This is a genomic window from Vibrio sp. KUL78, assembly GCF_059725505.1.
On record NZ_AP045838.1, the window covers coordinates 1209449 to 1266356 of the forward strand.

58 protein-coding genes and 1 pseudogene (1 of these 59 only partly in view) are annotated in these 56908 nt (G+C 46.6%); 30 read left to right on the forward strand and 29 right to left on the reverse strand.

Annotated elements, in window-relative coordinates:
* Positions 1 to 139 carry the 5' end (the start) of a tandem-95 repeat protein gene (locus AC6I8Y_RS22035; RefSeq protein ID WP_498021698.1) on the reverse strand. The gene continues 8378 nt to the left of window position 1, outside the view, so only the first 139 of its 8517 coding nucleotides appear in the window; its start codon is at positions 137 to 139; its stop codon lies beyond the left edge, outside the window.
* A gap of 155 nt (positions 140 to 294) precedes the next feature.
* Here AC6I8Y_RS22035 and AC6I8Y_RS22040 point away from each other — a divergent pair, with 155 nt between their 5' ends.
* Positions 295 to 1617 carry a S8 family peptidase gene (locus AC6I8Y_RS22040; protein ID WP_498021699.1) on the forward strand — a complete coding sequence of 441 codons (1323 nt, stop codon included), beginning with the start codon at positions 295 to 297 and terminating at the stop codon, positions 1615 to 1617.
* 36 nt (positions 1618 to 1653) lie between these two features.
* A complete protein-coding gene (locus AC6I8Y_RS22045) occupies positions 1654 to 2724 on the forward strand; it encodes a TIGR03032 family protein (RefSeq protein ID WP_394149470.1) in 1071 nt (356 codons plus the stop codon).
* Between the two features lie 9 nt (positions 2725 to 2733).
* Here AC6I8Y_RS22045 and AC6I8Y_RS22050 read toward each other — a convergent pair whose 3' ends face one another.
* The 10 genes from AC6I8Y_RS22050 to AC6I8Y_RS22095 all read right to left on the reverse strand — a co-directional run bounded on the left by AC6I8Y_RS22050 (position 2734) and on the right by AC6I8Y_RS22095 (position 8936).
* Complete coding sequence (locus tag AC6I8Y_RS22050) at positions 2734 to 3273, reverse strand: phage tail protein (protein ID WP_394149471.1); 540 nt, start codon at positions 3271 to 3273, stop codon at positions 2734 to 2736.
* A 10-nt stretch (positions 3274 to 3283) separates the two neighbouring features.
* Positions 3284 to 3796: a phage tail protein gene (locus AC6I8Y_RS22055; protein ID WP_498021702.1), complete on the reverse strand. Its 513-nt coding sequence runs from the start codon at positions 3794 to 3796 to the stop codon at positions 3284 to 3286.
* Between the two features lie 31 nt (positions 3797 to 3827).
* A complete protein-coding gene (locus AC6I8Y_RS22060; RefSeq protein ID WP_394149474.1) occupies positions 3828 to 4397 on the reverse strand; it encodes a phage tail protein in 570 nt (189 codons plus the stop codon).
* A gap of 20 nt (positions 4398 to 4417) precedes the next feature.
* Positions 4418 to 4726 carry a DUF6916 family protein gene (locus AC6I8Y_RS22065; RefSeq protein WP_394149476.1) on the reverse strand — a complete coding sequence of 103 codons (309 nt, stop codon included), beginning with the start codon at positions 4724 to 4726 and terminating at the stop codon, positions 4418 to 4420.
* Positions 4727 to 4738: 12 nt separating this feature from the next.
* On the reverse strand, positions 4739 to 5269 hold the full coding sequence (locus AC6I8Y_RS22070) for a GNAT family N-acetyltransferase (protein ID WP_394149478.1): 531 nt from the start codon (positions 5267 to 5269) through the stop codon (positions 4739 to 4741).
* Positions 5270 to 5317: 48 nt separating this feature from the next.
* Entirely contained in the window at positions 5318 to 5890 is a 573-nt protein-coding gene (locus AC6I8Y_RS22075; protein ID WP_394149480.1) for an aspartyl/asparaginyl beta-hydroxylase domain-containing protein, read from the reverse strand.
* A gap of 282 nt (positions 5891 to 6172) precedes the next feature.
* Positions 6173 to 6979: a hypothetical protein gene (locus tag AC6I8Y_RS22080; RefSeq protein ID WP_498021705.1), complete on the reverse strand. Its 807-nt coding sequence runs from the start codon at positions 6977 to 6979 to the stop codon at positions 6173 to 6175.
* A 7-nt stretch (positions 6980 to 6986) separates the two neighbouring features.
* Positions 6987 to 7430: a hypothetical protein gene (locus tag AC6I8Y_RS22085; RefSeq protein WP_498021707.1), complete on the reverse strand. Its 444-nt coding sequence runs from the start codon at positions 7428 to 7430 to the stop codon at positions 6987 to 6989.
* 539 nt (positions 7431 to 7969) lie between these two features.
* Entirely contained in the window at positions 7970 to 8512 is a 543-nt protein-coding gene (locus AC6I8Y_RS22090) for an NADPH-dependent FMN reductase (protein WP_498023081.1), read from the reverse strand.
* Positions 8513 to 8522: 10 nt separating this feature from the next.
* Complete coding sequence (locus tag AC6I8Y_RS22095; RefSeq protein WP_498021709.1) at positions 8523 to 8936, reverse strand: VOC family protein; 414 nt, start codon at positions 8934 to 8936, stop codon at positions 8523 to 8525.
* Between the two features lie 115 nt (positions 8937 to 9051).
* On the opposite strand from AC6I8Y_RS22095, the gene AC6I8Y_RS22100 reads away from it, so the two are divergent.
* Positions 9052 to 9957 (forward strand): LysR family transcriptional regulator, encoded by a 906-nt coding sequence (locus AC6I8Y_RS22100; RefSeq protein ID WP_498021711.1) that lies wholly within the window; start codon positions 9052 to 9054, stop codon positions 9955 to 9957.
* 13 nt (positions 9958 to 9970) lie between these two features.
* Here AC6I8Y_RS22100 and AC6I8Y_RS22105 read toward each other — a convergent pair whose 3' ends face one another.
* The gene (locus AC6I8Y_RS22105) at positions 9971 to 10879 is read right to left on the reverse strand and encodes a helix-turn-helix domain-containing protein (RefSeq protein ID WP_498023082.1); all 909 of its coding nucleotides are present in this window, start codon (positions 10877 to 10879) and stop codon (positions 9971 to 9973) included.
* A 309-nt stretch (positions 10880 to 11188) separates the two neighbouring features.
* Between AC6I8Y_RS22105 and AC6I8Y_RS22110 the strand changes: the two genes are divergently transcribed.
* Together AC6I8Y_RS22110 and AC6I8Y_RS22115 are read left to right on the forward strand one after the other, a co-directional pair.
* On the forward strand, positions 11189 to 12052 hold the full coding sequence (locus tag AC6I8Y_RS22110) for an alpha/beta hydrolase (protein ID WP_498023083.1): 864 nt from the start codon (positions 11189 to 11191) through the stop codon (positions 12050 to 12052).
* Positions 12053 to 12070: 18 nt separating this feature from the next.
* The gene (locus AC6I8Y_RS22115) at positions 12071 to 12625 is read left to right on the forward strand and encodes a nuclear transport factor 2 family protein (RefSeq protein ID WP_498021712.1); all 555 of its coding nucleotides are present in this window, start codon (positions 12071 to 12073) and stop codon (positions 12623 to 12625) included.
* A 68-nt stretch (positions 12626 to 12693) separates the two neighbouring features.
* Here AC6I8Y_RS22115 and AC6I8Y_RS22120 read toward each other — a convergent pair whose 3' ends face one another.
* The gene (locus tag AC6I8Y_RS22120) at positions 12694 to 13296 is read right to left on the reverse strand and encodes a class I SAM-dependent methyltransferase (RefSeq protein WP_498023085.1); all 603 of its coding nucleotides are present in this window, start codon (positions 13294 to 13296) and stop codon (positions 12694 to 12696) included.
* 151 nt (positions 13297 to 13447) lie between these two features.
* Between AC6I8Y_RS22120 and AC6I8Y_RS22125 the strand changes: the two genes are divergently transcribed.
* A complete protein-coding gene (locus tag AC6I8Y_RS22125; protein WP_394149490.1) occupies positions 13448 to 14143 on the forward strand; it encodes a pirin family protein in 696 nt (231 codons plus the stop codon).
* Positions 14144 to 14146: 3 nt separating this feature from the next.
* Here AC6I8Y_RS22125 and AC6I8Y_RS22130 read toward each other — a convergent pair whose 3' ends face one another.
* From AC6I8Y_RS22130 to AC6I8Y_RS22145, 4 genes are all read right to left on the reverse strand, one after another.
* The gene (locus tag AC6I8Y_RS22130; protein ID WP_394149492.1) at positions 14147 to 14311 is read right to left on the reverse strand and encodes a hypothetical protein; all 165 of its coding nucleotides are present in this window, start codon (positions 14309 to 14311) and stop codon (positions 14147 to 14149) included.
* 120 nt (positions 14312 to 14431) lie between these two features.
* A complete protein-coding gene (locus AC6I8Y_RS22135) occupies positions 14432 to 14725 on the reverse strand; it encodes a hypothetical protein (protein ID WP_394149493.1) in 294 nt (97 codons plus the stop codon).
* Positions 14722 to 15669 (reverse strand): ankyrin repeat domain-containing protein, encoded by a 948-nt coding sequence (locus tag AC6I8Y_RS22140; protein WP_498021714.1) that lies wholly within the window; start codon positions 15667 to 15669, stop codon positions 14722 to 14724. The genes AC6I8Y_RS22135 and AC6I8Y_RS22140 overlap by 4 nt, the downstream gene beginning before the upstream one ends.
* 340 nt (positions 15670 to 16009) lie before the next feature.
* Entirely contained in the window at positions 16010 to 17035 is a 1026-nt protein-coding gene (locus AC6I8Y_RS22145) for an arginine deiminase-related protein (RefSeq protein ID WP_498021716.1), read from the reverse strand.
* Positions 17036 to 17501: 466 nt separating this feature from the next.
* On the opposite strand from AC6I8Y_RS22145, the gene AC6I8Y_RS22150 reads away from it, so the two are divergent.
* The 6 genes from AC6I8Y_RS22150 to maiA all read left to right on the forward strand — a co-directional run bounded on the left by AC6I8Y_RS22150 (position 17502) and on the right by maiA (position 25243).
* On the forward strand, positions 17502 to 19355 hold the full coding sequence (locus AC6I8Y_RS22150) for an ABC transporter ATP-binding protein (RefSeq protein ID WP_394149497.1): 1854 nt from the start codon (positions 17502 to 17504) through the stop codon (positions 19353 to 19355).
* 192 nt (positions 19356 to 19547) lie between these two features.
* Entirely contained in the window at positions 19548 to 20969 is a 1422-nt protein-coding gene (locus AC6I8Y_RS22155; protein WP_234496150.1) for an anaerobic C4-dicarboxylate transporter, read from the forward strand.
* 401 nt (positions 20970 to 21370) lie between these two features.
* Positions 21371 to 22456, forward strand: a complete 1086-nt coding sequence (hppD, locus tag AC6I8Y_RS22160; protein ID WP_498021718.1) for a 4-hydroxyphenylpyruvate dioxygenase — start codon at positions 21371 to 21373, stop codon at positions 22454 to 22456.
* Positions 22449 to 23582 (forward strand): homogentisate 1,2-dioxygenase, encoded by a 1134-nt coding sequence (locus tag AC6I8Y_RS22165; RefSeq protein ID WP_498021720.1) that lies wholly within the window; start codon positions 22449 to 22451, stop codon positions 23580 to 23582. The genes hppD and AC6I8Y_RS22165 overlap by 8 nt, the downstream gene beginning before the upstream one ends.
* A gap of 1 nt (position 23583) precedes the next feature.
* Entirely contained in the window at positions 23584 to 24600 is a 1017-nt protein-coding gene (locus tag AC6I8Y_RS22170; RefSeq protein ID WP_498021721.1) for a fumarylacetoacetate hydrolase family protein, read from the forward strand.
* Positions 24545 to 25243 (forward strand): maleylacetoacetate isomerase, encoded by a 699-nt coding sequence (maiA, locus tag AC6I8Y_RS22175; protein ID WP_498023086.1) that lies wholly within the window; start codon positions 24545 to 24547, stop codon positions 25241 to 25243. Before AC6I8Y_RS22170 ends, maiA begins: the two co-directional genes overlap by 56 nt.
* A 42-nt stretch (positions 25244 to 25285) precedes the next feature.
* Here the strand turns inward: maiA and AC6I8Y_RS22180 are convergent, their stop codons facing one another.
* A complete protein-coding gene (locus AC6I8Y_RS22180) occupies positions 25286 to 25858 on the reverse strand; it encodes an acyl-CoA thioesterase (protein ID WP_498021723.1) in 573 nt (190 codons plus the stop codon).
* 195 nt (positions 25859 to 26053) lie between these two features.
* Here AC6I8Y_RS22180 and AC6I8Y_RS22185 point away from each other — a divergent pair, with 195 nt between their 5' ends.
* Entirely contained in the window at positions 26054 to 26455 is a 402-nt protein-coding gene (locus tag AC6I8Y_RS22185; RefSeq protein ID WP_498021725.1) for a PPC domain-containing DNA-binding protein, read from the forward strand.
* 40 nt (positions 26456 to 26495) lie between these two features.
* Here the strand turns inward: AC6I8Y_RS22185 and AC6I8Y_RS22190 are convergent, their stop codons facing one another.
* Positions 26496 to 29084, reverse strand: coding sequence for a cellulose-binding domain-containing protein (locus tag AC6I8Y_RS22190; RefSeq protein WP_498021727.1), 2589 nt, complete (start codon positions 29082 to 29084; stop codon positions 26496 to 26498).
* Positions 29085 to 29481: 397 nt separating this feature from the next.
* On the opposite strand from AC6I8Y_RS22190, the gene AC6I8Y_RS22195 reads away from it, so the two are divergent.
* The 9 genes from AC6I8Y_RS22195 (at position 29482) to AC6I8Y_RS22235 (ending at position 39215) form a co-directional block, all read left to right on the forward strand.
* Positions 29482 to 29718: a hypothetical protein gene (locus AC6I8Y_RS22195; RefSeq protein ID WP_252015790.1), complete on the forward strand. Its 237-nt coding sequence runs from the start codon at positions 29482 to 29484 to the stop codon at positions 29716 to 29718.
* An 81-nt stretch (positions 29719 to 29799) separates the two neighbouring features.
* Positions 29800 to 30198, forward strand: coding sequence for a hypothetical protein (locus AC6I8Y_RS22200; protein ID WP_446566751.1), 399 nt, complete (start codon positions 29800 to 29802; stop codon positions 30196 to 30198).
* A gap of 78 nt (positions 30199 to 30276) precedes the next feature.
* The gene (locus tag AC6I8Y_RS22205) at positions 30277 to 31668 is read left to right on the forward strand and encodes a TolC family protein (protein WP_498023087.1); all 1392 of its coding nucleotides are present in this window, start codon (positions 30277 to 30279) and stop codon (positions 31666 to 31668) included.
* An 18-nt stretch (positions 31669 to 31686) separates the two neighbouring features.
* Entirely contained in the window at positions 31687 to 33405 is a 1719-nt protein-coding gene (locus AC6I8Y_RS22210; protein ID WP_498021729.1) for an efflux RND transporter periplasmic adaptor subunit, read from the forward strand.
* A complete protein-coding gene (locus AC6I8Y_RS22215; protein ID WP_498021731.1) occupies positions 33402 to 36524 on the forward strand; it encodes an efflux RND transporter permease subunit in 3123 nt (1040 codons plus the stop codon). Before AC6I8Y_RS22210 ends, AC6I8Y_RS22215 begins: the two co-directional genes overlap by 4 nt.
* Positions 36525 to 36581: 57 nt before the next feature.
* On the forward strand, positions 36582 to 37103 hold the full coding sequence (copI, locus tag AC6I8Y_RS22220) for a copper-resistant cuproprotein CopI (RefSeq protein ID WP_498021733.1): 522 nt from the start codon (positions 36582 to 36584) through the stop codon (positions 37101 to 37103).
* Positions 37104 to 37275: 172 nt separating this feature from the next.
* On the forward strand, positions 37276 to 37938 hold the full coding sequence (locus AC6I8Y_RS22225; RefSeq protein WP_498021734.1) for a cupin domain-containing protein: 663 nt from the start codon (positions 37276 to 37278) through the stop codon (positions 37936 to 37938).
* Between the two features lie 118 nt (positions 37939 to 38056).
* The gene (locus tag AC6I8Y_RS22230) at positions 38057 to 38755 is read left to right on the forward strand and encodes an aspartate/glutamate racemase family protein (RefSeq protein WP_498021735.1); all 699 of its coding nucleotides are present in this window, start codon (positions 38057 to 38059) and stop codon (positions 38753 to 38755) included.
* A gap of 211 nt (positions 38756 to 38966) precedes the next feature.
* Entirely contained in the window at positions 38967 to 39215 is a 249-nt protein-coding gene (locus AC6I8Y_RS22235) for a hypothetical protein (protein WP_042469641.1), read from the forward strand.
* 62 nt (positions 39216 to 39277) lie between these two features.
* Here AC6I8Y_RS22235 and AC6I8Y_RS22240 read toward each other — a convergent pair whose 3' ends face one another.
* Positions 39278 to 40972, reverse strand: coding sequence for a phospho-sugar mutase (locus tag AC6I8Y_RS22240; RefSeq protein ID WP_498021736.1), 1695 nt, complete (start codon positions 40970 to 40972; stop codon positions 39278 to 39280).
* A 275-nt stretch (positions 40973 to 41247) separates the two neighbouring features.
* Here AC6I8Y_RS22240 and AC6I8Y_RS22245 point away from each other — a divergent pair, with 275 nt between their 5' ends.
* The 3 genes from AC6I8Y_RS22245 to AC6I8Y_RS22255 are packed head-to-tail and all read left to right on the forward strand — an operon-like array spanning position 41248 to position 43833.
* Positions 41248 to 42447, forward strand: a complete 1200-nt coding sequence (locus AC6I8Y_RS22245; RefSeq protein WP_498021737.1) for an MFS transporter — start codon at positions 41248 to 41250, stop codon at positions 42445 to 42447.
* Entirely contained in the window at positions 42422 to 43387 is a 966-nt protein-coding gene (yidZ, locus tag AC6I8Y_RS22250) for an HTH-type transcriptional regulator YidZ (protein ID WP_498021738.1), read from the forward strand. Before AC6I8Y_RS22245 ends, yidZ begins: the two co-directional genes overlap by 26 nt.
* Positions 43384 to 43833, forward strand: coding sequence for a GNAT family N-acetyltransferase (locus tag AC6I8Y_RS22255; RefSeq protein WP_498021739.1), 450 nt, complete (start codon positions 43384 to 43386; stop codon positions 43831 to 43833). The genes yidZ and AC6I8Y_RS22255 overlap by 4 nt, the downstream gene beginning before the upstream one ends.
* A 63-nt stretch (positions 43834 to 43896) precedes the next feature.
* Here the strand turns inward: AC6I8Y_RS22255 and AC6I8Y_RS22260 are convergent, their stop codons facing one another.
* The gene (locus tag AC6I8Y_RS22260; protein ID WP_498021740.1) at positions 43897 to 44907 is read right to left on the reverse strand and encodes a manganese-dependent inorganic pyrophosphatase; all 1011 of its coding nucleotides are present in this window, start codon (positions 44905 to 44907) and stop codon (positions 43897 to 43899) included.
* A gap of 314 nt (positions 44908 to 45221) precedes the next feature.
* Between AC6I8Y_RS22260 and AC6I8Y_RS22265 the strand changes: the two genes are divergently transcribed.
* The 5 genes and pseudogenes from AC6I8Y_RS22265 (at position 45222) to rsgA (ending at position 49335) form a co-directional block, all read left to right on the forward strand.
* The gene (locus tag AC6I8Y_RS22265) at positions 45222 to 46337 is read left to right on the forward strand and encodes a phosphatase PAP2 family protein (protein WP_498021741.1); all 1116 of its coding nucleotides are present in this window, start codon (positions 45222 to 45224) and stop codon (positions 46335 to 46337) included.
* Positions 46338 to 46451: 114 nt separating this feature from the next.
* Positions 46452 to 46892, forward strand: a complete 441-nt coding sequence (locus tag AC6I8Y_RS22270) for a hypothetical protein (RefSeq protein WP_498018489.1) — start codon at positions 46452 to 46454, stop codon at positions 46890 to 46892.
* Entirely contained in the window at positions 46889 to 47500 is a 612-nt protein-coding gene (locus AC6I8Y_RS22275) for an SCO family protein (protein ID WP_252015824.1), read from the forward strand. Before AC6I8Y_RS22270 ends, AC6I8Y_RS22275 begins: the two co-directional genes overlap by 4 nt.
* A gap of 25 nt (positions 47501 to 47525) precedes the next feature.
* Positions 47526 to 47988, forward strand: a pseudogene (locus AC6I8Y_RS22280) (copper chaperone PCu(A)C).
* 291 nt (positions 47989 to 48279) lie between these two features.
* Entirely contained in the window at positions 48280 to 49335 is a 1056-nt protein-coding gene (gene rsgA / locus AC6I8Y_RS22285) for a ribosome small subunit-dependent GTPase A (RefSeq protein WP_498021742.1), read from the forward strand.
* 55 nt (positions 49336 to 49390) lie between these two features.
* Here rsgA and AC6I8Y_RS22290 read toward each other — a convergent pair whose 3' ends face one another.
* From AC6I8Y_RS22290 to AC6I8Y_RS22325, 8 genes are all read right to left on the reverse strand, one after another.
* Positions 49391 to 50764 carry a sensor histidine kinase gene (locus AC6I8Y_RS22290; RefSeq protein WP_498021743.1) on the reverse strand — a complete coding sequence of 458 codons (1374 nt, stop codon included), beginning with the start codon at positions 50762 to 50764 and terminating at the stop codon, positions 49391 to 49393.
* 35 nt (positions 50765 to 50799) lie between these two features.
* The gene (locus tag AC6I8Y_RS22295) at positions 50800 to 51594 is read right to left on the reverse strand and encodes a response regulator transcription factor (RefSeq protein WP_498021744.1); all 795 of its coding nucleotides are present in this window, start codon (positions 51592 to 51594) and stop codon (positions 50800 to 50802) included.
* Between the two features lie 65 nt (positions 51595 to 51659).
* Positions 51660 to 52355: a spondin domain-containing protein gene (locus tag AC6I8Y_RS22300; protein WP_498021746.1), complete on the reverse strand. Its 696-nt coding sequence runs from the start codon at positions 52353 to 52355 to the stop codon at positions 51660 to 51662.
* 8 nt (positions 52356 to 52363) lie between these two features.
* Positions 52364 to 53047 carry a spondin domain-containing protein gene (locus AC6I8Y_RS22305; RefSeq protein ID WP_498021748.1) on the reverse strand — a complete coding sequence of 228 codons (684 nt, stop codon included), beginning with the start codon at positions 53045 to 53047 and terminating at the stop codon, positions 52364 to 52366.
* Between the two features lie 183 nt (positions 53048 to 53230).
* The gene (locus AC6I8Y_RS22310) at positions 53231 to 53386 is read right to left on the reverse strand and encodes a hypothetical protein (protein WP_498021750.1); all 156 of its coding nucleotides are present in this window, start codon (positions 53384 to 53386) and stop codon (positions 53231 to 53233) included.
* A gap of 68 nt (positions 53387 to 53454) precedes the next feature.
* Positions 53455 to 53667: a hypothetical protein gene (locus tag AC6I8Y_RS22315; RefSeq protein ID WP_498021752.1), complete on the reverse strand. Its 213-nt coding sequence runs from the start codon at positions 53665 to 53667 to the stop codon at positions 53455 to 53457.
* Positions 53668 to 53778: 111 nt separating this feature from the next.
* Positions 53779 to 56103: an acyl-CoA dehydrogenase gene (locus tag AC6I8Y_RS22320; RefSeq protein WP_498021754.1), complete on the reverse strand. Its 2325-nt coding sequence runs from the start codon at positions 56101 to 56103 to the stop codon at positions 53779 to 53781.
* Positions 56104 to 56108: 5 nt separating this feature from the next.
* Entirely contained in the window at positions 56109 to 56771 is a 663-nt protein-coding gene (locus AC6I8Y_RS22325) for a TetR/AcrR family transcriptional regulator (protein WP_234497721.1), read from the reverse strand.
* Positions 56772 to 56908: the final 137 nt, after the last annotated feature.

The following is a 56908-nucleotide window of genomic DNA, read 5'->3' on the forward strand; positions in this document are numbered from 1 at the left end:
GCTTAGCACTACTTCGGTGACTTGACACTGCACATCCATTCAGCCCACCGAGCATCAGCGCTGCTGGCACTAGCACATTTTTCGCAATTTTAGATGTTTTGATAACGTTGTCGTCGCGTTCATTCTTGTCGTGTTTCATTGAGCCCATTCCATAGGTTCTGGTTATCAATCGCACACAAAAGCAACTCGTAGTAGTGCAATTAGTTTCAATAAACTATAGTAGTAGGTAATTCATAGAACTCACCGAAATGTTTTTATACTGCATCACATGTCATAAAAAGTTAGGAAAACGCTTTGCTACGAATATGGATTGTTTTGCTGCTGATCTTGGGATCAACAGCTGTAAAATCTCAGTCGTGTTTTGAAACCACAGGCCTTATAGAAACTAACAATGGGAAGGTTGTCGCAGCCTTAAAAACAAGCTGGGATGGGATGGTTCCACTTGCCAGCATCAGCACCAATGAAAAGCTAGTTGGAGAGTTTTTGGCATGCATTGATCATAAGTTTATTATCAATACCGAAAATAGGTCTTCGGGTTCGATAGCACAATCCGTATCGGAAGTTTTTGGGTCTTCAGAACAATACGCTCTGACACGCCTATATCATGCCGAAACGTTTGATTTATGGGAAATATCTTTCCCAGACCTTAAGCCTGAGAGTTGGCGTTGGTTATCAAACTACAAAAAACTACAACATGTCTTTGCCCCGAAAAATGTTGTTCCAAATATCGCCTTTGTTAAGAAGTTAAGTGCAGATGGCGAAAAATCATCGACAAAGCGCAATTCAACATCTAGGCGTCCATTAAGTCACTATTTTAGTGAGCTTTGGAAAAGCAGCACGGGAGAAGGCGTTAAAGTTGCCGTAATCGACGATGGATTTAACCTCGCCCATCCAAGTTTAAGGCTACAACGACCGCAAATACCGTCACACAAGTCATCAAACGAGAACCATCACGGAACGCTCGTGGCAACCAGTTTGTTCGCTTTACATCAAGCTCAGTATCAATTTGGGATTGCCCCGGATGCTCAGTTTGTGCCACTTCCACTTACCCAAACCTACACCAGTGATCTGATTGAACTGTTCGCTACAGCAAAGTCTAAGCACGTCGATGTCATCAATCTAAGTTGGGTCTTGCCGCTGATCACGCAGCCACTAACACATGTAATAGAGGATCTCTCCATTCATGGTAGGCAAAACAAGGGGATCATTATTGTCGCGGCGGCTGGCAATGCATTGCCCGAGTTTAAAGGGGTGCTATCACTTGCGGGCATTGAGTCGATTATTGCTGTCAACGGTATTAGAGCGAGAAACAGTAAGCCAATGATGGCTAAAGGCGATTATATAGATATAGGTGCACCTTCCTCATTTCTCACTAACCACCCAGCCAACGTGAACTCAACCATCAAATTCAGTGGATCGTCTGCCGCTACTGCATTCGTGAGCGGGCTCGCTGCACTGGCTTTAGCTCGCTGCCCATCACTCACCAATGATGAATTCCAAGCGCACTTATATAAAACGGCCGCAAAAGTCGATCCTGCCTATCTGCAGCATGTTGGCGCTGGTGAAGTTGATATCCAGCGATTTTGGCAACGGCTCGAATACCATTGCAAGGCCTAAAGTTCATCACCTAATTTATACAATGGAATAAATAACATGGAAGAAAACCCCCTCGCTACGCAGTTGCACGAAGAGACCGAAGAAACTCAGAACATTGCTGACTTTAGCTGTGAGTCGAGTGAATCCTTTGGCTATTTGCTCTCAAAACTCGGCCTAACTCTCATGCTGACATCTTATCAGGCTAACCGATTGATACTCGTTAACGCTGATGACGATGAGCTGTATATCAGTGTAAAGGCTTTTCCTAGACCGATGGGGCTAGCCGTTGACCAACAAAGGATCGTACTCGGTGTTCACTCCCAAGTTTTTGACTTTCAGCGCTGTGACGCCGTTGCTCCTTCTTTGGAGCCTAAAGGACTAGTTAAACACTGCTTTTCTCCCAGTAGCAGTCACTTTACAGGCATGATTAATATCCATGATATCGCTTGGGGCGATGACGGGTTATGGGCTGTCAATTCCAACTTTTCATGTCTATGCCTGATTCAAAGTGGCAATAGTTTTATTCCTAAATGGAAACCTTGGTTTATCAGCGAGCTAGTTCCTGAAGATCGCTGTCACTTAAATGGAATGGCGCTTAGAGATGGCGCACCTGCCTACGTGACATGCTTTAGCGATAGCAATGAAAATAAAAACTGGAGAAATAGAGTCGCCCATCGAGGGTTGCTTGTTGATGTTAATCACAACGAAATACTCGCCAACAACCTCTATATGCCTCATAGTCCCCGATACTATCGGGATAAGCTCTATTTTTGTAATTCCGGTTACGGACAGTTATGCAGCTATGATTTTGCGTCGGGACAAGTTGTCGTTGAACTTGAGCTGCCTGGTTTTACTCGCGGCATCGGGTTTCATCAGAATTTGATGTTTGTTGGACTCAGTCAATCAAGAGAATCCAAGAATAACCAGCCGCCTCCAATTGCTGAAAGCCAGACCTATTGTGGGGTCTACGTTATTGATCTTGATGATATGGAAATTGTTGCCAACCTTCATTTCTCTGGAGATATGGTTCAAATCTACGATGTTGCCGTCATCGACTTACCTTTTACCGAGGTACTCCAAGTCGATGAGGAGATAGTTTCAAGGGTGTTCAATTTCCCCGCGATATAACCACGTGATTCAATTTCTGGTAGGGTAGATACCGCTAAGACATATTGAAAAGTTGAGCGCAAGCGTGGGTTGGGTGACGGAGAAATCTTGGCCAGCTCCTGAAGCACCGATAGCCGTTGACCCCATGCTTAGCTCTCCTTCAATATCAGGCGTATCAATATATGACGATGTCGACGTCCCTCTAGGCGACACTAAAGTCTTGCTGCCGTCAGGCGAGTCATCGGTATTCTCTGCGGTGGCCATACCCGCCATCAGTTGATGATTGTGAGGAGGTAAATGGGATGAGTCTAAAATTTGTGTGTCAGTTCCGTAGAGACCGCCCAGTTGAAAATAAGAAAGACCCGGCCCCTGACCAAAATGAACCGGGCTCCGCATGCTTAAATCTGGCAAGCCCATCGAAACCCTAGCATCACCACCATAAATATCTCCAATTAGACTGAACAACTCCGTATTCTGACTAATCGAAACTATTTGACCTCGACATAGTGACCAAAACCTAGGGGCAAAATCAAAAGAAAACATCGTTATCTGTCCTGTAAACGCATTCATTATTCAGCTCCTAGTTTCTTGATGGGTAAATGCCCTGAATCGCTATCAAAAAATTCAGTACCGTTGTTGGTTGAGAAATTGAAAAATCGTTACTTGCCCCAGTATCCCCGATACTATTGGCATTCATGTTATTGGTGCCGGTTAGCTGGTTGGAAAATTGCTTCAGTTTTCCAACTAAATTATTAGCTGGAGCATTGGTTGTCGGTGCGCTGTTTTGAACATTAAAAGGATGATTATGACTTGGCGTGGTCGCTTCAGTCAGGACCTGCGACTGAACACCGAGCAACTGTCCTTGTATACGATGGGTCAGTCCTGGCCCCTGCCCTTGGTTAACCTGAACTCGGCCTCTTAACTCTGGTAAACCAAAGCTTACCCTTCCATCCCCGCCATACGTAGTTCCTAGCAAGCTATAGAGTGATTCATTCTGTGAAATACTAATTAGGCTCCCATTGCACATTGAATAATTGACCATGGCAAAGTTGCCACCAAAGGCAATCACTTCTCCCTGAAATGACGTCGTCATAAAACCTCCTAAATAAGACTTATACAGATATCTAGTTGCGAGAAGGGAACAATCCATCTATCGCAATAATAAAGCGCATCACGGCAGTTGGTTGGATAATAGAAAGCGGCAGTCCATTACCATAGCTAGTAACAGAATTCGCGTTCAAGCTCACTTGATTGTTAGTATTTGTCGAATACAGTCCCTCTTCTGTCGTGGACTGACTAACAGCAAACATGTTGCTTTCTTTTTTGCGCACGGGAGATTTTTCGTCCGCTGCCTCTGCACTTGCATTGAGTGTATGATGATGAGGTGGCAAATTAGCTTGGCCCAGCGTCACTTGCTCAACACCTTGAAGGGCGCCAATACTTGCTGCAACGTCGGTGCCTGTTCTTCCAAATGCAGTAATTTTCTCCCTTTGACCGAAGCCAACGGGGGCTCGTCCTCTCAAATCTGGAAGCTGAAAATTCGACACGCCATTCCCACCAAACTTGTTTCCAACCAGCGCGTACAATGAAGCGTTTTGCGAAATTTCAACGACAGCTCCCTCACAATCAGACCAGTCTTGGGGCGCAAAGCTGAACGCTACTTGGCGAATTTCCCCTAAAAAATAATCACTCATATTACTTTCCTTATCATCTATTAGACCGATGGTTGATTACGAGTTCTAGAAACACAGATTTGGTATTGATCGATTGCATTGGGTGAAATATAAAGCGTTTCACTACCAAATTTGGGATGTTGAAATGTATAGTTATCCGCAGGGCAATGCTCCTCTGCTACACCATCTAAATCGACATTGAACGAGTCAAAACGCTTACCATGTGACTGACCGCGCTCGACATTTACGATGGTCAACTCAGTCAAATGCGCATTACCATCAGCGCTTAATACCTGTACTTTTTCGCCAATAAGCGTCTTTAGAACACTGAACTCAAATTTACTTTTCATCCGCCACCTCCTTTACTGTGATACCGATGAACGCCACTCAAAAATCGACTTTGTTCCACTGGGATACCACCTCATCTCTTCATAAGGAGGTCGACTAGCTTCGACGACAAATCCCAACGAGTGATATAAACGCTTTGCCATTACGTTGCTTTGTAGTACACAAAGGCTCATAGGTACGCCAGATTGAGCAGCGGCCTGCTGCAACGATTGCAGTACGATTTTTCCAAAGCCAAGACCTCTAGCTTTGGGGATAAATGCTAAATCGATAAGGTGTGCTTCATTGTGACCAAAATCGACAGTTGCCTTGCCGATTGGCTCATGGTGCTTCTCAACGACAAAGTACATTGCATTTGGAAACTGCTCCCCATAGCCTTTTTGCTGAGCGTGAAGCTGCATTTCTACAATCGACTCAATAAAGTCCTGCTCACCGTCTATCCACTGCAAATCAGCACGTTGAGCGTGATGAAGTCTTTCCAAAAAAGGGGCATCACTTTGTTTTGCAGGCCTAACCCTCAGCCCTTCTGGAATGTTGATTCCTATCATGTTTATTACTCTCCATGTTTTCTTGATATATATCCTTTCATAACATCTCTAACGAAAAATCATTTTGGTTAACTCTTCGGTGGCTTCGCAGTCGATAACCAAATTAATCCGTTCATCGGTGCCATCATTGAACACCTCGTGTAATTCGCTGGCGTCGATGTACCAGAGCTGTCCCAGTTCCATCGGCACCCGGTAATTGGCCACCTGAAACGTGACATCATTTGAAAAGATGATCGGAAGATGTAAGCGAGCATAGCCATGCTCAAGGGATAGGCCATTATCTCGATGAGGTAAGATGCGCGAACCTGAATGTAATCTCATTAAACGAACAGAATGAATCGGGGCGCATAGTGCATCCAGTAGCGCTTTCGTCGCCGCTAAGCGATTCAAACAGTCAAGATTCTGCCAATCCTGGCAATTTTCAATGGCGAAGCTTTGCAACACTTCATGGCTATTGGTATGTATTCGAGGGACACGTAATGGCAAGACATCCCAACTGCCCTTATAAGCTTTATTGTTGACATGTGGAGTCCAGTCTAAGCACAACAGAGAAAGGCATTCTTCGATTATTTTTTCAGCGTTATAACCAACGCATACTGGAGAAAACAGCACTTTATCCATCAGACAGTCCCCCCCAAAAAGTGGCTAGTAGCAAATGCAGTGTCAGGTCTTTACTGAAAAAGAAAATACGAGTTGAATTAAAATTAGTTGCATATTGGTAAATGTCGAGTTCGATCCACTAACCTGTGACCACATTCTGAATCTGTCCGCCAATCTGAGTATTTGACTAGAATTTGTTAATTTCTGTTCTATGCAATAGCTGACTCAACATTCAGAAGTGGCCCTATTCAACTTTTGAGTGAATACGTCTAGCTGTTGAGAAAAAAACAGATGGCTCGAGCTCTACTCGTCTTCTGACAGTAACCAACGTTCAAACTCATGAAACTCTGGCTTGAAGTGACAGATATAGTAGAGCGCATCTTGGTATTTTTTGCCGAAGTGCGCCAACATGTCCATCTCACGCGATAGCTCCTTTTCTGTTGTCTTACGATCACCACGACCTTCACCAGCAAGTCTTGATTTGTGCCAAAATCGTTTAACCCCAGGGAACTCAATGCTTCCTATCTCTTCGGTACTAGGAATAGGTTCCCCCATGATCTCGATAGGAAAAGTAAACTCAAACTTGGGTCGTGCATTAAATAGATAGTGGAAGTGAATTAACCCGCCTGGTTCTAGCTTCAAACCACAATAACTAATGGGTGTATTGAGACTACATTGGTGCTGAGACAGCTGATGGCTGCCAAATACATGAATATCTGTAAAGAAAGAGATTGTTTGATAGTCAAAGCTGGAAAGTGGTTTCGGCAGAGTAATATGACCTTGTAAGCAGGAGACATCACCGTCTGCAATTTCTTCTGCTGTTTTCTTATTCAAACAAAAGAACTCCCCGAGTGATAGGGCTTGCTTTTTACTACTCTCAAATGGCATCAATTTTGACGACAAAACAACCTGTTGTGGAATAAGAACGCCATCATCAGAGAGAAACCGCTGCAGGTGCGCGAATATTGCTACTTGCGGCTCTGTTCCAAGTAGTGCTGTCATAGTTTCGGAAAGGATGAGATCAAATCTAACATTTTCACTAGGATGCCACTTTGTCGCATCACACTTTTCAATTGCGGCTATCTGATTTTCAAGCTCTAACTCTCGCACGATTTTTTCAATAGAGTCGATATTTTCTTGGTGTATATCGATTAGCCATACACGTATGGAAGACTGAGGAAAAAGAACAAGCAAAGGTAATAGCAAACACCCATAGGGGCCTGTACCAGCATAAACGATGTTGATAGACTTTTTTAGCCCCCACCATTTCGGATAGACAATCATAAAGCCCTTTCATGAAGAGTTGGGTTCTAAGTGTTTCTCTTAAACACTTCGCCGCGAGAATAGGAGAGATAGCGACACCCGTTCCTAAATCAGCGTTACACCAATCATTGATATCCTCATCCGCAGAAACACCACCCACTTCTGCAAAAACCTTTGCGAGTTCATTGGTTATTCCATGATTGACTCCCATGTCGTTGTCTCGATTAAGTAATAGTCGGGTATTGGCGAGAATACTGGCTTTTGCTGTTAGAGGACGAACGGCTTGGGAATAAGTCACAGTTTTCACCTATTGGTATCAATCAAACACCCAATAACATATAGTTGCATATCAAGATTTTTCAAAATCAATGACCTTACTTGTGATAGCGTTCCAGTTTCGATACGAATCAAACAAGGGTGCTCGCCAACAATGACGCCATCCTCAAAAAATGGGATGGCATTACGCCCCTACAACTTAAAATCAGAACGATAGTCAGACCAAACACTCCCGTTTGGCAACTGAGAACCTCTGTCCAACAGCCAACGATTTAGTATTTTGAACGCGTAAATACTTCCAAGTAGATTTGCCACTGCCAACGCTATCCAAATCGACTCTAAAGACCAGAGCGCCCCAATAAGTGCAAATGGAATCGTCAAAAAAGAGAGACTTAATCATTGTTAATTGCAGCGACAGACGAGGCGCTTGCACACCATTACAAAACGACGTTGTGATTAACAACAAGCCAAAACTTGGAAAGCTGATACCCACAATCCAAAAGTAAGGGGCAGGTTGCCAAGTCCTCTGGCAACCCTTTAAGCTATCTATTTAAAAGCAAGCTATTCGATAACAAGCTGGGCGACTGCGGACGCGACTTGATCGGCCAAGGCACCGTCAGTGATAGTTTGCGACTGCATGTCATAGTTGTCGTAAAAACTCGGAATCGAAACTGATGCCTTCACATCCGCAGCAAAATAAGGGGCGGAACCTGTCGCCGCAGCCAGAACACTCTGTGCACCGCCAGGACCTGGTGATGTAGCCAAATACACAACTGGTTTGTTTTGAAATACCTGCATATTGATGCGCGATGTCCAATCAAACAGGTTTTTGTACGCTGCGGTATAGGAGCCGTTATGCTCAGCGAAGGAAACAATGACCGCATCTGCTTCACCAATGAGCTGATAAAAGCGCTGTGCTTGCTCTGGAATACCAGATGCCTTTTCACGATCCTCACTATAAAGCGCTGATTCAAAATCACTAAAATTAATAAGATTCACTTCTGCACCTTCAACAAGACTCGCGGTATAAGCGGCCAGAGTTTGGTTGATTGAGTTGCTGCTATTGCTGGCACCAAATGCCAAGATTTTCTTTGCTGTTGTCATCATATGTTCCTTAATTTTTGTATGCGCTTAAACCCACGTACTCAATAAACTCAATCACATTGTCGTCGGGATCTCGGATAAAAAACGACGTACCCGTCGGGTGGTTCATGGGTTCACCACTAAGCGGGATATCCAACTCAGCGAGGTTCGCTAACACTTCCTCTGCACTCGATACCTCAATCGCAACGTGGGTGTAACCGGTATATTTTTCTGGCACATCCATTAAGCGATTGAGCGTTTCACCAGGTGCTGCATTGAGAATAAAATTGATGTTAATGCCGCTTGGATGCTCAACAATCGCAACAGGCTCAGGGCCTGTTGGGCCTGCGATATACTCAAACCCGAGTTTGGCGTAAAAGTCTCTCGACTGTTCAAAGTCACTCACTCGAATTCCAATGTGATTCACTCGGCTGATCTGCTTCATGGTTACACTCCATTGCTTACCTTGTTATCGTTAAATTCAGTTTAATTGCTAGCCATTAGGAAATTAATGACTAAAATGAAAAATCATTATTTCCAAATGACTAGGAATAGTAGGCATGTATAACGGGAAGTTACTGGATGGATTTGTTGTGTTTGTCGAGGTCGTCGAGAGTGGCAGTTTCACCATTGCGGCCGAGAGAACCCAGCATTCTACCTCCTATATCAGCAAGGAAGTCACCAAGCTCGAAGAGCGTTTAGGTGTTCGATTACTTCAGCGCACTACTCGAACCCTTAAGTTGACTCCCGAAGGCGAAAGCTTCTATCAGCGAGCACGAGATGTTGTGGATGCCGCCAAGGCCGCAGAAGAACTAGTCTCTGGTAGTCAAATGGAGCCAACAGGGCTTTTGAAGATCACTTGCCCTGTGGCCGTTGGTTTAACCATGATGAAATCTGTGTTTACCGAATACGCCCAGCTTTATCCAAAAGTGACCTTAGATATCGACCTGAGTGACAAAAAAGTCGACGTAATAGAACAGGGAATCGATATCGCCATTCGCGCTTCCGACCGACTGGAAGATTCATCACTGATTAGCCGTAAGCTGTTTTCGGATACAGGGTTAACCATCGCTTCCCCTCACTATCTCGCAGAACATGGCACACCTTTAAATCCTCAGGAACTGTCTCAGCACGATATCATCAGCTACAGCTACGCCAAAAACCCAAAACGCTGGGTGTATGAAGACTTAGAAGGGAAAGAGTGTGTGGTCGATATCAACAGCAGAATTATCGTTAATAGCGCTCAAATGGAACTAGAGATGTGCAAAGCCGGACTTGGGATCACTCGCTTACCCCGTTTTTATCTTGGCAACGAGTTAGAAACAGGCGAACTAATCGAGCTTTTTTCAGATTACCCAAAGCACCAATTAGGCGCTTACATGGTCTACCCAAGCCGAAAGCACATGTCAGCTAAGGTACGCGCCTTTAAAGAGTTAGTTGAAAAGACGCTCACACGGAAGAAGTAGATAGGCGCTTGGCTCATTCACCGTTATGCTGCTTAACAAACTGTCCCGGTGTCACGCCAAAATGCGCTTTAAATGCGCGAGTTAAATGAGATTGATCGTTGAAGCCAAGCTCTAGCGCCGTAACGGCAATGTTTACGCTGCCAGCACTGAGCCTCTGCTTGGCTTGCTCAAGCCGTTGGCTCACTAGGTACTGATAAGGGGTCACGCCAGCAAGCTTTTTAAACTCTCGCAGAAAGTAAAACTTACTGCAGCCCAAAAGATCTGCGAGATCGTCCACCGAGATGTTGCTACCGATGTTTTCCGCGATATACGCATCAACACGGTCCATTTGCCTTTGGTCGAATTTAGACGCAGCTAGTTGACTGTTCTTAATATCAACATAGTTAGAGTAGTTTTGAATGTAGTGCGTCGCCAAAAGAGATATCAGATTATTGAGGTAAACAGGACCGTTACGCCCTTTGTTCTCACTCTCTAGCAAGAACAGCTCTATCACACCTTTAATGGACTCATCTAATACATTGTAATTATTGAGAAACTGAAGTGGTACACCCTCTAAATTTAACGGACAAAGCTCAAGAAAGACGCTCTCTTCTACAGCCAGGATGACGAAATAGCAGGGCTCATCAATATTGTGTGTAAACGGGGTTTTGGGAGGGTTGATCCAGATGTTACCAGGGCTCGTTTTCAGAGATGCAATGCCCTCCTCTTTTTCGACCTCCCAAGTAAGGTCCTGCTCTAAAGCCAGCGCAAAATAGAAATAAGGTGTATGGACATTTTGCGGATAGAAATGCGGCGAACTGCCCTTTTCAATCACGACGCCATTCCAACCTAAACCTTGATTAGAGTTTTCAATATCAAGCACTTGCCCACAATCGGACAGCGCCCCGGTTTCGTGATCTATAAAGGTTAACTGCGACTTCATCATTCATTCCATTGGTCTCCATATTCTTTGAAACTAGCGCAATGTTGACCGTATCGTCAATGACCAAAAGCCAGTTAACCGCACTGCAATAAAGTTCAAAAAGCCAAGCAGGAATGTTCAATCTCAAAACCCACTCCAGAGCTAATCTATACCCAAGTTAGCCAAACAGAGGCTAAGTCGAAAAGTCAGCAAGAGGGATACAAGATGATTAAGCCAGCACTCATTTCAACAATCGGTCTATTCTCTATTTCAGGGATGGCAAACGACCTTCAGCAAACCAACACCACAGCTCAATACGAGGACACAACTATGCAAGCGATTCAACTCGATACTAAAGTCGGTCAATTAGCAGCAAATCTTTACCTACCAGAAGGTGTAGAGAATCCGCCAGTTGTCGTCGTGACAGGAGCATGGACAACCGTTAAAGAGCAGATGCCAGCAGTTTATGCCCAAGCATTAGCAGACCAAGGCTACGCAGCGGTAACGTTTGATTTTCGTGGATGGGGTCAATCCGGTGACACCGTCAAATACCTAGAAGATCCGACCCGTAAGACAGAAGATATTCGCGCCGTCATCGACGCAGTGGCGAACCTTCAACAAGTCGATGGTAGCCGAGTAGCGGGTCTGGGTATCTGCGCGTCTTCCGGTTACATGATGGATGCAACGGCAGGTAATGACAAAGTGGCCGCAGTCGCGCTAGTCGCACCATGGCTGCACGACAAACCGATGGCAACCGCCATTTACGGCGGTGAAGAGAATGCCAATCATCTCCTTGCTGCAGCCCACCAAGCGGAGCAAAGTGAGACTCCAGTGTACATTGAGGCCGCAAGCCTGACTAACGAAGGCGCCCTGATGTATCAAGCACCTTACTACACAGAAACCGACCGTGGTCTTATTCCAGAATACGACAACCAATATAACGTAGCTTCTTGGGAAGGCTGGTTAAACTACGATGCTCAAGCAAGTGCAGCGACTCAAGATAAACCCGTCATCATGGTTGCCTCTGAAGCGATGGCGCTTCCTGCAGGTGCACATCAATATCTTGACCATGCTGGCAAAAACGTTGAAGCTGTCTGGCTAGAAGATGTCTCTCAGTTTGATTTCTACGACCAACCAGAAGCCGTTCAAGCCGCAGTTGCTGCGATGACCAAACATTTCAAAGCCAACCTGTAATTAAAGGGAGCTAAGAAAATGCGTATTCGTAACCTGTTTATCTTGTTAATTGGAGTAGTCTCAATGAACGTGCATGCTCAAACCCATGCTCTATCTAAGGATGAAGCGATCATTCGTAGCAATATTCAAAGCTTCTCAGCAATGGCTGACCAAGGTGCTTTTGAATACTTAGGTCGACTGTTTGCCCCGCAAGTGACTGTGGACTATACCTCACTGTTTGGAGGCGAAGCAGCGCCCGTTGACCGTACGGATTTAATGAAGCAATGGGCGGCATTCTTGCCTGGCTTTGATGCCACTTATCATGACCTTAGCAACCTAAGAGTGGATGTAAATGGCAACTCTGCAAGCGCATTCGCAGATATTACTGCCAGCCACTGGCTTGGCGATGATGGTTTTTGGGCGGTATCGGGTAACTATGAATTTACGCTTCAAAAAAGTGGTGATAATTGGGTGATTACCTCAGTGACACTCAATAGTCAAAGTGAGTCTGGAAGCCGAGACATTCTAGGTGAAGCGCCTAAAATGGCAGAACAGAATCTCTCTAAAGAGCAATCCGAGCTAGTGAAACTATAAATGATTAGGTTGTTACAGCAAAGGCGCCCATGATGGCGCCTTTTTTTGTGGTGACAAACTCTCAAGTGTCAGAGACCTTTCTCCACAATCAGATAGGTGTGAAGCTCTGGGTACTGATCAAACTCTAAGTGGCGAATGATACAGCCAAGATTCATAAACAGTTTCAAGAAACCGTTTGTCCCCAGAGAAGAGTAGTAAACCTCGGGCCCCATAAAATCATCGGTATGCTCCCCTGCTTCTAAGGTGCCGCCAAATGAGAAGATGAACACGCCACCAGCATTGAGGCTTTCCACGATATTGGTTAGCACCGGAACTTGTTGTTCTAAAGGGATATGCCAAATGCTATCCCATGCCGTGATAAAGTCATATTTGGATGGCAGTTGCCCTTCGCAAATATCTCGATGATGAAAGGTCACATCAGGGTGTCGCTCCCTAGCAAGCTCAACCATCTTGGTAGAGATATCCAGACCTTCCGGCTCAAACCCTTGTTGGCGAAGTAAATCGATAAATCTTCCGGTACAGCCGCACCCAATGTCCAATGCTCTGCCGTTTTCTTTAGCGAACCCTAGTGCACGTTTATGAGCTTGGATCCCGTTATTTCGATTGAAGTCTTTGCTTTGCCACATATGGGTGATCGTATCGTACGCTTGACCTATCTGACGGGGTTTGATCATTACTATTGTCCTGCTCGATAACTTGATTCATACAGTCGATCTTCAAAATTGTTGACCGACCTATTCGAATTACTCCCGTTCATTGTTAATTACCGCGCGTCTACACTAAATCCCAACGCTACAAAGTTACAAGCAAGGGAGACTTATTATGATCACTGTCAGACACTCGCAAGACCGAGGCCGTGCAAATTTTGGCTGGCTGGATAGCAAACACACTTTTTCATTTGGGAGTTACTACGACGCTGATTATATGGGTTTCTCAGCGCTACGTGTAATCAATGATGATATTGTGCAAGCTGGCGCAGGCTTTGATACTCATGGGCATCGCGATATGGAGATCATTAGCTATGTACTTGAGGGAACTATCGAGCACAAAGACAGCGAAGGTAATGTACAAAGTTTACCTGCTGGCGAGTTTCAACTGATGTCAGCGGGAAAAGGAATTTACCACAGCGAATACAACGGCTCAGCCACCGACGAGCTGCGGTTTTTACAGATTTGGATTCAGCCAAATGAGTTTGGCAAAGAGCCTGGCTATCAACAGAAGAACTTTGGTCGCTCGTCGGGCATCACCGCTGTTGCAACACCTGATGGCAGAGATGGGACTTTACAGATAAAACAAGATGCGTCATTGCATCAATTGATTTTAGAGCCTGATACAGAGCATAGCTTCGAGATACTAGAAGGTCGCAACCTTTATGTTCATCAAGTACAAGGGACACTGCAGGTAGGCTCAAGCTCACTCGATGCAGGAGATGGCGCGAAGGTAGAATCCGAAACAAAAGTATTGCTGGCAAACCACTCTTCGGAAAAGGTAACAGCTCTGCTGTTTGATTTGCCCTAATATCTAGAGCGCTCTAACGATACGGTCAAACTCATACTCCAAATCACGGGCAATCATTCGAATATGATGGAAAACATCGAACCCTAAGATGTTTTCCAACTCTCTTGGATGTTGACTCGCGATCACCAGCCCAAGAACAAGCAATAGATACGTGACTAACCTACTCAATTGATATCCTTATCCTTTTTGAGGTTAAATTTCATTCGCTATTGAATAGCAACTCAATAAGGTAGTCTAAAAAAACTTGAGCAAATGTCCACTCTATTTGAGAATAAAACCTGTTTCTGGTTAAACACAGAGCATGCTGCGAATAATATAGTGCGCCTCTGAGAGCATAGCCGCATCCCCAGAACATATGACATCGAGCGGTTTCTTACCTTCAAAGAAAACACTCTTCGATGGCTGCTTCAAGAAACTAATTTTGCGAGACGAGTCCGGATACAACATCTGCAGACACTCTTCGATTCCTGCGATGTGCTCTCGCTGTGACTCTAAATTGCCGCTATCGACAACGTTTTGTATTTGTTGAGAACTCGCTCCCCAGGATTGCAATATCGATATGATGCGCTCGCCTTTACTCATTTTGCCTCCAACAAGTCAACGATATCTTGGTATTGATACTCTCTCGCAAGCTCGAGCGGTGTTTTGCCATCAAAGCTCACCAACTCTGTATTTGCACCTGCTTCGATCAGTACTTTTGCAGCCTCGGTATGACCGTGCCAAATGGCGTCATGCAAAGGCGTATAACCGTTGTTAGGACCTTGAGCATTCAAGGTTTGTTTGAATCCAGGGTACTGTGATAGCAGTTTTATTACGTTGGCTCTGCCGTTATATGCCGCTTTATGGAGCGGGATTGCCTTCATGTAATGATCGGGGATCGTCTGGTCACCACCGTGCTCCATCAGAATATTCAAAGATTCGACCAAACCATCTCGAGCAGCAACCATTACCGCAGTGTGTTCGTCATTGCCAGAGGCTGTAACCGCAGACGTCGCATTTAACGACGACCAGTCTTCAAGTGCATTTAGCTTTGCCGCTTTTTGCTCATCTGACAATGCCGCATCAGTGACGATTTGATAGGCACTTAGTGAAGATTCGTGCTGCGAACGGCGTGCGTCGTAGTCAATAAAGATCTGCTTAAGTTGGTTAGCTTGTTGCATGCCAAACTTGTCTTCTTCACTTGCTCCGAACTCGGTCAGATCAGCCGCTTTTAGCCCAAACGTTGAAATAATTTCAGTATTAATCAAAGGCTGAGAAAGCAGCGCTGTTACCACCTCTGGCTTACGATGCCAAACCGCCACCATCAAAGGCGTCACACCATGCTTTGGCGTTTGTAAGTTGATAAACGCTCCGGCATCAATCAATGCCAACACCCACTTCGTCGACGACTGCTGCGACGCAATGTGAAGCGGTGAGTTACCCATTTCACTATCCAACTGATTCACGTCAGCACCTTGTTCAATAAGCGCGCTAAAGGTGTCGTAGTCACCAGAAATAATCGATTGATGGAGTTTCGGTAAGTTCATCTCAGCCTCACTTGGGATGTGTCGTTTTGGTGGAGTTAGTATCGGCCATTCTTTTATTAACTTGTAGCGCTTAATTAATCACCATTAAGATAACTATTAGTTAATGAGATGACGTTTAACTCTGTTGCTCACCTTCATTCTAGTTGCTAAAACAACAGTTTCACTATACCGACACAAGTACTGAGAATCTAAGCTACAGCGATAGGCAGAATTAAAGCCAGGCGAGAAGATTAATGGAGTTTTATTTAGCGAGCGTCAGAATGCTCGTTTGATTATCTGGTTCGAAAAATGAAGAGAAAGGATAACAATCAGCCCATAGAATGGGCTGATTAGGGGGCATCTATAACGCTTGGGAGCGAGTCGGCAAGAAGACTTCACCCAACATACATCGAACGCTTCCCCCACCAATACTTTCTATGGTAGATACGTCAAATGGCAGTAATTTCCCGTGGGTGGCAAGCTGCTGTTTTTGAGCGGGAGTAAAGGCGTTAAAGGCCGATTGCGACATGGCAATCACCTTATCACCATTCACCGTCTCCAATTGCAGAATGTTGCCGCAGAATTGGTTTACTTGTTCCAGGCTTATATCAATAACCTGTTTGCTGTTCGCAAGTGACTTAACCACAAAACGTCTCTCGTATTCAGGGATGACCTCTGAACATATCACCGCAAAGTACTCTCCGATCGCCATCATCACGTTAGTGTGATAAATCGGTTGTCCTGATGGTAGCGCAGTCTGGAAGGAAACCACTCGATGGTAACCAATGCGTTTAGCGTAATCCTCAAGGGCTTCACGCTCACAGCGCTGAGATAGCGCCGCATAGATGGTTTTGTTGATGTGGTCTTTCACCATAACGCCTGTGCTTTCGAGAAACGCGCCTTGGTCAATGTACCCAAGCAGATTATCTGTCGAAACCACCTGCCTACCCGCAGCGTTTAAGCTGCTTATCAGTGCATCAGGTCTCACTTCTCGCTGGCGATTCTCACAGGCCATTGGGAAGGTAAAGAATGCACCATCATGGGTCGTGCTAAACCAGTTATTCGGAAACACAGCATCCGGCGTTTCTTTGGCTTCAGACGGGTAGTCAAACTCTACTACTTGCACGCCTTCTTTACGAAGCCCTTCAACCATAGCGTTGAACTCAGACATCGCTTTTTGCTTCACTGAGCTCGCATCAAGGTCAACTTGATGCTGAAATTCATTGTCCGCGGCGGTCTCTGCGTTAAAACCAAACTCTTTCGGCGGTACCATAACCACACAATTGGCGTTTTGAACCGACTTCCCTACTCGGACTACTTTGCTTTGGTTGATTTCGTCTTGGTCGACAAAACTGAGATCGCTGCGTGCTGTCATTCCGTGATTCATAGAACATCCACTTAACTAGAAATGTTTTCAACAATCCTTAAATTGTAAATAACGTGTTAAATATTAATTTACTGAATACTGAATTGAATCATAGAGTAAACAAGAATGTTTACTGCCAGATGACAGGAAAACCGCAAATATTCCTGCACAAAAGTCAGGCATAAATGAAAAATATGCACCAAATTGTGGATTATTATTCCGAGCGACCACGAAAATAGAGTGTTTATCTGTGGCAGTTATTGAGAGAGATGGTTAAAAGCTATACACTTATCATCATCTGATTCGTCAGATCTCTTTCATGTGTTCTATCCTGCGAAACGGAACATTCGCTATGTAAAATCAAAACGATAACGCTCTTACTATTTACTCTAATCCCATGACTTCAAAAGTGGATTGGAGGTTTTCTTGTCTCTTCTTGAAAGTGCCCCCTAAAACTGAGGCACTTTACAACGTTACTAGGTGAATCATGTTTAAACGCTTTGAAAAATTTACCGAAGCTTTTCCAAAGCAAGATCCTGAGAAGCCGCCAGAGGGCATACTCGCTTTCTGTCGTTACTACACTCGGGGCTTTGAAAAGCCCATTATTTTAATGTCACTGTTCTCGACCGTCATTGCGATCGCAGAGGTGATGCTGTTTGGCTTTATGGGTCAAATAGTCGATTGGTTGACAGCGAGCGACCCGCAAACCTTCTTGTCTGAAAACGGACATACTCTGTTTTGGGTCGGCTTTTGCGTGCTTGTGGTACTGCCTACCATTCTATTAATCGCCTCCTTGTTGGTACACCAGACTCTGCTTGGCAACTACCCAATGGCGATCCGTTGGCAGGCGCACCGTTACCTGCTTAAGCAAAGTCTCTCCTTCTATCAAGATGACTTCGCAGGACGAATTGCCACTAAGGTGATGCAAACCGCACTCGCCGTTCGTGAGACCGTGATGAAAACGGCTGACGTGTTTGTTTACGTGTCGGTCTACTTCACATCGATCTTAGTGATGCTGGCTGCAGCGGATTGGCGTCTCATGATGCCGATGCTGGTTTGGCTTTGTGCCTACATCGGCATTCAAATCTACTTTGTGCCTAAGTTGAAAAAGGTCGCGACGGAGCAAGCGGATGCCCGTTCAACCATGACAGGGCGCATAGTCGATAGCTATACCAACATCTCTACTGTCAAACTCTTCTCGCATACTGATCGTGAGACCGAGTATGCCGAGAAAGGTATGAAGGGATTCTTGGATACGGTCTATCGTCAAATGCGCTTGGTGACAGGTTTTGATGTCGCAGTTGAGTTTACCAACTATGTGTTGCTGTTTACGGTTACCTCTATCTCTATCTATCTTTGGATGGATGGTGCGATCTCGGTCGGTGCGATCGCGATTGCGATTGGCTTGGCGTTACGTATCAATGGTATGTCGATGTGGATCATGTGGGAAGTCGGTGCTCTGTTTGAAAACATGGGTACGGTTGTGGACGGCATGAAAACGCTCTCGAAGCCCATTGATATAAAAGATGAAAAAGACGCGAAGCCTATCGTTGTTGACCAAGGCGGTATCGACTTTGATGACGTGAGTTTCCACTATGGCGAAAACAAAGGGGTAATCAGTAATCTTAATCTGAACATCAAGCCGGGTGAGAAAGTTGGTTTGGTTGGGCGTTCGGGTGCGGGTAAGTCAACGCTTGTGAACCTGCTTCTGCGTTTCCACGATGTAGAAGGGGGCAATATTCGCATTGATGGACAGTCAATCTCAAAAGTGACTCAAGACTCGCTGCGAAGCAAGATTGGTATGGTGACACAGGATACGTCACTTCTGCACCGTTCTATTCGCGACAACATCTTGTATGGTAAGCCAGATGCAAGCGAAGAAGAACTGCTTGCGGCAACCAAACAAGCGCACGCGCATGAGTTTATCGAAACGCTTACCGACCCGTTTGGCAACGAGGGCTATGATGCTCAGGTTGGTGAACGAGGCGTCAAGCTTTCCGGAGGTCAACGCCAGCGTATAGCAATTTCGCGAGTGCTACTCAAGAATGCGCCGATACTGATTTTGGATGAAGCCACCTCAGCGCTCGACTCCGAGGTAGAAGCCGCTATTCAAGAGAGTCTTAACGAGCTCATGGAAGGCAAAACGGTCATCGCTATCGCTCACCGCCTGTCGACCATCGCTGCGATGGACCGCCTTATAGTACTTGATAAAGGCGAAGTCATCGAGCAAGGCAGCCATAAGGAGCTGGTGGAACTAGGTGGGGTGTATGCCCAACTTTGGGCGCACCAGACCGGCGGCTTTATTGGCGCTGAAGACAAAGACGATAGCAACGTCGCGTAGACTGAAAAGCGGAGCCACATGGCTCCGCTTTTTTATTTCATTTCAATCACATATATGACAATCCAGCAACAATGTGACCTTGTGTAGAAATTTGCACACTCGTTTAAATATGGGCGATTTTCCGTATCTAGATCAGTATTTGATACTGCATACGGGCGCATGATAACTCTGTCGCTATTAAAAGGAGTTGTTATGTTTTATGTTCACATGCTGCTGCTTCTGGCAGTCATTTTTGTAGGTATACGCTACGGCGGTATCGCCTTCGGTTTATTGGGCGGTCTCGGCGTTTCTATTCTTAGTTTCTTCTTTGGTATTGCTCCCGGGACGCCACCTATTGGCGTAATGCTCATTATCCTTGCGGTTGTTGCAGCTTCCGCCACGCTTGAAGCAACAGGCGGTCTAAAACTACTCGTTCAATACGCTGAAAAATTGCTTCGTAAGCACCCATCTAAAGTGGTTTTCCTTGGTCCTCTTTGTACCTATTCACTGACTGTGATGGTCGGTACAGGTCACTCGGTATATCCACTGCTACCCGTTATTTACGATGTAAGTATCAAGCGCGGTATTCGCCCTGAACGCCCTATGGCGATTGCTACGGTTGCCTCGCAAATGGGGATCACTGCAAGCCCTATCGCAGCGGCAGCAGCCGTGGTCATGGCAACAGCAGCGACAAACAACCTTGATATCACCTTGGGCCAAGTGTTAATGGTGACCATTCCTGCCACCCTTACAGGCGTCTTAATTGCGGCAACTTGGAGCTTGAAGCGCGGTAAAGAGCTGAACGATGATCCTGAGTTTCTTGAGCGTATGAAAGATCCTCAGTTTAAAGCGCAGCTTATCGATACCAGCGAAGCGAGTACTGGTGAAGCTGGAATGAAGGAAAACCAGACAGCAAAACGCGGTCTTACTGTTTTCTTACTGGGTATTCTGACCGTTATCTGTGTGGCAATGTTTGGTAAAGATCTTGGCTTATTACCAGACGGTGTGAGCACATCTACCGCCCTACAATTCTTAATGCTGTCGGTCGGTGCGATTATTTTGCTCACTACCAACGTTGACCCGAAAAAAATCGTCAACACCAACGTGTTCATTGCCGGTATGAGCGCGGTCATCATCATCTTTGGTATCGCTTGGATGAGTGACACCATCATCGCTTACAACAAGCCTTACATCATCAGTTTGGTTGAGGACGTAGTAAAGTCGCACCCATGGACCTTCGCGATCGCTATGTACGTTTCGTCCGTCTTCCTTAAAAGCCAAGCGGCCGTGCTGACCATCATGCTACCTCTTGGATTCGCGTTAGGCATCCCAGCAGAAGTCTTAATTGGCGTTCTCCCTGCTTGTTACGCTTACTACTTCTTCCCATTCTACCCATCGGACCTTGCTGCCATTACCTTTGACCGCTCTGGTACCACTAAGATTGGTAAATATATCCTTAACCATAGCTTCCTGATCCCTGGGTTCATTGGCGTGATTACCGCCACGGCTATTGGTTATGCAATATCGACAGGCGTGCTTCCTATCTGGTTATGGGCAATCGCCGTCGCTGGTCTCGCATTTGCTGTAAACAGCTACATGAATCGCTTGAGCAGTGAGACGCTAAAACTGGCGTAAAAGTGCAACGAAAAACGTGATAACAAGTGGAGTCGGACAAACGACTCCACTTTTTTATTCTTCATGCTCCCCGTTTCAGAGAAACTAATGTGCGGCTAGTTAGGTGTACAACAAGGTTTACTTTTTTAACATTTCATTTACACCAGCATTCTAGAATCCTTTTACCGGTTAGTGCTTACCTTTCTTTTTATTTCAATAAGTTAATTGACTGATGTTCTCAACGTTAACCGTGACATTTACTTTGTAGCAAATTTGTTACAGCAATAATACTCTGACTGCGTTTTTGTCTAACGCTTTGACCCTATTCCCTTTTCCCTCAACTTTGCTCAAATTTAAGTCATGTCCCCTACAACAAGGTCTTCCAACGAAGAAGACCATCTTATTATCAAAAGGAAATGACCATGACTATCAACTTCAACCCTCTTGGAACCGATGGCTTTGAATTCGTTGAGTACACTGCAGCAACGGATGACGGTATCAACGACTTGAAACGTCTGTTCGACTCGCTAGGGTTTGCCGAAATTGCCAAGCATCGTTCAAAAGAAGCCTGGCTCTATCGTCAAGGCGATATCAACTTCATTGTTAATGCTCAGCCTCACAGCCAAGCTGAGGAGTTCGCACGTATTCATGGTCCTTCGGTTTGTGGTATGGCTTTTCGAGTCGAAGACGCAGCGAATGCGATGGCGCATGCGTTAGAGAATGGTGGTGAGCAATATGTCACCGAGATTGGTCCTATGGAGTTGAGCATTCCTGCGATTTATGGCATCGGTGAGAGCCTACTTTATTTTGTTGACCGCTATGGAAGCAGCAGCATCTATGATGTGGATTTTAAGTTCTACCCAGATGCACAAAAACGCCTAGCTGAGCAAGATGTCGGGCTCTATGAATTGGACCACCTTACTCACAACGTAAAACAAGGCAACATGGATATTTGGTCGGGCTTTTACGAACGCATTGGTAACTTTCGAGAAATTCGCTACTTCGACATCGAGGGCAAACTCACTGGACTTGTCAGCCGCGCAATGACAGCTCCGTGTGGCAAAATCCGCATCCCAATCAACGAATCTTCAGACGACAAGTCGCAAATCGAAGAGTTCATCCGAGAATACAACGGCGAAGGCATTCAGCACATTGCGTTAACCACAGATGACATCTATCAGACTGTACAAACACTGCGTGATCGCGGCATGGACTTTATGCCGACACCTGATACCTACTACGAAAAAGTCGACGCTCGAGTTAAAGGTCATGGTGAGGATGTAAGCCGTCTGCAAGATCTTCGCATTCTTATCGATGGCGCACCAATGAAGGATGGCATCTTACTGCAGATCTTTACTCAAACCGTCATTGGGCCTGTGTTCTTCGAAATCATTCAACGCAAAGGCAACGAAGGGTTTGGAGAAGGTAACTTTAAAGCACTATTCGAATCGATAGAAGAAGACCAGATCCGCCGCGGCGTATTAAACGAGGTGACCGACGATGCGTAAATGGCCAACGTTCCCTCATCGCGAGGGAACCTATTCGAAGCAGGCTCATGCGGATTTCCCTGAAGAGGCAATCTATGAGCGTGAGGCTGGTCGAGAGGGCTTCTTTGGACCAGCCAGCCACTTTCACCATCAGCATGCACCAACGGGCTGGTCTGAATGGGAAGGTGAGCTCAAGCCACGTGCCTTTAATCTCAATCATATTGAATCCGCACATCAACAAATACCATGGACAGCGCCAACCGTGCTTGAGAATCGCGAATGTAAGGTTCGCATTTGGAAGGTCGCTGAAAACATGCCAGGTCTTGTTCGCAACGGTGATGGCGATGAGCTTCTGTTCATACACCAAGGAAGCGCCGACCTTTACTGCGATTATGGGCACCTCTCGGTAGAGGAAGGGGATTATGTCTTGATTCCTCGATCGACAAATTGGCGCCTAGAGCCAAAAGCGCCGATGTTTGTCTTAATGATAGAAAATACCGGCGCCGCTTATGCGTTACCGGAGAAAGGCATCGTCGGTCAACACGCGGTTTTTGACCCCGCGGTACTGGAAGCCCCTTCGATCAATGATGAGTTCAAAGCGCAATATAGCGAGGAGCAAACCAAGGTTTTCCTCAAGCGTGCAAACAGGATAAATACCATCACCTATCCATTCAATCCTCTTGATGCGATTGGTTGGCACGGTGACCTTTCAGTGCTCAAGTTAAATTGGCGCGACATCAGACCGTTAATGTCTCACCGCTATCACCTACCACCTTCAGCACATACCACCTTTGTGGGTAACGGGTTTGTGGTATGTACCTTTGTACCAAGGCCGATAGAGAGCGATCCGGGTGCACTTAAGGTGCCGTTCTATCACAACAATGATGATTACGACGAGGTGCTGTTCTACCACGCAGGCGATTTTTTCAGTCGCGACAACATCGAAGCAGGCATGATGACGTTTCATCCCGCGGGTTTTACTCACGGACCGCACCCAAAAGCTTTCCAAGCTGGGCTTGAAGCGAAGAAGACCTTCACAGATGAAGTCGCCGTGATGATCGATACCCGTAACGCGTTGGAGCACACCTCCGCTGCCGCTGACGTTGAGAACAGCGAGTACGTCTACAGCTGGAAAGTAGGGAAATAATATGAAATTAGCCACACTCAAAAACAACACACGTGACGGTCAGCTTGTGGTCGTCAGCCGTGATTTAAGCCAATGCATTGCGGTACCCGATATTGCCCCGACTTTGCAAAATGCACTCGATAATTGGCAACAAGCGAAGCCCCTTCTGGAGGAAGTCTATGTCGGTCTAAACCAAGGCATTTTGCTGCAAGCACTTTCCTTTGAGCAAACTCAATGTGAATCACCGCTGCCCCGTGCCTACCAATGGGCAGATGGCTCCGCGTACGTAAACCATGTAGAGCTGGTTCGAAAAGCACGCGGGGCTGAAATGCCTGACAGTTTCTGGACTGACCCGCTCATGTATCAAGGTGGATCCGACGCATTTTTGGCACCACGTGACCCTATCGTCATGGAAAGTGAAGAGTGGGGAATCGATTTTGAGGGTGAAGTTGCCGTGGTCACTGGCGATGTGTCCATGGGAAGCAAAGCAGAAGAGGTTCAAGATTCCATTCGCTTACTCATGCTGGTTAACGACGTTTCCTTGCGAGGTTTAATTCCAGCAGAGCTTGGCAAAGGCTTTGGCTTCTTCCAATCTAAGCCGTCGTCAGCATTCTCTCCTGTCGCCATCACACCGGATGAACTTGGCGATGTTTGGCATGAGTCCAAAGTACATCTGCCATTGGTTTCTGACTACAACCGCGAGCCTTTTGGTCACCCTAACGCAGGGGTGGATATGACCTTTAACTTTGCAGAATTAGTCGCTCACGCTGCGAAAACAAGGCCTCTGTCGGCCGGCACAATAGTAGGGTCAGGCACCGTTTCCAATAAACAAGGAACCAAGTATGGCACCTCAATCGAAGAAGGTGGCGTCGGCTATTCGTGTATTGCGGAGCGAAGGATGATTGAAACCATTCGCGATGGTCAACCCACCACAGCATTTATGCGCTTCGGGGATACCATCAAGATAGAGATGTTCGATGACAATGGCGACTCGATATTTGGCGCGATTGAACAAACTGTGGAATCGTACCGAGGGTAGCTATTTGATTCTCTATGATTATTGGCGCTCGTCTGCCGCTTATCGAGTCAGGATTGCGCTTAACCTTAAAAACATCGCCTATCAATCAGTGCCAGTAAACCTAATTAAAGAAGGGGGCGAGCAGCACCTGCCTCCCTTTAATCAACTGAACCCAAATGAACTGGTTCCTGTACTGATTGATGGAGACGTTGAGCTCAACCAATCTCTCACCATCATAGATTATCTGGATGCCCACTACCCAGAGCCCAGGCTGGTGCCGCGCGACGAACGACTTCGATACCAAATTACTGCACTGGCACAGGATATTGCCATCGACATTCATCCAATCAACAATCTACGAGTGGTTCAGCATCTCAGTAAGACGTTCGGAATTGATGATGACGGTAAGCAAGATTGGATGCGACACTGGATCAATAAAGGCTTTAGCGCGCTCGAGCAAAAACTGACTGTGACGTCCGGTAGGTGTTGTGTAGGTGATGAGGTGAGCTTGGCAGATGTTTGTTTAGTTCCGCAAGTCTACAACGCTAGGCGCTTTGGTGTAGATATGTCCTCGTACCCACACATTGTGAAAATCGTGAGCCACTTACAACAGTTGGATGCCTTCGAGCAAGCTCAACCTGAGCGGCAGCCCGATGCAACTTAATGCCGAAAAACGTATAAGGGCTGATGACTCAGCCCTTATTGCTTATTGTTCACTTACTTGAAGGTGGCTTTGCTGGGTAACATCAAGCGAGGTTGGCGGCCAAGGTCTGTGTAGCTCAGAATCAATCCACTCTTGAACCCACATAGGTATATCCGTACTCATTTCCTCCTCACCAGCCGCCTCAATCACTATTGATGGCGGCACAATACCTTCTTTGGAGGTCACGCCCGCTCGAATCAATACAGACGAGCACGGCGCACCTTTCACCCACATAGATTGCTCTAGATAGAACCATTTATCGTCGGTCGCGACGCACTGTGTTTTCATCGTTATTTTATCGAACATTCGGACTCGCTTTCGATAACGTACCGAACTCCCCGCCACGACTAAGCCCCAGCGCTGCTGCTTAAGTGTTTTCATCAATCCACATTTTACCGATAGTGCAGTGCGGCCGAGGTCATAAAGCGTCAGGATGCGGCCATTATTCATCTCCATGAACATATCTATATCCCATGGATGACATCGGAACTCTATTTCGTCTTGTTGTGTATACGTGATTGCTGGCTTCTTATTAGATTGAAAAATCGTTTTGGCCAGTCTAAAAAAAGGGTACATGTTTATACTCATCTTTGAATGCTGATCTGTAACCATAGACCGGAGTTGGAATTTTTACTCTAATACGAGTAATTTTTGTGACCTGCATGGCACACAGCTACATGGCTAGTGCTTTTAAGCTCAGCTATTGACGATGCTTTTACTACTCATAATTGATACAGTCGCCTTAGTATAGAGTCCACTTCAACGTTAACCATGACAATATTGCTTATTGCTACTCGACTGACTCGCGGTCAAGATCTTAAACTCGCAATTGCTAATCTTATTAGCGAGAACAAGCTTACTGCTGGATCAATTGCCTCTTGTGTTGGTTGCCTATCGAAGGTAAACCTTCGACTTGCCGGAGCGGAGAAAACCTTATTACTTGAAGAGCCATTAGAGATTGTCTCGATAACGGGCACACTCACCTCAGATCATCAACATATTCATATTTCAGTTGCCAACCAAAATGGCGAAGTCTTGGGCGGACACCTTCTCGAAGGAAGCATCATAGATACAACTGCCGAGCTGATGATTCATCACTATCCAGAGTGCTGTTTTCATCGAGAGTATGATCAAAGCACAGGTTACAGCGAACTAGTTATCAAACCGAATTAAAAAAGGCTTCCGAATGGAAGCCTTTGATTAATGTGAACCCTTATTGTGGATTCAACCCTAGCGTTTGCAGGACTAGCTTAAAGTTATCCTGACGCTCTTTCACTGCGTGTACCTCACCGCTCACAGGACACGTGCTATCTGGGCAACCGCGGTTAACAATACCTGACACCGCATCAATAAACTCAGTGCCTTGCAGTCCGCCATCCACGTATTTCTTCAGCTCAGTATGATAGTTCCAAGCCGCATAAGGACCACCTTCATCATTGTAGGTTTGTACTGAAGAAACCCAGTAGAACAGACCTGCTATCCATTTGATTTCACGATTCTCCTCCGAGCTACAGATCAGGCCAGGGTTTGAACAGAAATCTAAGTCTGCATAGAGAGGGTTTGCCGGCGGTGCTTCTACTACAACACCATTGACTGTCGTACCGACGGTCTCTGGATCCACATGAGAGCGCCCCATAAAGTGGTTGAGCGTACCGAAGTTTTGACGACCAGTGGTTTGAATAACACCGCGTCCCCACCAACCACAGCCTTCAACAGTGCCCGTAGTATCGCTTCCGTCCCAAATGAACTTACCTGCCTTTTGACCTTCGTAAACTTTACAGTCCGCTCGCTCCCAAACTTGCTGTGAGCCATCAACTGTTGCAGGTACTTCCATACAGTGACCATCATTAGTCCAGCGACCAACGTTGCCATTCACCAATAAGCCTTTTTCTGCGAGCACCGAGTCTGGAGCCGCAAAAATAGGTGCTGGAGCCCCGTACCATTTCGCATTGGTCAGCGCACTGACTTCCATCTTAGGATCGCGAGGACAAGAGTAAGGGTGATCAACACCTGTCACTGGATCCATACCATAGTCCGCGTATTTTTGGCCTAGCTGTCCACAACTTGCCGTCATTGGGTAGTTAACCGGCGCGCCGTATCGTACTTCTGACCAGTTGTTCTCATCACATGCGTTGTAACGAATGGTCTCTTGCATACTCTGTGATAAGAATGCCGCAATCGCAACTTTCGCATAGATGGCATTGGTCGCATCGTCTGCAGTGTCATCAATCAACCAGAACGTATTCCCTGCCACACCCACATTGTGCATCGAGTTTAGACCCGCCAGGAAGTCTGCCCATTTATAAACCGTCGAAGGCGCCCAATTGCCCTGAGAGACTTCATACAAGAACGCTTGGTTGTTCATTGCATTCTCTGCACTCGTTAACTCGCTATTCAGTGAGGCAATGCGAGTAAGTGGTCCGTTAGTGATACTCTCGCCTACGTAATAAAGAGGCACGGTCGCCGTGTTATAGGCTTCGATCTTATTGGTCAACTCAACTGTTTCAGAGTCGAATAAGATAGCAAATACATTGCTGTGTGCCGCTTTTCGAAGTTGACTGCTCGCTGTCGTCGCTCCCATAAAGTAAGTAGCAGCTTGGCTGGTTGGCAACTGAGACAATAGCGCTGGCGTCTTAATATGATCAGAAACCTGTTTAACGTATTCCAGCGCGTAGTGCCACTGTTCATCACTCAGAGCAGGTGTCGCGGCTGATTTAGTAAAGGCAATAAAATCCGCTTTATTCTGTGAGTCAGCTTGGTAAAGGGCAAAACTTGAAAGTAGATCTGCTGATTCAGAAGAAGCGGCGTTCCATACTGCTCGCTTGCCAGAATAAGTATTGTAAGCAAAGTCACCAATAGTTAATGTCCAACCGAAGGTTGCTTGCGGGGCTAGCGATGAGAGGACGAGATTATGAGCCTGAGCCAGACCCTGTGCATCATCAGTAAGCGAATTGATGTCGTTAATGTCGATTTGGCTCGATGTCGAACTGACTGCAGCGGTCAATGCCTCTTTAACCGCGATGACACCAAGTGCCTGACCTTTGTCTGCACTTGCTACGTCGAGAAGATCGCTGCTAATGATGATGGAAGTCGAACCCGCTGAACTCGCCTCGTTAATCAAAGTAACAAAGGCATTGGTAAGTGCTGTCGTATCTGCCAATGACTGACTATCTACACCAGTCACCATTGTGCGTGATGGTGCCTCTAATGTAGCAGGACTTGCGACTACAAAATGATTTGGCCATCCACTTACCTCTAAGCGAACGGGGTCTAGTGGATTTGGTAAGGATACTGCCGCTCCAGAACCACCACCTGAGCCAGCATCATCACAGGCAACATGGAGAGTCCAACTGCCATCGCTACCCGGCAAAGACGATGTCCACCAGTTCGCCTTATACGCAGAGTTGTCATTCACCATGATGTCACCCGCGTTCGCGTGGTCACCTTGGGTCCAATTTGGGTAGACGTTGAAGTCAGCACATACACCGTCAGAAGGTCCAGGTTCTGGGCTTGGGTCTGGCGTAGGATCAGGAGTTGGGTCCGGTGTAGGGTCTGGATTCGGCGTTGGGTCTGGCGCTGTCCCGCTGACCAGTTTCCATGGCGAGTCCCACTCATTGGCGTAAGTATCGGTTGGACTTTGCCCTACTCCAACCCACCATTTCGCTTCATAAATAGCCCCATCCACTGTGACCTGTGTCCCACCTGCATAAGATTGAGTTGCATCGTACGGTTCAGCAGCGAGCAACTGCCCACTTAACACAATGCAGACCAAAGAGGTCGCTATCTTGTTCATCCTAAACATATTTTTACCTTTTCTAGTAGGGTACTGTCTTTTAAGAACATCGATATTAATCAACTCATATGATGTTCAATAGATAATTGCCAGTTAAAAATATGTTAACACTCAGAACGGAGGGCATCAGATAATCTGCCTAAAAAAGACACTTAATTGCGGCTGATTTCACACAAGATTTGTAACTATTCAGGTTGTTATTTTCTTTTTTAAAATAAGCCTTCCAAATTTAGAACAAGAATGGCGAAGGATGATCGAAGCAAAGCCTTCGATTTTGGCACTATTGCCCCTCTAAAAAATGCCAACCAATGCGCCTAGTTGCAATATAGCTGTCACAGTTTCTGTTTATCTTGCCTCTCGACATTACAACGACATCCTTTTTAATGTTCTGATTCAAAGAGTCAAAATGAACCAGCTTAAACACCCCACAGATGCGAAAATTGTTCGCCTGCTTCAGCAGCAAGGCTGCATCAAAAGCGAAGCTCGCCAGAGACTTAAACGAGATGTTTACCAACTCGATAAAGACCAGATATCTAAAGTTCAAAACTATGCCGAGCATTTTGGTATTAATGCGAAAGAGAAACTGATAGATGAAATTTTGGATCTCAGAAGAGAGAGATTAATTTCTCATTTGTCGAAATAGCGTTCACTTGCCTACACACTTTCTTGACTTTACCCTAGGGGTAACCTTTATAGTTACTATATTCTGCTAGAAAGGTTTGTTATGCGCACCATCATTGCCAACAAAACATGGATCACATTGCTGAGTTTGACAGCACTCGTTATTGCAACGTTTGTTTCAAGCTATCCGGCAATGGGCATGAGCAATGGTGACATAGACCCTCTGTCTCCCTGTGGCATGACTCACCAGCCCTCATCGGCTCATCACATGCACCACGGAGAATCCGCGCAAACTGACTTGTCGAATCAACAGCAATGCCCAGATTCAGAGTCAGACTCCTCATTAAATTGTTGTACAACCTTATGCGGAATGACCCTTGGCTTCACTTGGTCTTTCATCACACCAGGTGAAAGCCTTTCGCGTTTCTCCAAACGTGCTGTTGATCCCTTTGAACATCCAGTACAACGCATCGAGCATCTCGAGCGCCCACCCTCGGTTTAATCATTTCACAACGTAATTACGCCCAGCATTTGTTGGGGAATGTTTATCGTGCCTGTTATTCAGGCTCGTAGTTTGGAAATGATCGTGAAAACAACAATCCATTCGGTTGCACTGGCTGTAAGTGCGATCTTATTTGTTGTCCCCACTACTCATGCCGTGAGTAGCGCTGGGACTAAACAGCAAGCCAGCGAACAAAGCGCTTCTAATGCTTTGTCGCTTGAAACCCTAATAAACATGGCGATTGCTAATGATGCAAATCGGACGCAGTACCACGCTCAGTCTCAGGCGATGCGTGACACAGGCATCGCTAGTTCAACACTCAAAGACCCGACAATTAAAGTCGGTGTTGGCGGTTTACCTACCGATAGTTTTCGGTTTGATGAAGATCCAATGACCAATATTTCTGTGGGTCTAATGCAGCAATTTGGGCGCGGCTCAACGCTCGATCTGCAAAACAAGAAGGCCCAGCAACAAGCCGATGGCATTGGTTTTCAAGTGGAAGTACGCGAGCTAGACATTGCCAATAGCATCACTCAATTGTGGCTAGAGTTAGGCTTCCAACAACAATCTGAGCGAGTGCTGCTTGAAAATCGAACCTTGATGGTCGAAATGGAGCGATTCATTCAAACCAACTACGCTATTGGCAACAGTGAGTCTCAAGACCTGATTCGTACGCAACTTCAAGTCGGTAAGCTGGATGAAAAGCTGCATGCGAACCGCCAAATGCAAAACCGCATTGTATCGCAACTCTCAGAATGGCTAGGCGCAGAATGGTTAGCCAACCAACCAAGCTTAACTGCAGACGTTTCAGCAGACTGGCAGCGCCTTGAGCAGCAACTTGGCAATCAGCAGCGAGCAAATTACTTTCAACTGTTGAATCAGCACCCCATGGCACGCATTGCAGATGTGCAAATCGCAGCGAGCGAGACTCAGGTATCCATCGCAGAAGAAGCGTACAAGCCGCAATTCGGGGTTGAGGCCATGTACGCCCATCGCCAGGCTCCCAATATGCGCGGCGCACCTGCCCCCGACCTATTAAGTGCCTACGTCACTATGGACATCCCTTTATTCACGGGTAACCGACAAGATAAAAACCATTCTGCGGCGGAGTATCAGGTCGTTGCTTCCAAATCCAGTAAAGATGCCCTACTGAGCCAGATGAATGCCAAAGTAAACGCTCTTTTAATGGATAAACAAAACCTTAGTGAACGTTTTGAACGTTATCAACAAAGCTTGCTTCCCCAGGCTAAAGCTCGGACTCAGGCAGTAGAAAGAGGCTATGAAAACAATACCGCTCAGTTTAGCGATGTCATCACCGCGGCAAGCGATGAACTTGCTATCGAGATTGAAGCGCTACGTCTTGAGACTGACCTCAACATTGTTAACAGCAACTTAGCCTATTTTCTCAGTGGTTTTAATTACCACGCCGAAGCGCCTGTGCTTTCAAAGCCAACAACGAAACAACAATAATTCAAAGGGAAACAACTAATGAAAACACTAAATGTCGCTCTGTTGGCACTCGCCGTTGGTGCAGGTCTTGGATATGTCGGGAACCAATACCTTTCGAGTCATTCAATGAGCTCTATGGGAAATGGTGATGCAGCGGGCTCTGCTGCAGACAGCAACGAGCCACTCTATTGGGTCGCGCCAATGGATCCAAATTACAAACGAGACCAGCCTGGCAAGTCACCCATGGGCATGGACTTGATTCCCGTTTATGCCGATGACCTAAATGGTGGTAACGACAAGCCAGGTACAGTGAAAATCGATCCATCAGTCGAGAACAACCTTGGGGTCAAAACGGAGTCTGTTAAACAGCAAAAGCTCTCACCGCGTATTGAAACCGTCGGATACATCGCGTTTGACGAGAGCCGCCTTTGGCAAACCAATGTACGCGTCTCTGGCTGGGTAGAAAAACTCTACATCAACTCTGTAGGTGAGCGAGTAAGCAAAGGTGACGTATTGTTCAAACTCTACTCTCCTGAACTGGTAAAAGCGCAAGAAGAGCTACTCAATGCCTACCTTACGAAACGCAACTCGCTTATCAAGGGAGCAACAGAGCGTCTAATCACTCTAGGCGTCGATAAGCAGCAAATCCGCCAGATAGTGAAACAGGGTAAAGCATCACAAACCGTTGATGTCAAAGCCTTTGGCAATGGTGTTGTCGCAACGCTTAATGTCCGTGAAGGTGGCTATCTGTCACCAGCTCAATCAGTCATCAGTGCTGGTCCTATCGACGAGGTTTGGGTCGATGCCGAAGTCTTTGAAAGACAAGCTGAATGGATCAAAGCAGGCAGCGAAGCGGTAATGACGCTTGACGCAATCCCGGGCAAAGAGTGGCACGGCGCTGTCGATTATGTCTATCCGATCCTAGACCCTGCGACTCGAACACTGAGAGTTAGGCTCAAGTTTACCAACCCAGACTTTCAGCTCAAACCAAACATGTTCGCCAACATTGCTCTGGAACCTAAGACGGAAGAAGCCGTATTGACTATTCCGCGTTCAGCGGTCATCCGATCAGGTGGCATGACACGTGTTGTGCTCTCTGAGGGGGAAGGCAAATACCGCTCCGCGCGCATTGATGTCGGTCGTGAAGCAAGTGACCGAATTGAAGTGATTCAAGGGCTTAGTCTTGACGATGTCGTTGTCACATCAGCACAGTTTATGCTCGACTCAGAATCGAGCCAAAGTGCTGACCTATCAAGGATAAATGGAGTTGAACCACCAGCGGAGTCTGTTTGGGCGAGCGGGGAGATCACCAAGGTGATGTCGGGACACTCTATGCTGACCATCAACCATCAGCCCGTTCCAGAATGGAGCTGGCCAGGTATGGTCATGGACTTCACTATCGACGCTTCCGTGGACATGTCCACTCTATCATCAGGTCAACAGATTGACTTCGAGATGGAAAAAACGCCGCAAGGGCAATACGTCGTTACCGAGATCAAACAAGCTGAAAACACCATGCCAAGTGAAGTATGGGTGGATGGCGAAATAACAATGCTCATGGCCGACTTTGGCATGATCACAATCCAGCACAGCGCCGTTCCTGATTGGCAGTGGGAGCAAGGTGAGATGAACTTCTCTACCGACGACAATATCGATCTAAGCGGTTTTTCTGAAGGTGATAGCGCCCGCTTCTTGATAATAAAACAAGGCAGTGATTATGTTCTTTCGGAGCTCAAGCATGGGGAGGTTCAACCATGATTGGTGCCATCATCCGTTGGTCTATCAACAACCGATTCTTAGTGTTGGTCGCGACGTGTTTCCTAACGCTTGCTGGTCTTTACAGCGTCAAGAACACGCCTGTAGACGCCATACCTGACCTCTCTGACGTACAGGTAATCATCAAAACCAGTTATCCGGGGCAAGCACCTCAAGTGGTCGAAGACCAGGTGACTTACCCGTTAACGACTGCCATGCTTGCCGTACCCGGTGCAGAAACCGTTCGCGGCTATTCGTTCTTTGGTGACTCTTACGTTTACATCATCTTTAACGATGACACCGACATGTATTGGGCTCGCTCACGTGTGCTTGAGTACTTGAGTCAGGTCGCGCCTAAGTTACCCTCTCAAGCCAAACCGACCCTTGGTCCCGATGCGACGGGCGTAGGTTGGATCTACAGCTATGTCCTACAGGACAAAACCGGTCAGCATGACCTTGCTGAGCTGCGCAGCATTCAAGACTGGTTCCTCAAATATGAGCTACAAACCGTCGAAGGGGTTTCTGAGGTAGCGACCGTCGGTGGCATGGTCAAACAATACCAAGTGCAGATCGATCCCGCCAAACTTCGTGCCTACGACTTAACGCTTCAGCAAGTCAACCAAGCCATCAAAAACGGTAACCAAGAAACAGGTGCATCGGTCATTGAAGTTGCCGAAGCTGAACACATGGTGCGAACTACCGGATATCTGACAAGCATCGATGATATCAAGGCACTGCCACTAAAAGTAACCAGCAAAGGCACACCTCTACTACTGGGTGACATTGCGGACATCAACCTCGGACCTCAGATGCGCCGCGGCATCTCTGAGTTTAATGGGGAAGGCGAAGCGGTGGGTGGCGTTATCGTCATGCGCTTTGGAGAAAATGCTAGTGAAGTGATCGACAGCGTCAAAACTAAACTGGACGAGTTGCAACGAGGTCTGCCTGAAGGTGTCGAGATTGTTCCAACTTATGACCGCTCAACCCTGATCAATGATGCCGTCGACAACCTTTGGAAGAAACTCGCGGAAGAGTTCATCGTTGTCGCGGTGGTGTGTGCGCTGTTCCTGTTTCACATTCGCTCCTCAATCGTTATCGCTATCAGTTTGCCTGTGGGCATATTGGCAGCGTTCATCGTCATGCATTGGCAAGGTATCAACGCCAACATCATGTCACTTGGTGGCATTGCGATTGCTATCGGCGCGATGGTGGATGGCGCTATCGTTATGATCGAGAACGTGCATAAGCACATCGAAAAAACACCACTCACCGACAAAAACCGCTGGCAAGTCATCGGCAAAGCGGCAGAAGAGGTGGGGGCACCGTTATTTTTCTCATTGCTCATCATCACGCTCAGCTTTGTCCCAGTTTTTGCCCTTCAAGGGCAAGAGGGCAAGATGTTCTCGCCATTGGCTTTCACCAAGACCTACGCCATGGCAGCAGCCGCGGGTTTGGCGATTACTCTGGTACCAGTGCTCATGGGCTACTTCATTCGTGGCAAGGTATTACCTGAACATAAAAACCCAGTGAACAAAGCGCTTATTGGTCTGTACAAACCAATGCTGAGCTTAAGTCTGCGTTATCCAAAGAGCATGATCATCATCGCACTCGGACTAATGGCATCGGCCTACTACCCTACCTCAAAATTGGGCAGTGAATTTATACCGCCATTGGATGAAGGCGATCTCATGTACATGCCAACGACCTACCCCGGTATCTCGATTGGTAAGGCGCGTGAGCTGCTTCAGCAAACCAATAAGCTAATTAAAACGGTGCCTGAAGTGAAAAGCGTCTGGGGCAAAATTGGACGCGCAGAAACCGCTACCGATCCTGCACCACTGACCATGATAGAGACCACCATTCAGCTCAAACCTCGAAGTGAGTGGCGTGAAGGGGTGACGACGGAGTCATTGAGAAAAGAGTTAGATGATTTGGTTCAATTCCCTGGACTCACCAACGCCTGGGTAATGCCAATAAAAACTCGAATCGACATGCTCGCGACGGGCATCAAGACACCGATTGGTATTAAGATTGCCGGGCCGGACTTAAGCGTCATTGAGCAAATAGGTTCGGACCTTGAACCTATCCTAAATGAGATTCAAGGCACGGTATCAGTCTACGCCGAGCGCGTTGCTGGCGGTCGCTACGTGACCATCGACATCAAACGCCTCGCCGCTGCTCGTTACGGCTTGAACGTCAGCGATGTACAGCAGGTCATCTCAACAGCTGTTGGCGGTATGAACGTTGGAGAAACCGTCGAAGGACTCGAACGCTACCCTATTAATGTTCGCTATCCACAAGATTATCGAGATTCTGTAGTCAAGCTACAAAACCTGCCCCTAGTAACTCCAAACGGCGCAAGAATCGCGCTCGCAGATGTCGCCGATATTCGCTATGAAGACGGCCCCCCCATGATCAAGACCGAAAATGCACGTCCAAATGGTTGGGTGTTTGTGGATATTGCTGATCGTGATTTGGGCTCTTACGTTGAAGAAGCTAAACAAGTGGTTGCTGAGAGGCTTTCACTGCCGGCTGGTTACTCATTGGCTTGGTCTGGTCAATACGAATATATGGAGCGAGCCAAGCAGCGCCTTGGTGTGGTCATTCCGATTACCCTCGCTATCATCATGTTGCTGCTTTACTTAAGTTTCCGCCGCGTTGGCGAGGTGATGATCATTATGGGCACCTTACCACTGGCAATGGTCGGAGGGCTGTGGCTGATGCACTACCTTGGCTATAACTTCTCAATTGCCGTCGGGGTTGGCTTTATCGCGCTGGCGGGCGTCGCTGTCGAGATCGGAGTCATCATGCTGGTGTATCTCAACCAAGCCTGGCATGCAAGAAAACTCAGCGCTGAGCAAGAAGACACTCCATTGACACCAGAGATGCTAACCGACGCCATTCGTGAGGGCGCAGGTCTGCGCGTTCGCCCCGTAATGATGACTGTTCTGACCGTCATCATAGGCCTTATTCCCATTATGTACGGCTCAGGTACTGGTTCAGAAGTTATGCAGCGTATCGCCGCACCAATGATTGGGGGGATGGCTTCTGCACTGCTACTGACTCTGCTGGTGTTACCTGCAATCTACAAACTTTGGAAATCAAAAGAAACTCAACACTAACGAACAAGCTCCCTCCAGAAAACGCTGGGGGGACATCAACACAACAAGGAAAGACACATGAAAAAGACACTTACTGCATTCACTATGACGCTATTAGCGACTCAGGTTTGGGCTGATGGCATGGATCACTCAAAGATGGATCATGGTTCAATGGATCATAGCAAAATGGATCACAGTATGATGGACATGGAAGGAATGTCAGCTGTGGGTATGCCAGCACCAGGAGCAAAACCTGACAAGGTTGTACACGTCATTCTTAAAGATGATATGACGATTTCATTCAAGCGTGATGTGGAGATCAAGCCAAACGATGTGGTTCAGTTCGTAGTGATGAATACTGGCAAAGATGACCATGAATTTGTGATTGGTTCACCTGCGGAGCAAGTCGCTCATCGTAAGATGATGGAAAACCCAACCGGAGATCATGACCACCACAATATGGGCAATGTGGTCTATTTAAAACCAGGTAAAGCAGGTCAAATCAATTGGCACTTCCATGGGGAAACCGAGATAGAATTCGCCTGTAATATCCCTGGGCATGCTGAAGATGGGATGACAAAAACCATCACCATCAAGTAATTCGCAAGACTAGACCAGAGGCTCTGATTTTCACCAATCAGAGCCTCTTTCAACTCCCACATTGTTGATGCAAACATTCCGTGATCGAATTTCACAACGCATTTCGTATCATTCCGTTATGATTACTACTGATAGATCACTTTTTCTAAGCACCACTTTAAGAGAGTTAAGTATGGATACACTCATTAACGCCGACTTTGATAAACGCGTCGTCATTCGCCCAGAAGATTACCAATGGGTCGACTCTCCTATGCCAGGTGTTGAGCGGATGAGACTCGATCGAGTCGGCGATGAGGTAGCGAGAGCAACCTCGTTAGTTCGCTATCAACCGAATAGTGAATTCTCACCTCACACTCATGGGGGTGGGGAAGAGTTCTTTGTACTTGAAGGCGTCTTTTCCGATGAACATGGTGACTACCCTGCTGGAACATATGTGCGCAACCCAATCGGTACTGCACACACTCCGAAAATAGGACCAGAAGGCGCGACAATCTTCGTTAAGCTTCAACAATTTAAAGCTGAAGACCAATTGCAATTTAGTATCGATACCCATAGCCAACCTTGGTATCAAGGACTTATCGATGGATTAAAGGTAATGCCTCTACATGAATTTGAAGCAGAACACGTAGCACTCGTGAAGTGGGCACCGAATACTCAGTTCAATGCTCATCAACATTGGGGCGGTGAAGAAATCCTCGTACTCGAAGGCACCTTCTATGACGAACATGGCGTCTACCCAAAAGGGACTTGGATCCGCAGCCCTCATGGAAGCAAGCACACGCCATACACAAAAGAAGACGGAGCATTAATCTACGTAAAGACAGGCCACCTCTGAATCGAATAAGTTGCGCTCGAATACACATAAATTCATGCCAGTAGAGGAAAAAGAGACTACCCAACAGGCTTCGATGGCGCTTTAATAGAGCCATCAAATCAACAACAGGAAGTATGGTATGAAAACAATTGGCTTGTTGGGAGGCATGAGCTGGGAGTCTACGCTCAGCTACTACAAATCAATTAACGAAGGCGTAAAACAAGCGCTGGGTGGACTGCACTCAGCAAAAATCTGTTTGTATAGCGTTAACTTCGATGAAATAGAAAAGCTTCAACATCAAGGACGCTGGGATGAGACGGCCACTATCTTAGGTGAAGCGGCGGCATCGGTAGAAAGTGGCGGCGCAGATTTTCTGCTTATCTGTACTAATACCATGCACAAAGTTGCTCCCGACATTGAAAAGCACATCACTATTCCAATCTTGCACATTGCCGATGCGACAGCAGAAACGCTAAAAAGCAATGGCATCAAAAAGGTGGGGCTTCTCGGCACACGTTTCACCATGGAACAGCCTTTCTATAAAAACCGATTGATTGAACAGCATGGTATCGATGTTGTTGTCCCAAACGAGGCGGGCCGCACCTTAGTTCACGACATCATCTATCAAGAGTTGTGCCGAGGCGAGATCAAAGACCAATCAAGACAGGTCTATCTAGAGATCATTGATCGACTTAAGCAGCAAGGTGCTGAAGCGGTAATTTTGGGCTGTACCGAGATTGCGTTGCTGGTGCAACAGCAACACACCGATGTCGCGCTATTCGATACCACTGCGATTCATGCTGATGCGGCAGTCAGCATGGCGTTAAAGCAAGACTGAACAACATATCGATACTCGTGCTAGCTATCTGGCGCGAGTATAGTTCACTGATTTACATAACATTTCTATTTATCCCTCCTCCCCTTTACGTGCTATCCGCCACATTACGCCATCATATAACTTGAGTTTCATATGTCATCACCACAAGATAGGTCCAAACCCCTACAGTGCTATTTCGTTTAAGTACAGCACATAGAACAAAGGAACTGGAATGTCCGACTCTGAAACGGCTTTACACTGCGGTAACTGTAACCAGAAAACCCAACACCAGCGACTGACACCCGCCGAGATTGAAGCTCAAAAACAGCAAAAAAACAGCGCTAAATCCCAATGGCTTAATCTGATCGTTGGCGTATTCCTAGGGACTCATAAATCTGAAACCCACATCAGCTACTTCAAATGTAAGGTGTGTGGTGCTGAGTATGACGATAGAGAGAACTTGCCTCATGGATGGGGTTAGCGTTCAGATCTCAATAAAAAAGGGTTACCTCGTAAGGTAACCCCAATCGAAAAGCCTCACTCTTACAAGCTCTTCTGATGAGCCTCTATCAAAGCACTCATTTTTACATCCGCAGCTTGGCTAGCCTGCTCGTAATCCATATCTTCTGGGAAGTCATTGATCACTTCGTAGTAGCATTTGAGCTTAGGCTCAGTACCTGAAGGGCGCACAATGACCCGAGACTTATCCTCCAATAAATAAATCAATACGTCACTGACTGGAAGGTCAATCCGCTCTGAAGAACCATCGGCAAACTGACGTTGAGATAGCTTAAGGTCCTCGATGATTTCTACACGCTGACCTGCAATTTGGGTTGGTGGATTACCACGAAGCTTATCGCCAATTGGCGGTGCTTTGGGGTCAAGCGCGATACTACGCTGAGCATTACAGTAGAAACCGTGCTGACGATACAAGGCCTCTAATTTGTCCCAAATGGTTTTGCCCTGTGCCTTAAGCTTGCCCGTTAATTGTGAGAAAGCCACCAGTGCAGACAACCCATCTTTATCCCAGACTTTGTTGCCAACGGTGTAACCCAAGGCCTCCTCGTAAGCAAACAAGAATGGATGCGTTTTCGTCTCTTGCTCCATCGCAACGTTGGTTAGCCATTTAAACCCAGTCAATGTTTGGTAGTAATGTGCGCCATGCGCCTTGGCAATGCTGTTTAGTAGGCGTGAAGACACTATGGTATTCCCGACCAGAGAATCAGGTTGCCCTTCAAGAAGGTAATCGCCAAACAAAGCACCAACCTGATCGCCTGTTAGCATTTGATATTCACCATCAGGGCGCTTTACCGCGACAGCAAAACGATCGGCATCGGGGTCGTTAGCGCAGGCTATATCAGCGTCAACCGCTTGACCTAACGCAATCACTCTATCCATCGCACCAGCTTCCTCTGGGTTAGGGAAGTTTACAGTTGGAAAGGTGCCATCGGGTTCTCGCTGCTCAGCAACACTAGCAACTTTGTTAAATCCAGCATCGGCTAACAAAGTTTCCGCCATCTCAGCTCCCACCCCGTGCATTGCGGTGTAGGCAATCGAGATGTCAGTATTGCTATCAGGTTTGAGCAAGTGATTGTTATTCATCACCTTACGATAGTTCTCGTAATACTCGTCATTTAACCAGACAAGCAGCCCCTGTTGCTCAGCGTCTTTGAGAGGCTTCAAGTTGAGTGGCTTAGTGGTTGCTTCATCTATTTTTGCTGCGATCCCGGAATCATGAGGCGGTATGATCTGAGCGCCATTTTCCCAATAGACCTTAAAACCATTGTACTCAGGTGGATTGTGACTCGCAGTAACTACCACGGCGGCAGCAGCATTTAGTACTTTAACCCCAAACGCGACAATTGGGGTTGCTGCTACCTTATGAGTTAAGTAAACCTTGATACCTTGCGCGGTCAATACTGATGCGGCGTCATGAGCAAACTGCTTTGAGTCTGGGCGACCGTCATAGCCAATAACGACGCCGCGCGATTTAGCTTCTTCGATCTGTTCTACAAGGTAGTCGCCAAGACCTGTCGCCGTCTCTTGGATCACCAATCGGTTCATTCGGTTTGGTCCAGCACCGACTTTTCCACGCAAACCGGCTGTACCGAATTCCAAGCGTGAGCCAAAACGATCCGCTAACTCCTGTGTACTGTTAGCATCAATAAGCTGCTTAAGTTCCTCGCGAGTTGCGGCATCAGGGTCCCGAGCGAGCCATTGAGTGAATTGTTCTGTCATAGTTACCCTTCCTTTATCGTGGCATCTTCATCGTTCTGCCATCATTCTTAATTTTTCTTTCGTTACTCCTCAAGTGTAAATGAAAATAACTCTCATTTTATAGAAGGCAACCGATAAAATGCAGTTTGCTTTATAAAGAGCATAGTCAAAGAGACTTCAAGTCACTCACGACCAAGGCAGTATGTCGAAAACGGACATTACCGTTGTCGCATTGCTCACTCGTGTAACCGAGTACCACTCACTAAAATCTGGTGACCGTTTACAGTGAGGTTTTCATGTTTAAGTATCTTATTTGCAGCTTCGCGCTGGTTCTGCTTTACCCAACTGCCATCGATCTTTACCTAGTTGGGCTACCACAAATCGCTGCTGACCTCAGTGCAACGGAGTCTCAACTTCATATCGCCTTTTCCATCTATTTAGCGGGGATGGCAACGACTATGCTACTAGCAGGAAAACTGTCTGACTCATTGGGAAGAAAGCCAATGGCGATAGCAGGAGCCGCCATATTTGTCGGAGCCTCTCTGATGGGAGGCGCTGCCGAGCAAGTGAGCACTTTCCTCGCCGCAAGGTTTGCTCAAGGTATCGGTGCTGGCTCTTGCTATGTTGTCGCATTCGCTATACTGCGCGACACATTGGATGACAAACGTCGAGCCAAGGTTCTGTCGATGATTAATGGCATCACCTGTATCGTTCCTGTCATAGCGCCCGTAGTAGGTCACCTAATTATGCTGAAGTTTCCTTGGCAGAGCTTGTTTACCACAATGGCAGGCATGGGGGTTTTGGTGTGTTTACTTTCACTGTTGCTACTAAAGGAAACTAAGCCAACGGGAGAAATATCCAAGTCCACAAGCGGGAGCAGCCCTCAATCTCACCATGAACGCTTTTTGAGTCGATTTTTCGTTAGCCGCGTCATCATCGCGTCATTAAGCTGTACCGTCATCCTCACTTACGTCAACGTATCGCCAATGTTGATAATGGGAACACTTGAATTGGATCGTGGGGGATATTCTACGGTAATGGCAGTGACTGCGTTGGTCAGTATGATCACATCGTTTTCGGCGCCACTCGCTTTGACGTTTTTTCGTGAGCGCACGCTAATCATCACATCACAAAGCCTATTTGCTATAGCGGCAGCAACGCTTGTTCTAGTCAGTCGTTACGATGTGAATCCGGTTGGTTATTTCATTAGCTTTGGACTGATCTGCGCCGCGTTTTCGATTGGATTTGGCGTGACCATGAGCCAAGCACTGAGCCCCTACTCACAGCGTGCAGGAGTAGCAAGTTCCATACTCGGTGTGAGTCAGGTCTGTACCTCTGCGTTTTATATTTGGTTAATAGGCATATTGGGCGTCAGTGCACTGTATGTTCTGATCGCTATATTGGCGCTAACTAGCATAGTTTGCTTAGCTCTAATATCATGGATACCAAAACCAACATCATCGCCTCAGTATGAAGAAAGCCACTACTCGACTTGATCTTAACTTGCTAACCACGCTGCAACTGTTACTACAGGAACGCAGCGTGTCTAAAGCTGCGAAAAAGCTTAATGTCACACCATCAACTGTGAGCAAGTCATTAGGCAAGCTGCGAGATTGGTTCGATGACCCACTGTTCATTAAAACCCCGAATGGACTGGTTCCAACACCTGTGGTGCAAAGCATGGAACAAGAGCTTGGCGATTGGTTTCAGATGGGTGGACAAATTCTAGAAAAGCGCAGTGAGGACTCCACTAAAGGGCTGAGCTTTAACTTGATGGTAGAATCCCCGCTTCTGCTTACCATGCTGAACGAGTTGCTGCCTCTAATACAAGAGCGCTACCCTGATGCAAAAGTAAAAACCAGCAACTGGGACTATGACTCGCTAGAAGCCATCATTCGTGGCGACGCCGATATTGGATTTACAGGGCGAGAAAGTCATCCACGTTCGAAAGAGTCGGTAGACCTACTTCCCTACTTCATCGACTTTGAAGCGCTGTTTTCAGAACTGCCTCAAGTCTATCTACATCGCGACCATCCAGCTTTGCAGCAAGAATGGGATCTAGAGACCTTTCTCTCCTACCCGCACATCAATACGGTCTGGGAAAAAAGTGAGAAATGGGCACTGGATGAAGTGCTGACTGAGTTAGGTAGAGAGCGTAATGTCTCTCTCACTATGGCAAGCTTTGAGCAGTCTCTGTACATGGCTTCCCAGCCGAATCACGATATGGTGACAACAGCGCCTAAATACTGTGAGCACTATGTTTCTCGTCTGCACCCAGAACTAACGTCATTACCTATTCCGGTGAGTGAAGAGCACCAAGAGAAGTTACTTATTCCATTTGCGATGATCTGGCATAAACGCAATGCCCACAACGCCAAAATCCGTTGGCTAAAAGAGACCATAAGATCGCTCTATCACGGCAGAGAACAACAATGAAAACGAAATTTAATTTTTATATCGGCACTATCGACGACGCCCTACTCGTCGACGACTCTATTCCTGAGTTTGCGCAAAAAACACCAAAAGAGAAACTCATCGATCGCTTGAAAGACAAAAAGCACCTAGTGTTAATCGCTGCCCACAACAACAAGCCTATCGCTTACAAGATTGGCTATGAACTGTCTGAGTCTGAGTTCTATAGTTGGCTTGGCGGTGTTTCTATCGATTACCGTAAGCTGGGTATCGCAACCGAATTAAGAGAGCAGCAAGAAGCATGGGCGCTTGAACAGGGCTACCAAGCGATCAGTGTTAAGTCTATGAATCGCTTCCCTGCTATGCTGCAGCTGCTACTTTCGTCTGGTTATAAGATTTCCGGTTACGAGGACAATGGAAGCGTTGATAACAGTAAGATTTACTTTGTAAAGCAGTTAATCAAAGATTAATAGCCAACATAAATCGGAATCTAGCAAGGGATACTCGCGTATCCCTTGCCGTTGAAACCGAAGTTACATTTGCTCAATAGAGTTTTGGATTGCAGGTCCAATCTGACGTTTACGAGATGTGACACCATCAAGAATCAGCATGTCTCCCGTCACTGGTGTATCAAACGCTTGACTCAAGATCTGCTTCTCAACATCATCTCCCCAGATGATGTTGGCACGTTTGTTCTTTGTATCTGTGATGGAGAAGAACAAGTGATCAAGGTTCTGTGCTTTCTTGTACTCCGCCATCGCCGCCAGTAACTCGTCTTTGCGATCAATCAGCTGTTGCGCAGTTAAGGTTTCAGCAACGCCGATACCTACTTTTTTACCACCGTATTCGAAGTTCTTGTAATCCATTGTCAGGATTGAAGTGGCTGGCAGATGGCTGAGATCCGACTTAGCGACTAGCATCTGCTGACCAAAGTCTTCGATATCTTCAACACCTGCGATCTTCGCTAGCTTCTCTGCAAAGTGATGGTCGTAATCCGTGGTCGTTGCCGACTGGAATACAACAGTATCTGACAAAATAGCGCCAAGACCCGCGCAGGCAACCGGCTTAGAAAGTGAAACCCCTAGTTGCTCAGCATTCGCAGCGAGGATAGTCGCAGTAGAACCCCAAGCACGAACATCCATTGACACAAGCTGTGAAGTATTAATCGGCGCTCCACCGATAGCATGATGGTCGATCACTGCAACAATCGACTCGGTGTTGATGCTTGGTGCTAGCTGCGTGCGTTGATTGAAATCGACCAGACCTACTTGATAGCTGGAGTAATCAGCAACAATCTCTGGCTTCTCAGCATTACAATAGTTCAGAACAAAAGTGCTTTCTGGATTGATGTCTTCTGCAACCGTTGCTTTGCCTCCATAGATATGAGCCGCCATCATAGCGGCAGAAACTGTGTCTGTATCTGGGCTCATGTGACCAACCCAAACCAAGTTGTCCGTTTCATTGTTCGATGGGTCATAGAGATCAAGTGCCGCGTGTGCCGATGTAGCAGTCAGCAGAGACAGAGCGATTACTGAAAGTTTCATATTTTGTCCTGAGATGAATTGAAAGTCAGGCAATACTAGGAAGACAAGATGTCGAATTTGTGACAGTTTTAGTTCAACAAGATGTCGACATGTAACAACTAATTACTTATATATTTCACTACGGCTTCCTTCGATAAAAATCGACTGGCACCTCCAATTATTATATCGAGACAAGCAACTGACTCTATCCTGCTGATTTATTTGCACCGCCCTAGACATTATGCAACCATATCAAAAGACAAGGAATGTAATGCTGGATGAATATCTCTCGGCTCCTTGAGGTATGACTTTATCTGCATTTTAGAGACTTTCTTATGGCGCGCTCTTCATCAAACTATCTTTTCAATTCCAACCACCGAGTAAGCCGCGACCTCAATGACATTGCTAACGACATTCGAAGTGATGCTAAGCTCTATTTTTTAATCGCAGCTGTCACGTTGTGCACCTTTGTCTTCTCTTCACTGTATGGTTACACGGGAAAACTGTCGTTTTTCTCTTACATGCGAGCTCTCAACGTTCTAGTACCAATATCATTGACACTTGCTGGTAGCGGCTACTTCTTTGTTCTACTGCTTCGCCGAGAAAAAAGCCCTATTCAATGCTACGTAAACAAAATCAAACTGCTCTACCAATATCGGGCGAGAGTTATCTCCAGTTTTGTCTTACTTACCGCGATTAGCATATTTATGTCAGCCTTTTCCTCATTCAAAGGGCTTATTCCCATTATTCATCCGTTCCAGTATGACTTGCTCTTCCATCAACTCGATGTGTGGCTGTTTGCTGGAAACGAGCCATGGACTGTTGTCCACACGCTCCTTGACTCTCCGTACATCACCGTCACACTCAATTTCTGCTACAACCTCTGGTTTTTCTTGATGTGGGGGATGGTTTGCTACTTTTTGCTATCCTCAAAATCGCCACTAAGAACACGTTTTTTCTTAAGCTGGTTACTATCGTGGACCTTACTCGGCATGATACTAGCGATGTGTTTATCGTCGGCAGGGCCGGTCTTCTTGTCTAAATTGGGATATGACAATCATGGCTATGGTCTTCTTTTGCAACTGCTTCAGCAGCAAGATGCCTGGCTAACTGAACACAATAATTGGGGGATATTTGCGCTCGAAACCCAACAAGACTTATGGCTGGCGTATTCTGAAGGCAAAGATATGTTAGGCAGTGGCATTTCCGCAATGCCAAGTATGCATGTCTCCATGGCTGTGCTCATGGCATTAACGATGAACGCCATCAACCGCATGTTAGGTATTGTGTTTTGGTTGTACGCCCTAGTGATTTTTATCGGTTCGATTTCTCTGGGTTGGCATTATGCTTTGGATGGAATTGTGAGTGCGCCATTAACTTGGTTGATTTGGTGGTTTGCAGGAAAGATCTCTCATTCAAATACACAACCTAAACGTCTTGCCATTACTTAACGTTGGCGCAGCAACCCAACAGCAATGTGTAAGTCGTTTAACAGACAGCAAAAATTAGGACTACCGCACAGATGCCGCAACGGAATATGTTAGGATGCGGTTACGATTCTTTCTATGGTTAACATTACGTTGAACAATAAAATCAAAATCTTGCTGGTTGCCGCTGCGCTAGGAGCAGGATTCTATTTACCGAATCTGTTAAATCACGCGCCAAACGCCGATGTCGACCTGAGCAGTTATTGCATGCTCTCTTCAGAAGTGTGCGAGCAACAAGGTGTAAAACTTAAGCTCGATGCTCAGCGGGTCACGCCATTGACGCCCATTAAAGTCGATGTATTTTGGCCTAACTCTGAAGCCGAGACATTGTCTATCTCACTGCAAGGCAAAGAAATGGACATGGGCATCGCAAAGTATCAGTTAGAGATGATAAAGCCTGACGTTTATCAAGGTGAAATCATTTTACCCGTTTGCGCTGAAGAGCGTATGACATGGTATGGCACCGTTTCTGACGGTAGCACTGACATCAAAGCAGCACTGAGGATGAGCGCTCGATGAATAAAAAATGGATAGCACTACTGATTGTCGCTTTTGGTCTTGGTGTGGGGAGTAAGGTGTATCTCGACAACCAACAGCAAAAAGAGAAAAAGGCACTAGAGTTAGCGCAACTTGAAAAAGTGTCTGAATCCATTTTGTATGGCGAGAATGGCGACCCCGTCGAGATTTTTGACCAAGCGGACCCACGTACGCGCATCGTGTATTTTGGGTTTACCCGCTGCCCTGACGTGTGCCCAACGTCACTTGCCATGTTGGCAGGCGCACTGAATCAGATCGATGACGAAACCAAATCAACATTAAGACCAATGTTTGTCTCTCTCGATCCCGAGCGCGATGCCGCTGAAGCCTCTGCAGAATATGCACACTATTTTCACCCCATGATTGAGGGGCTATCAGCACCTCTTGAGGTCACAAAACCTTTAGCTCACAAGTATGGCGTGATCTTTAGAAAAACGGAGCTCGAAGATTCCCAGCTTGGTTACACGCTCGATCATAGCTCATATTTCTATTTTTTAAGCCCTGACGGTACGCTTATTGAAAAAGTGCCGCACACCATGACTCCTGCTCCAATTATTGAAGCGATAAAACGCGTCAATAAACAAGGATAAAACTCATATAACAATGGAATAAACCATGAAGCTCAATACAATCCTTCTAACTGCTCTTGCCCTTGCCCCTCTCTCAGCAGCCAATGCGGCGATTGATGTCAATGACGCGTATGCTCGCGCAACACCACCTAATGCGACGACCAGCGCCGTCTTCGGTACCATCGAGAACACAGGCAACGAGGTGCGTACTATTGTCAGCGCCACCTCTCAAGCCTCTTCCGTCGTTGAACTTCACGATGTCATTAAAGACGGTGACGTGATGAAAATGCGTCAAATAAAGTCGATTGAGATACCAGCGAATGGTAAAACCATGCTAAAGCCGGGTAGCTTGCACATCATGCTGCTAGACGTAAACCAGCCAATGAAAGAAGGCGAGACCATTAACGTTGAGCTGAGCTTTGCGAATGGCGAAGTAAAGGTATTGACTGTACCAGTCAAAAAAGGTGATGTCTGGAATGAAGCATAACCACGACCACATGCATCACTAAGCCACAAGAATCGTAATTTACCGCGGTGCTGTACAAATAGCGCCGCGGTGCTATTATTGCCACGTCTTATACTAATATTTTTGGAGGATTTTCATGATTGTAATGCGTACCCACCCGGTAAAGTTGGAAACAAACTAGCGTTAAGCGAAACGTAAACACACTCTTAGTTCCGCTCAACCATACTCTTCTGCTTTACCCGGTGACCAAAACCGGGGTCTTGTGCAACCTGCACACGCTTACATCGGTAAGTACCTGACCCTTATAAAAATAAGTCTATTTTAGGTACTAACAATGCATTCTATTTTTACCCATCCAATCGCGATCAACGAACTTGGCTGGAAAACCTATTTTCAACAACAACTCACTCTTGAAGAGTACGAAGGTATTATCTTCGGTCGTGTTATTGCTCATCATCGCAGTGGCTATATCGTCTGTACTGAACAAGAGGAGTTTCACCTTGAGCATCATATCAGTCACCCTCAAATGACGGTGGGTGATTGGATACTTCTGGATGAACAACATCGATTTGTAAGACTGCTCGATCGTAAATCTCTGTTTAGCCGCAAAGCTCCTGGCTCAAAGCTCGAAGAGCAATACATTGCTGCCAACGTCGACACTGTTTTTATTGTCTGTTCTTTGAACTTTGACTTTAATCTCAGCCGCATAGAACGCTACCTGACTTTGGTTAATGAGGCCAAATCAGAAGCCGTGATCGTGCTAACCAAAGCCGACCTATGCGAGGACGTCGAAGAGAAACGTCAACAAGTACAGTCACTTGACCCATTCCTGATGATAGAAACGGTCAACGCATTAGAGATTGATTCTCTTCATGGCCTTCAGTCTTGGTGTGGAGTTGGTCAAACCGTGGCATTTATGGGCTCTTCTGGTGTGGGGAAATCGACACTGGTAAACACCCTAATGCAGGCACAAGCGCAAGCAACGGGTGGTATTCGTGAAGATGACAGTAAAGGTCGCCACACGACAACCTCTCGTTCCATGCATAAGATGCCAAATGGCGGTTTACTGCTTGATACGCCTGGAATGCGAGAGATTCAGCTTACGGCAAGTGAAGAAGGTCTATCCGAAACCTTTAGTGATGTAGAAACCTTGATTAACCAATGCCGTTTTGCGGACTGTCAGCACACCAATGAGCCCGGTTGTGCCGTACGCAGTGCACTAGAGAGCGGTGAACTTGATGAGAGACGAGTCGATAACTACTTTAAGCTCCAGCGCGAACAAGCACGAAACAGTGCGTCTCTAGCAGAAAAACGCACCAAAGATAGAGAACTGGGTAAGTTCTATCGCTCAGTTCAGTCGGAAAGTCGCCATCGCAAGAAAGGTTACTAATCGACGCTAAGTGAAATGAAGTCATAGACCAGCCCCGATCCCTATCGGGGCTTTTTTACACCACTCGCAAGGCAAACCTCTGTTGGTAAATCGACTCACTCGCACTCGTTTCAAGATAGCTGTGATGTAGCATTAGGATAGATTGAACAATTTTAGTTCCGATGCCTAGCGAGCCACTTGGTGCGCTTTGCTCAACCTTATTGATAAACACAAACTGGATGCTCTTTCCATCTTCTGACTTATGAGCCTGACAATCTACACTAGCTCCTGTTGGACTATGCCGTAGGGCATTCTCTAGAAGGTTTAACACGAGTCGCTCCAACAAACCTCTATCGCCAATCGTTTGAATACCACTATCCACATCGACGTTAAGCTCTATCTGCTTACGTTGAAATTGACTCATCATGGTTTCGGCACATTCAGCAACCAAGGAGCTTAGCTCGACAGGCTCATATTGATAGCTGGGCAAGCCAGCATCCGATTTGGCTGTTTCTAGCAACGAGTGAAGTTGATCCGATAGCTTGCCGCAATTTCGATACGCCACCTCAATCAAGGGATCGGAGCCTGGGTGCTGTAACTTCCAGGTTTCCAGATAACCAAGCACACTCGATAGGGGCGTTTTGAGATCATGACTCAGCTGTACCAACGTGTCTCGCCGGCTGCTAGCTTGATATTCAAGTTGCAAAAACTGCTGCTGTATATGCTTTGCCATCTTTTGGTAAGAGTGAGCAATAGGCACAAGCTCGGGTACCTGTTTGGTGAAGCCTGGATTAAGCCGAAAATCATGTTCAGCTTGCTGCTCTAAACTCGAGGTTACCTTTTCGATTGGTGTAAGCAAGCTACGTTTAACCAACCAATAGGCGCCTAGTGCAAAGCCCAGAATCGAGAGTAAGGTCAATCCGGTAAGCGCGATATAAGGCGTGTCGACCTGAGCTTTTGCAATGGTTGAATGTTTGGTACTACCTATTACCACATATAGATAGCCTATCGTTGAACCAAACTCCTTAATTGCCGCGACGGAGAAAACGGTGTCTTCACCAGGATGACGGGGGTCTTGGCCTAAAATCGGAAAAGGCTCATCAGCGAGAAATCGTTTTATCGGCTCTACATCAATGGAGCCCATGATCTCCGCACCTTCAGGTGCAGCGTGTGTGGTGATATTGCCTTGTGCATCAAGAAAGTAGATCTCGAAGTCAGGTCCGATAAGCATCAAGGTGTGGAAAATGGATTTAAGCGCTTTAGGGTTGTATTCCGTGCCTATCATCAGCGGGTTATCGTCCCGCATATGGACCGCGAGGTCTTTATGTAAGCTCTGTGTGGTGCGATGTTCTATGGTCTGTCGCTGCCAGTGATAGGTGTAGGCAATAATCACCGTCATAATACAAAACCAGAGGCTTGTGAATATCACCAGTCTTGCTTTAAAACTCATAATCCCCTCATCCTTAAGCTCTTTGTTGAGTCCATTCAAAGTGACTGAAACTTATAACCCACTCCCCAGACCGTGTGCACAAAATGCTGCTCATCACGCTCTTTACTTGCCTGAGTAACAGCGGTTTCCACCGTCAATTTGGTTCGCAGCCGGTTAATGGTGCTACACACCGTATGGTGATAACCGGAATGATTGGTATGCCAAACATGGTCCAACAGCTCATCTTTGCTGTACACGCGTCCCGGTCTCGATGCTAAAAAATGCAGTAAGGTAAATTCTGTCGCGGTTAACGCTATCTCCTTGCCATGCAAGGACACTGTGTGTTGATTTGGGCGGATCTCTAGAGGTCCAAATATCATGGCATCATCTTCTGGCTGAGACTCTTCGGTGTCCGGTCTAGATTGTCGGCGCAGTATATTTCGTACACGGGCTTGAAACTCTAAGACGCTAAACGGCTTAGTAATGTAATCATCAACCCCAGCCTCTAAACCATCGACTTTATCCATTTCACTGTCTCGTGCAGTGAGCATCAGCACTGGCGTCCAATCTTGAACGCGGCGCAGCGAGTGGCAAACGTCTATCCCATCGCCGTCAGGTAACCCCCTGTCGAGAATAACCAGATCAAAAGGTTGGGCTGAGTAACATTGACGAGCTTCGCCGCACTGACTCACTCTTGTGACTTGATGCCCTTGAAATTTAAGGTGCATCTGCACCAACTCTGCGAGATCATCATCGTCTTCCACCAGTAGGATACTAGCGGTTTTGAGTACTGCGCCCGCATCTAAGGATGCATCTGCTGAAAACGAACTGCGGTTTAGTTGACTTGCCATATCACGATACCTGCTCCAATTCCGTAGACCTAGCACATGACCGGAGCAGGTAAGAATATCTTTCATTATTCTATTCGTGTGATGGTGATTCTCGCTCCTGGGTTTAAGAACCTATGGTTTGCGGATAGTGCGGAGGTTGCTAAACCATCGTCTTTACTGACCACTCCCGAGTGGAAAGAGACCTTGTCATCATCGTTTCGAGCCGCGTTAAAGCCCTCACCGCCACCCGCCGGACCGGGAATGGTTGCTGCGAGCTCATCGTTAGCTTCAGTACCCGAGTCCCAAACATTCATATTCATCACGAAGGTTTCGCCTGTCGCCAGACTACCGATAGAGAGCCCGGCTTCACCCACAAACGCATCGTTGGTATTCACAAACATAGAGGCGACCGACAGATACTTGGCGCGATCAGGAGATAAGGTCAATGTAATCGAGTCACTCGTCCCTGGCATGATGAGCCCATTGCCTGACGTTCCAGTATAAATGTTGTCATCACTGCTGCTTAGAGCCAGCAACTCCGCATTACTGCCACCCTCAGCAAGATGCTCCAGCTCAACGGATGCAGGTTGTCCTACTTCAAACATGCTAAAACTGCTGTTATGAGCGAGTACCGCGAGCGGACTCAATGGCTGATTCGCAGATAGGTTTTGAACACTGACGGTATAACGATAGTTTTGAGCAGCAGGACTGTCATCATCGTTGTGACCGCACCCTGCTATTACGGCAACCGCACTTGCGAGTAGTAAAATTCGTGTCTTCATGGGACCTCCTATTTCACTACAACAGTGATAGTGGCTACAGGGTTCAGCCAACGGTGGCTAGTGTTATCAAGGTCGCTGATACCGCCTGCTGGGTCGCTGTCACCCAGATTGCCAGGATGAACATGGACCGTATTATTGGTTACAGCTGTTTCAACGCCTGTACCACCTGCACCAAAGGTGAGGAATGGAGGGTTAGGCATACTACCCGCTAGCTCGTCATTCGCTTCGGTGCCCGCGTCATAACCGCGTAGTGTTGCTTTGTAGGTACCTGGCTCTGACGGGATCTTCCAACTATCCAAACCAACAAAACCATCATTGGTTGGTAGTAACATTGCACTGAGCGAAAGGTAGCCAAAGCTGCCGCTATCCATAGAAAAAGTGGTGGAAACGCCTGGATACAAAATCCCCGAAGCAGGGTTTTCAACGACCACACCACCAGCGTTACCAATGACACTTGCCAAACCAGAAATGTCACCACCTTCAGCCATCGACTCAAGCTCTGCAGAAGCGGCTTGTCCGGTACGAAACATCACTAGGTCCGAGTTGTGTGCGGCAACAATGAGTGGAGTAAAGTAGATACCTTTGGTTGCGTTGGTAATGGTTATTTCTAGGTCTGCTGCAGCTGCTGAGCCCGCTCCTAGAAGAAGAGATGCAGACGTAATTGCGAGTCCAAGTTGAGTACGTTTTTTCATTGTGATTCCATCCTTTAACGGTCCCTAGGGACACCATGTATTAAACGCACAATGCACAGGTTAAGACGTTGCGCGTTTCCATGTGTTAAAGCATGCGGGGCAAGGTTTGCAGTACCCTCACCAATTTCTCACAAATTTCTCTCAAATGGCTCTGATATTTCTCCGCGGGGTTAGCGGCAGTGTCTAGAATTGATAACCAGGTATATCTGCCAGCAACATTTTACTTCGAACAAACAATCCGTTACCTCGTCCAATTTCACGACCCTCACCATCGTACACCACAGATTCAACGATAAATTGACTGCTATTTATGTTCACCACTTTACCTACCGCTTTCATTCGACCTTTAGAAACAGGTCGCGTGATATAGGTTGTGAAAGACGTGGTGAGTACAAAGTACTCTTTCTCTAGGCTAGCGGCAGCAAAAAAGCAGCATCGTCTAGCATCTTGAAATAGACGGAGCCGTGGACAGCACCTCCAGTGTGGAAGTACTTTTTATGCAGTTCAATCTCGATGTCTGCCTGACCTTCTTGAACCTTAATTTTAGGCAGATAAAACTCATTGATTGGAGCTGCTAAGTACATATTTTCTAGGGCTTGGTAGTGTTGTGCGTTTTCCATCGTGTTCCTCGATCATTCTGACTAAGTTTTTATTTTTATATAAGAAAGTGTTACGTAAAAAAAGTGCTATATAAAAAAGCCTGTCTACATAAGTAGACAGGCTTTAGGGGGTTAGCTAACGTTGGCTAGCTTTTCTTGTGGAGTGTTTTTAGTCTGTTGCGGTGTACACTTGCTCTCGTGCGCTACACCACCGGTTAACGTGGTTTTCATATCATGGCTGAAATGGTCAACCTGAATCGCTCGATAGCGCAGCGCATCTGCTTCAAGGATTTTGTCGACTTCTTCCTGACTTAGTACGTTTTCTTTCAACGCTTGAGCCAAACGTTCAGTCAACACGCCTTTGCGTGCAACCTTTCCAGCTTTTACACCTGCAAGGAGCTTTTTCTCTAAATCTCGAACGCCATACATAGCGATAAACGCACGGTCCATTAGACCGACATTGTCATCCTCCGCGGCACCCACATAGCAAAGGTGGGTTAAGCGATCGCGCATTTCACCTGGCACCATCAGCTTATTGGCTATGCGAAGGGTCACCTCATCACTAGGCAGTTTGAAATGGTTACCAATTGGGAACAGTAGCGATTTAAGCGTTTTGCCAGCAATCTGGCTTGGGAAGTTACGATATGCCTCGTTCAAAGACTTAGCTGCATGATAGAAACAGTAGTCAACCGCGTAGTCTACAAAGTCGCGCTCTTCTGCTCGGCTGCCTTCGTCTTGAAACTTCTTCAATACCGCTGACGCCAAGTACAAGTAGGCAAGACCATCACCCAATCGCGCTGAGATCAGCTCTTTACGTTTCAGTTCACCACCCAAGGTTAACATCGCGAAATCGGCACTCACCGCAAGCGCTTTGCTTAGTCGCTTCAAATTTTTGTAATGACGAGCTGTAGCACCACTGACCGGAGACGACGTCAACGCAGATCCCGTCAACGCAGCAAACAAGCCTCCAATAGAGTTCTTGGTTGCGTGACCGATATGTTTGAACAGCAGCTTATCAAATGCCTCAAGACCCGCTTCATGATCTGGGTTTGCTGCCGCTTCCATCTCTTGGAATACATATGGATGACATCGCGTGGCACCCTGACCAAAGATCATAAGGTTACGGGTCAGGATATTCGCGCCTTCTACAGTGATGGCTACAGGCACACCTAAATACGCCGATGATAGATAGTTCATTGGACCGCATTGAATCGCACGTCCGGCGTGGATATCCATCGAATCGTTCAGAATGGTGCGCGATATTTCTGTCATATGGTACTTCGCAATAGCAGTGACGATGCCTGGTTTTTGCCCCATATCGAGCGAGGTAGTCGTCAGTGTTCGGCTGGCTTCAAGTAAGTAGTTCAGACCACCGATACGACCGAGCGCTTCCGCTACCCCTTCAAACTTGCCTATCGACATACCAAACTGCTTGCGAACATAAGCGTAAGCGCCCGTCGTTCTTGCTGTGAGATGGCCAATGGCTGTACCTAGTGCCGGAAGAGATATTCCTCGACCTGCTGACAAGCATTCCACCAACATGCGCCATCCTTTACCCGCATAATCAGCTCCGCCAATCAACCACTCCATAGGAATGAACACGTCTCTCCCCTGAATCGTACCGTTCATAAAGGCAAGATGAAGAGGGTCATGTCTTTCACCAATAACGACACCAGGATGATCCGTTGGGATAAGTGCACAAGTGATACCGACATTCTTCTTGTCACCCAATAGACCTTCGGGATCGAGCATTTTGAACGCAAGTCCCATTACCGTCGCAATTGGGGCAAGCGTGATGTAGCGTTTATTCCAATTAAGTCGAATACCCAGAACCTTTTTACCCTGATATTCGTCATAACAAACCACGCCCGTATCTGGGATACCACCCGCGTCAGAACCCGCCTCAGGTCCCGTTAGAGCAAAACATGGGGTGTCGGTTCCGTTTGCAAGTCTCGGCAACCAATAGTCTTTTTGCTCTTGGGTACCATAGTGGGAAAGCAGCTCTCCTGGGCCTAAAGAGTTAGGAACCATGACTGTAATCGCTGCACTCATGCTACGTGTTGCTATCTTGGATACTATGGTCGAGTTGGCCAATGCAGAGAAGGCGCGTCCGCCATACTCTTTAGAAATGATCAGCGAGAAGAAACGCTCTTTCTTCAGGTACTCCCAAACCTCTGCTGGTAAGTCACGATCTTCTTTGACGATCTTGTGATCATCAAGCATAGAAAGCAGAGTTTCTAGCTGGTTATCAATAAAATGCTGCTCTTCGGCGGTAAGAGTAGGCTGAGGGTAGTTATGCAGCGTGTTGAAATCTGGATTGCCGGAAAACAACTCACCATCCCACCATACACCACCGGCTTCCATTGCCTCACGTTCGGTTGCTGATAGTGGTGGCAGCACCTTCTTAAATAGATTAAATGCAGGCTGGCTGATCAACTTCTTTGTAATGACACTCATATCCACTAGTCCTTTTGTTGAGTTTCGCAATTAACTTGCGTGTTGTCGGTTTCTAAGCCAGCCGAAATGTAGGGTATGGCTTGCTCGATAATATTTAATAAATCACTGTCTTGTTCGAATTGGCTTGATGCGATCTCGTTTAATGCCTGAGAGGACACGGTGGCGAAAACAAACGCTCCCAAGGCAAAATGCAATCGCCAAAACAGCGACTCCTCATCGATATTGGGGTTGGCTTTCACCATCGATTGCTTAAAAAGCGCTAGGGTTTTACCGTAGTGATTGACGATGAACCAGCGCAGATGTCCTTGCACATCGCTGTATCCACTGGCGATGAGCAGCAAAAAGCTATGCATGCCATTTGGATGCAAGGTATTCAGGCTAAGCAATGGTGCCTTAACGGTGGTAAGTACCTCTTCAACGCTGAAGCTCGCTTTAATATTTAGCTTTACAAGTTGCTCATGAACCTCTGGCATTAGGTGAACCAAATAGTGATCCAGTATTGCTTGTACCAGTGAGTTCTTGTCTCCAAAGTGATAGTTCACAGCGGCTAAGTTTACTTCTGCTTTTTGAGTAATATCTCTTAGAGAAGTATTATTATAGCCACGCTCTATAAATAAAGACTGAGCAATATTAAATATCTTTTCTTTCGTTCCAACTTTAACTTTCATAATTTAAAACGCCCGTATCAAACGCTCGTTTTAATATATCCAGCAAAATTTAATTCAACAAGTGATTAACATCAACTTTTTCGCATTAACATCCATTACAAGCCTCATATGCATCTAAGTTTATGAAACCAATAGGA

Excerpts from the sequence above, each read along its gene's own strand:
- AC6I8Y_RS22045 (WP_394149470.1), top strand. The coding sequence starts at position 1,654 with ATGGAAGAAAACCCCCTCGCTACGCAGTTGCACGAAGAGACCGAAGAA.
- AC6I8Y_RS22050 (WP_394149471.1), bottom strand. The coding sequence starts at position 3,273 with ATGAATGCGTTTACAGGACAGATAACGATGTTTTCTTTTGATTTTGCC.
- AC6I8Y_RS22055 (WP_498021702.1), bottom strand. The coding sequence starts at position 3,796 with ATGACGACGTCATTTCAGGGAGAAGTGATTGCCTTTGGTGGCAACTTT.
- AC6I8Y_RS22060 (WP_394149474.1), bottom strand. The coding sequence starts at position 4,397 with ATGAGTGATTATTTTTTAGGGGAAATTCGCCAAGTAGCGTTCAGCTTT.
- AC6I8Y_RS22065 (WP_394149476.1), bottom strand. The coding sequence starts at position 4,726 with ATGAAAAGTAAATTTGAGTTCAGTGTTCTAAAGACGCTTATTGGCGAA.
- AC6I8Y_RS22070 (WP_394149478.1), bottom strand. The coding sequence starts at position 5,269 with ATGATAGGAATCAACATTCCAGAAGGGCTGAGGGTTAGGCCTGCAAAA.
- AC6I8Y_RS22075 (WP_394149480.1), bottom strand. The coding sequence starts at position 5,890 with ATGGATAAAGTGCTGTTTTCTCCAGTATGCGTTGGTTATAACGCTGAA.
- AC6I8Y_RS22090 (WP_498023081.1), bottom strand. The coding sequence starts at position 8,512 with ATGACAACAGCAAAGAAAATCTTGGCATTTGGTGCCAGCAATAGCAGC.
- AC6I8Y_RS22095 (WP_498021709.1), bottom strand. The coding sequence starts at position 8,936 with ATGAAGCAGATCAGCCGAGTGAATCACATTGGAATTCGAGTGAGTGAC.
- AC6I8Y_RS22100 (WP_498021711.1), top strand. The coding sequence starts at position 9,052 with ATGTATAACGGGAAGTTACTGGATGGATTTGTTGTGTTTGTCGAGGTC.
- AC6I8Y_RS22105 (WP_498023082.1), bottom strand. The coding sequence starts at position 10,879 with ATGAAGTCGCAGTTAACCTTTATAGATCACGAAACCGGGGCGCTGTCC.
- AC6I8Y_RS22110 (WP_498023083.1), top strand. The coding sequence starts at position 11,189 with ATGCAAGCGATTCAACTCGATACTAAAGTCGGTCAATTAGCAGCAAAT.
- AC6I8Y_RS22115 (WP_498021712.1), top strand. The coding sequence starts at position 12,071 with ATGCGTATTCGTAACCTGTTTATCTTGTTAATTGGAGTAGTCTCAATG.
- AC6I8Y_RS22125 (WP_394149490.1), top strand. The coding sequence starts at position 13,448 with ATGATCACTGTCAGACACTCGCAAGACCGAGGCCGTGCAAATTTTGGC.
- AC6I8Y_RS22135 (WP_394149493.1), bottom strand. The coding sequence starts at position 14,725 with ATGAGTAAAGGCGAGCGCATCATATCGATATTGCAATCCTGGGGAGCG.
- AC6I8Y_RS22140 (WP_498021714.1), bottom strand. The coding sequence starts at position 15,669 with ATGAACTTACCGAAACTCCATCAATCGATTATTTCTGGTGACTACGAC.
- AC6I8Y_RS22145 (WP_498021716.1), bottom strand. The coding sequence starts at position 17,035 with ATGAATCACGGAATGACAGCACGCAGCGATCTCAGTTTTGTCGACCAA.
- AC6I8Y_RS22150 (WP_394149497.1), top strand. The coding sequence starts at position 17,502 with ATGTTTAAACGCTTTGAAAAATTTACCGAAGCTTTTCCAAAGCAAGAT.
- AC6I8Y_RS22155 (WP_234496150.1), top strand. The coding sequence starts at position 19,548 with ATGTTTTATGTTCACATGCTGCTGCTTCTGGCAGTCATTTTTGTAGGT.
- hppD (WP_498021718.1), top strand. The coding sequence starts at position 21,371 with ATGACTATCAACTTCAACCCTCTTGGAACCGATGGCTTTGAATTCGTT.
- AC6I8Y_RS22165 (WP_498021720.1), top strand. The coding sequence starts at position 22,449 with ATGCGTAAATGGCCAACGTTCCCTCATCGCGAGGGAACCTATTCGAAG.
- AC6I8Y_RS22170 (WP_498021721.1), top strand. The coding sequence starts at position 23,584 with ATGAAATTAGCCACACTCAAAAACAACACACGTGACGGTCAGCTTGTG.
- maiA (WP_498023086.1), top strand. The coding sequence starts at position 24,545 with ATGGCGACTCGATATTTGGCGCGATTGAACAAACTGTGGAATCGTACC.
- AC6I8Y_RS22180 (WP_498021723.1), bottom strand. The coding sequence starts at position 25,858 with ATGTACCCTTTTTTTAGACTGGCCAAAACGATTTTTCAATCTAATAAG.
- AC6I8Y_RS22185 (WP_498021725.1), top strand. The coding sequence starts at position 26,054 with ATGACAATATTGCTTATTGCTACTCGACTGACTCGCGGTCAAGATCTT.
- AC6I8Y_RS22190 (WP_498021727.1), bottom strand. The coding sequence starts at position 29,084 with ATGTTTAGGATGAACAAGATAGCGACCTCTTTGGTCTGCATTGTGTTA.
- AC6I8Y_RS22195 (WP_252015790.1), top strand. The coding sequence starts at position 29,482 with ATGAACCAGCTTAAACACCCCACAGATGCGAAAATTGTTCGCCTGCTT.
- AC6I8Y_RS22200 (WP_446566751.1), top strand. The coding sequence starts at position 29,800 with ATGCGCACCATCATTGCCAACAAAACATGGATCACATTGCTGAGTTTG.
- AC6I8Y_RS22205 (WP_498023087.1), top strand. The coding sequence starts at position 30,277 with ATGATCGTGAAAACAACAATCCATTCGGTTGCACTGGCTGTAAGTGCG.
- AC6I8Y_RS22210 (WP_498021729.1), top strand. The coding sequence starts at position 31,687 with ATGAAAACACTAAATGTCGCTCTGTTGGCACTCGCCGTTGGTGCAGGT.
- AC6I8Y_RS22215 (WP_498021731.1), top strand. The coding sequence starts at position 33,402 with ATGATTGGTGCCATCATCCGTTGGTCTATCAACAACCGATTCTTAGTG.
- copI (WP_498021733.1), top strand. The coding sequence starts at position 36,582 with ATGAAAAAGACACTTACTGCATTCACTATGACGCTATTAGCGACTCAG.
- AC6I8Y_RS22225 (WP_498021734.1), top strand. The coding sequence starts at position 37,276 with ATGGATACACTCATTAACGCCGACTTTGATAAACGCGTCGTCATTCGC.
- AC6I8Y_RS22230 (WP_498021735.1), top strand. The coding sequence starts at position 38,057 with ATGAAAACAATTGGCTTGTTGGGAGGCATGAGCTGGGAGTCTACGCTC.
- AC6I8Y_RS22235 (WP_042469641.1), top strand. The coding sequence starts at position 38,967 with ATGTCCGACTCTGAAACGGCTTTACACTGCGGTAACTGTAACCAGAAA.
- AC6I8Y_RS22240 (WP_498021736.1), bottom strand. The coding sequence starts at position 40,972 with ATGACAGAACAATTCACTCAATGGCTCGCTCGGGACCCTGATGCCGCA.
- AC6I8Y_RS22245 (WP_498021737.1), top strand. The coding sequence starts at position 41,248 with ATGTTTAAGTATCTTATTTGCAGCTTCGCGCTGGTTCTGCTTTACCCA.
- yidZ (WP_498021738.1), top strand. The coding sequence starts at position 42,422 with ATGAAGAAAGCCACTACTCGACTTGATCTTAACTTGCTAACCACGCTG.
- AC6I8Y_RS22255 (WP_498021739.1), top strand. The coding sequence starts at position 43,384 with ATGAAAACGAAATTTAATTTTTATATCGGCACTATCGACGACGCCCTA.
- AC6I8Y_RS22260 (WP_498021740.1), bottom strand. The coding sequence starts at position 44,907 with ATGAAACTTTCAGTAATCGCTCTGTCTCTGCTGACTGCTACATCGGCA.
- AC6I8Y_RS22265 (WP_498021741.1), top strand. The coding sequence starts at position 45,222 with ATGGCGCGCTCTTCATCAAACTATCTTTTCAATTCCAACCACCGAGTA.
- AC6I8Y_RS22270 (WP_498018489.1), top strand. The coding sequence starts at position 46,452 with ATGGTTAACATTACGTTGAACAATAAAATCAAAATCTTGCTGGTTGCC.
- AC6I8Y_RS22275 (WP_252015824.1), top strand. The coding sequence starts at position 46,889 with ATGAATAAAAAATGGATAGCACTACTGATTGTCGCTTTTGGTCTTGGT.
- rsgA (WP_498021742.1), top strand. The coding sequence starts at position 48,280 with ATGCATTCTATTTTTACCCATCCAATCGCGATCAACGAACTTGGCTGG.
- AC6I8Y_RS22290 (WP_498021743.1), bottom strand. The coding sequence starts at position 50,764 with ATGAGTTTTAAAGCAAGACTGGTGATATTCACAAGCCTCTGGTTTTGT.
- AC6I8Y_RS22295 (WP_498021744.1), bottom strand. The coding sequence starts at position 51,594 with ATGGCAAGTCAACTAAACCGCAGTTCGTTTTCAGCAGATGCATCCTTA.
- AC6I8Y_RS22300 (WP_498021746.1), bottom strand. The coding sequence starts at position 52,355 with ATGAAGACACGAATTTTACTACTCGCAAGTGCGGTTGCCGTAATAGCA.
- AC6I8Y_RS22305 (WP_498021748.1), bottom strand. The coding sequence starts at position 53,047 with ATGAAAAAACGTACTCAACTTGGACTCGCAATTACGTCTGCATCTCTT.
- AC6I8Y_RS22310 (WP_498021750.1), bottom strand. The coding sequence starts at position 53,386 with ATGAAAGCGGTAGGTAAAGTGGTGAACATAAATAGCAGTCAATTTATC.
- AC6I8Y_RS22315 (WP_498021752.1), bottom strand. The coding sequence starts at position 53,667 with ATGGAAAACGCACAACACTACCAAGCCCTAGAAAATATGTACTTAGCA.
- AC6I8Y_RS22320 (WP_498021754.1), bottom strand. The coding sequence starts at position 56,103 with ATGAGTGTCATTACAAAGAAGTTGATCAGCCAGCCTGCATTTAATCTA.
- AC6I8Y_RS22325 (WP_234497721.1), bottom strand. The coding sequence starts at position 56,771 with ATGAAAGTTAAAGTTGGAACGAAAGAAAAGATATTTAATATTGCTCAG.